Raw genomic sequence first — 42,120 nt, forward strand, 5'->3', positions numbered from 1 at the left:
TTTGTTATATCATCCTTCTGGTAACCAATCTTAAGTTGACCTTGGGTTGACTACATTGGGGTCAGACCCCATAAACTCGAGAGGCCAAGACCCCTTGAAATCAGGCCGTATTCCCGATATAATAACCTTGTCTGTGCGTAATCACGATACAGGAGGTAGTGACCATGGAGCTTAGACGAATACTCGCGATTCTCGCACTGGTCATCATCGCGTTTCTCCTCGTCGCCGTACTGTATTTCGCGGTGACCGGAGCGAACCAGTACCTTCTGGCCTGTTTATTCTGTCTGGTCGTCGTACCGGTGGTGATCTACATCTTCATCTGGTTCACGAAACTGACAAACAAAAAATAATGCAGGATGTTCTGGTCACGAATCTCTCACATACATCCGGGTGAGGACGCCCGAGATGGACTGTGTCAAAAAGGTGAAGAACATCCATAGTATCCATACACGGATGCTATCCTTAGGAGGATTCACATGGTAAGAGCAATCGTTGGAGCAAACTGGGGCGACGAGGGCAAGGGCAAGATCACCGATGTGCTTGCCGAGACCTCGGATATCGTTGTACGTTTCCAGGGTGGCGCAAATGCCGGCCATACCATCATCAACAATTATGGTCGTTTCTCACTCCACCTTATGCCGAGCGGCATATTCTATAATCACACCACATCCGTACTCGGAAATGGTGTGGCACTCGATATCGAGAGGTTCTGTGCAGAGCTGAAGTCCATCGTCGACGCCGGCGTTCCGACCCCGAAGATCCTGGTATCCAACCGTGCACAGGTTATGATGCCATATCACGTTCTGTTCGATACACTCGAGGAGGCGAGACTCGCCGGTAAGAGCTATGGCTCCACGAAGTCCGGCATCGCACCGTTCTTCTCTGACAAGTATGCGAAGATCGGTCTTCAGGTAAGCGAGCTCTTCGATGAGGAGGTCCTTCAGGATCGTCTGCACAAGGTCATCGAAATCAAGAATGCGATCCTGCGTGAGCTTTATCATGCACCGGAGATCAACTACGACGAGCTCCTCGAGGAGATGCATCGTCAGAGAGATATGATCGCACCGTATGTGACCGATACCTCGAAGTTCCTGCGTGAGGCACTGAAGGAAGGTAAGACCGTCCTGCTCGAGGGTCAGCTCGGTACCATGAAGGATCCGGATCACGGTATCTATCCGATGGTAACCTCCAGCTCCACACTCGCAGCCTATGGTGCCGTCGGTGCCGGTATCCCTCCATATGAGATCAAGGATATCGTCGCTGTAACGAAGGCATATTCCTCCGCAGTCGGTGCCGGTGATTTCGTTTCCGAGCTCTTCGGTGAGGAGGCAGATGAGCTTCGTAGAAGAGGTGGCGATAAGGGTGAGTTCGGTGCAACCACTGGACGTCCGAGAAGAGTCGGCTGGTATGATGCCGTCGCTTCGAAGTATGGTTGCCAGCTTCAGAGCGCGACCGAGGTCGCACTGACCGTCCTCGATGTACTCGGCTACCTGAAGGAGATCAAGGTCTGCGTAGGCTATGAGATCGATGGTAAGGTAACCACCGACTTCCCGGTTACACCGCTCCTTAACAAGGCAAAGCCGGTCTATGAGACCCTGCCGGGCTGGAACTGCGACATCCGCGGCATCAAGAACTATGACGAGCTTCCGGAGAACTGTAAGAACTACATCGACTTCATCGAGAAGCACATCGAGACCCCGATCACCATGGTTTCCAATGGTCCGGAGAGACACGAGATTCTGAAGAGAACCCCGAAGATCTGATCGCGTGACAAATACTAGTATAAACGAGGCGCCCATTGCATCACTGCAATGGGCGCCTCGTTTTTATGGGTATAGATGAAGGGGTACGATGTGTTATACTCCGACCCGAAGATCAGGGATCGGAGTGGGAGATATCCGGGCCGAACCCGAAATTACTTAGCGGCCTGATTTTCCTTTTCAAGCGTCGTTCTGAATTCTTCCTTTATGTCTGCGAGCAGTGCCGGCTCGGTGATGAGCTCATACGCGGCACCGGCCAGGATCTTCGCACCGTAGAAGATTGCCTTGTGTGCTTCCTCGGTTTTACCGGCGTCGAGATATGCCTGGGAGTGCGCGGTCGAACCCTCCGGAACGAAGGCGATGCGGGCACAGGTACCAGGTACACGGCGCATGACATTGCCGAAATCCGTCGAACCGGTCTGCGCTCTCGGCGGGGCGATCCGCGGTGCGCCGATCTCTTCGGCCTGCTTCATCACGAGATCGTTCAGTCGGATGACCGGAATCTTATTATCGACTTCCTTCTCGCGGATGATTTCCACCTCGGTTTCGGTCATCATCGCCGCGCCCTGGAGAATCTTTTCGAAGCGTGTGCAGACGTTGTCGAGGTAAGCGCGGTTATAGGAACGCACGTAGAAGCTCGCCTCCGCATAGGCCGGCACGACATTGGCCGGTGTGCCGCCGCAGTTGGTGACTGTATAATGGATCTTCACGTCGGATGCGACGTGCTCACGTAAAAACTCAACGCCCTGGAAGGCGAGGATGAGGCCATCCAGCGCACTGCGACCCTTTTCCGGGCGGAGCGCAGCGTGCGCACTGGTGCCGTGGTAGATTACCTTATACTTCGAGTTCGCGAGAGACTTCACATCCACCTGCGTATTCGGACCGCCGTGCATCATGAAGGCCACGTCGAGATCGGTGAAATCGCAGCCGTTCCGGATCATCTGGATCTTGCCGCTGATGCTTTCCTCGGCAGGGGTTCCGTAGACCGTGATGGTATAGGCCTGGTCCAGGTCTGCTTCTTTTAATGCCTTCGCCGCAGCGAGGATGGATGGACCCTGCAGATGATGACCGCAGGCGTGTCCGAGGCCTGGAAGCGCGTCATACTCACAGAGCAGTCCGATGTTCGGGCCGCCGTTCCCGTGGTGATAGACTGCCTTAAATGCGGTCGGGACACCCGCAATGCCGGTTTCGACCTCGAAGCCTTCGCGCATAAGCCACTGTGTCAGAACGTCAAGGGCATGAAACTCCTCCATGCCGGTTTCCGGGTGATCGAAGATATCGTCGGCCATCGCGATCAGCTCTTCCCGAACGCCATCGATCGTTTGAAATAATCTTTCCTTCAAATTAAAAGCACCTCCGTTTTTTGATGAGCCCATTATACAGGGCAGCGGAAGTGCTTGTAAAATATAGAAAACAAAAGATTATTATTTATACTTATTTAACAATATATTTGTTAAGAATTCTACAACTTGCCTTTGACATCTATTTCACAGGATTGTATAATTTAGAACGAAATCTATGATTTTGTATGCAATATCTACAAAATCATATCACAGGAGAGCGCATTAACATGGCAAAGAAAGAAATATCACAGGCGGTTATCCAGAGACTTCCTAGATATTATCGATATCTCGAGGATCTCATGGATCAGGGGATCGAGCGCATTTCGTCGAACGAATTAAGTAAGCGGATGAAGCTCACGGCGTCGCAGATCCGTCAGGACCTCAATAACTTCGGCGGCTTCGGTCAGCAGGGCTACGGCTACAACATCCGAAATCTGCATGATGAGATCGCGAAGATCCTGAACATCGATGAGGAGCATGAGATGATCATCGTCGGAGCCGGTCACTTAGGACAGGCACTGGCGAACTATACAAATTTCCGAAAGCGCGGCTTCATCGTAAGAGCTATCTTCGATCAGGACCCGACGGTTATCGGTACCCGGGTAGGCGATGTCGAGGTGCTTCCGATGGAGAAGATCGATGAGGTCGTGAAGGCATCCAATGTCAAGATGGCAGCGGTCTGCATCCCGAAGACACCGGCCGTGAAGGTAGTCGAGCAGCTGATCGCCGACGGCGTCGTTGGTATCTGGAACTTCGCGCACGTCGATCTCGAGGTTCCGGATGATGTCGTCATCGAGAACGTGCATCTCTCCGAGTCGCTGATGCGTCTCAGCTACCGTATGGGTGAAGCCTACGGACGGAAAGAAGCGGAGGACGAGGCATAAGATGGTGATCGGTATCGGCACCGACATCCTGGAAATCAGCCGTATCGAAAGTACCCGGCGAACAGGCACGGAGACTCGTATTTTTACGGAGCATGAGCGCCGGCAGGCATCTGGAAGAGATTCCATGCTTGCCGGTGATTTTGCATGTAAGGAGGCGGTCGCGAAGTGCTTCGGCACCGGCTTCCGCGGCTTCCGCCCGATCGACGTCGAGGTGCTCCGGGATGAACTCGGGAAACCCTATGTCGTGCTTCACGGCGCTGCCCGCACACTGTATGACGAGCTGGGCGGACGCTCGATTCAGGTCTCGATCTCCGACACGAAGGAGCTCGTCATCGCATTTGCCATACTGGAGGGCACAGATGGACACAGACAAGACGACCTATCTCAGGAAGATTCCGGCACGCCGGAGCGACAGTAATAAGGGAACCTACGGAAAGATCCTCGTGGCCGCCGGCTCGGAGGGCATGTGTGGTGCCGCTTACCTCGCCGGTCTCGCCGCCTATCGCAGCGGCGCCGGCCTCGTGCGCATCCTGACCCCTGCGTCGAACCGCCTCATCGTGCAGTCCCTGCTTCCGGAGGCGATCTTCACCGGCTACGATTCGGACAGTAATTTCCGGGTCCTGTCCGAGGCCAATGTCTCCTGGGCGGACATCCTCGTGCTGGGGCCAGGTCTCGGCACCGAGGCGCTGAGCGTGACGCTCGTTCGCGAGCTGCTGCAGGCCATCGCAGCGCAGTGTGATGCAACGCCGTCGAAATGGCTTGGGAAATTCCCGCTTCTGCTGATCGACGCAGACGGCCTCAATATCCTGAGCGTCCGTCCGGAGCTCATGCAGCTCGTCGACCAGATCGCACGGCAGATCCCGGTGGTCGTCACGCCACACCCGATGGAGATGGCGCGCCTCTCTGCGGTTTCGCTACAGGAGATCCTTCAGTGCCCGGCCCACGCGGCGGAAGCATTGGCCGCGGCACATGGCACCATAACCGTGATGAAGGGCTCGGAAACCATCGTCCTGGATGCCGACGGACACGCCTTCCAGAACCTGGAGGCGAGCCCGGCCCTCAGTAAAGGCGGCTCCGGCGACGTCCTGTCCGGTGCCATCGCCGGCGTCTATGCCGTCCTGCGCGCCGACCGAATCGACGCACTGAACGAAGTCCCGCCAGAAGAACAGCGTACGCGCTGGCGCAGGATGGCCTTCGACGCAGCCGTCACCGGCGTCCTGCTCCATGCAGAAGCCGGACGACAGGCCGCAAATATCCACGGAACCCACGGCGTACTCGCCAGGGAAACGGCGGACATGCTCGGAATCGTGATGCATGCGTGAAGATGATTCCTGCGACCCGCCCGCCGTTCTAAGATGCAAACATGTCAGAAAAGCTTGATTCTACGCCGTTTTTACGTTATAGTACTAGAGTTTGATTTAAACATCGATCAATTTTATATATGTAATTGAGGAGAGTATTATGTCAGGACATTCCAAGTTTTCAAACATCCGTGCTAAGAAGGAAAAGAATGATGCCGCAAAGGGCAAAATTTTCACCATGATCGGCCATGAGCTCGCACTGGCTGTAAAGGCCGGTGGACCTGACCCAGCTAACAACTCCAAGCTCGCTGCTGTCATCGCGAAGGCAAAGGCAAACAACATGCCGAACGACACCATCAACAGCGGTATCAAGAAGGCAGCCGGATCCATGGATGCGGATAACTTCGAGGAGCTTCAGTACGAGGGCTACGGCCCGAATGGTGTAGCCATCATCGTCAAGGTTCTGACGGATAACAAGAACCGTGCTGCAGCGGATGTACGTTCCGCATTTACGAAGGGCCACGGCTCACTCGCAACGCAGGGTGCCGTTTCCTTCATGTTTGACGAGAAGGGCCAGATCATCCTCGACCGTGAGGCGATGGACGATATGGGTAAGGACTTCGACACACTGATGGATATGGCCATCGAGGCTGGTGCCGAGGACATCACCGACGAAGAGGATTCCTACGTGATCATCACGGATCCGGCGGACTTCGAGACGGTTCGCGAGAACATCGAGAAGCAGGGCATCCCGATGGCAGAAGCGGACGTCGTGATGATCCCGCAGAACTACGTATCGGTTACCGATCCAGAGGTCGTAAAGGGACTTCGCAGAACCCTCGACCTGCTCGACGCATCCGAGGACGTTCAGACTGTATACACCAACTGGGAAGAAGAGAATGAGGAGTAAAAAAAAGACCGCGTAAGCGGTCTTTTTTTTATGCATTGAGTAGGTTCTTCGGCTCCACCGTCACCGACCAGTTCGTATGATAGATGACGAAGCCCGGTGCCTGATTCGGCACCTTCCGAAGATTCTTCCGAATCGTATAATCGACCTCGACCTTCGGATCCTCACGATGCGAAGAGAAGTACGCCGCGAGCTCCGCCGCCTCGATGAAGACCCGGTCCGGCACCTCCTCCATCGGCTGCCCGCCCGTCTTCACGATGACATGCGAACCCGTCACGCCCTTCGCGTGGAACCAGAGATCCCCGCCATCCCCGAGTCGGAAGCTCACGTCCTCGTTCTGATAATTATTCTTTCCGATGAACAGCTCATAGCCGTCGCTCGTCACCCAGTGGTACGGCTTCGACTTCCGCTGCAGCCGGTTCTTTCCCTTTCCCGGCGTCTTATGCAGGAAACCGAAATCGATCATCTCCCGACGGATATCCTGCAGATCCTCCTCGGACTCCGCGATGTCAAGCGCCGTGCGGATCGACTCGAGGTGCTCGACCTCCTTCCGCGTCTCCTCGAGCTGCACCGTCACGTTCTCCTTCGTACGCTTCTGCTTCTGGTACTTCTCGAGGTAGCGCTTCGCATTCTCCGCCGCAGAGAGATCCTTCTGCAGTGGAATCGTGATCTCACTGTTTGTATAGTAGTTCTCGCAGACCAGCTGATCCTCCCCACCCTGCAGCGAGTAGCCGTAGGTGTGCAGCAGCTCACCGTATACGCGGTACTTATCCATGCCCTCGGTATCCCGGAGCTGCTTCTCCTGAATCATCAGCTTCTTCCCGGCACGCTCCATCAGCGTCGTCAGCACCTTCCGGAGATCCGTCGAACGCTGACGGATACGGGAGCTCCTATCCTTCTCACTGTAGAAGCGGCGGATGACCTCACTCATCGAGTCGAAGTGCTCGACCTCGAAGGCGGCGTCCGCCTCATACAGCGTGAGATCGAAGGCGGAGAAGTCCGTCGGCACCTCATCCTGGTAGACGATGACCGGATCCGGCTGCCGCTCGATCGCAACTTCTTCTATAATATGATGGAAGCTTCCGTACAGTGCGGCCAATGCTTCTGCCGGCTGGCAGTTCGCGGAGAGGTCGGGATCGACACCGGCGCGGTGACAGAGCTCGGAGGCCGTCAGTGGACTGAGACCCGTGATGTGATGGAAGAGCGCCTTGAAGACCGGCTCCGGCTGCTGCGCGAGCAGCGCACAGAAAGCGGCTTCATCGAGTGTCAGCGGATTCTTCTTTCCACCCGCATCCGGGATGAAGTACGGACGATTCGGCAGCACCTCCCGCACGGAGGACTGGGAAGCGGAGATGCGCTTCACGGAATCGATGATGCTGTGGTCATCGCGGAGCAGGATGATGTTCGAGTACTTGCCCATCAGCTCGACCGCGAGGTAGCGCTTTCCGAGGTCGCCCATCTCATCGAGATGCTCGATGGTGAAGAGGATGACACGCTCGAGACCGTCCTCGTGCAGCGCCTGGTCCGGCTGTCGCACGTCGAGGATCGCACCGTTTCCGATGTGCTTCCGGAGGGCCATACAGAAGGTCGGCGCGTTGATCGGCGCCGGCTTCGCATCCTCCGTGAGGGTGCAGAGCGGAAGGGACGGATTGACCGAGATCTGTACCTTCACATTATCCTTCTGATTTCGCACGGTCAGCTGGATCTCATCCTTCTCCGGCTGTGTGATCTTCGCAATCCTGCCGCCGATCAGACGCTCGCGAAACTCCTTTACGGTCGCCGAAACGACCAGTCCATCATATGCCATAGCACATCGCCTTTCTATATCAAAAACCTTACGTGACAGTTCAGACAGGGGACCCCACGACCTGAACTGTTAAAACTTTACTTCTAAATTATAGTAGACTATAATTTATTACATATGACTAAAAAACGCAAGCCGCCCTCGGGCAGGCTGTGCACATCGAGGTAATCTATGAAATTAAAAAGCATGACCGGATTCGGACGCGCCGAGGTCTCGAACGACCAGTACCGCCTGTCCGTGGAAGTGAAGTCGGTCAATTCCCGTTTCCTGGATCTCAGCATCAAGATGCCGAAGAAGTTTAATGCACTCGAGGCCAATATCCGAAACACTGTGAAGGAGTACATCTCCCGTGGCAAGGTCGATCTCTTCATCACCTACGAGAGCTTTTCAGAGAAGGGAAAGGCCCTCCGGCTCGATCTGCCGCTCGCGAAGGAGTACCTGGAGTCCATGCGTACACTGGTGAACGCGCTGGGAGTCGAGGACAATGTTAAAGTCACCAATCTGGCGTCGCTGCCGGATGTGCTCGTGCTCTCTGAGGAATCTGAGGATGATGACGCGCTCTGGGAGAGCCTGAAGCCGTCACTCACCGGTGCACTCGAGCGTTTCTCCGAGACCCGTGTGATGGAGGGCGAGAACCTCCAGAAGGATCTCCTCGGAAAACTCGCCGAGATGGAAGCCATCGTGAACCGTATCGATGCGCGTTCGCCGGAGATCACAGCCGCCTATGAGGCGCGTCTTCGTGCGAAGGTATCGGAGCTCCTCGAGGGTACCGGCATCGACGAAGCCCGCATCGTGCAGGAGGTGACGATCTACTCGGATAAGATCTGCACCGATGAGGAGCGGGTACGCCTGCACAGCCATATCAAGAATATGCGGACGAAGCTCCAGAACGACGGCCTCGTCGGTCGTGAGCTTGATTTCGTCGCACAGGAGATGAACCGTGAGGCGAACACGACGCTCAGTAAGGCAAACGACCTGATCGTATCGGAGGATGCGATCGGGCTGAAGACCCTGATCGAGAAGATCCGTGAGCAGATTCAGAATCTTGAGTAAGGAAGGTATACATGGAAAAGGGAGTTTTAGTTGTGATTTCCGGCTTTTCAGGAGCCGGTAAGGGAACGCTGATGAAGCAGCTTGTTTCCCGTTATGATCAGTATGCACTGTCGATCTCAGCGACGACGCGCCAGCCGCGCGAGGGCGAGGTCGATGGACGCGAGTACTTCTTCAGGACGAAGGAGGAGTTCGAGGAGATGATCGCACAGGATGCGCTCGTGGAGTACGCGCAGTACGTCGAGCACTACTACGGCACACCGAAGAAGTATGTCGAGGAGAACCTCGAGGCCGGAAAGGATGTACTACTCGAAATCGAGATCCAGGGCGCACTGAAGATCCGCGAGAAGTACCCGGAGGCGATCCTGATCTTCGTCACACCGCCATCGGGAGAGGAGCTTCGCCGTCGTCTCGTGGGACGTGGCACGGAGACCATGGAGGTCATCGAAAAGCGCCTTCGGAGAGCCATGCAGGAGTCGGAGGGCGTCGAGGCCTACGACTATATATTGGTAAACGATAATATTGACACTTGCACCGAAAAATTGCATAATCTCATACGTGCCGCGCACGAAAAGTCCAGCCGGCACATGGAGATCATCGAAAATGTAAGACAGGATCTGAGGAGGATAGAACATGTCACAGCAAACATATAATGACCTGATTGATGCAGCGAAGAATACGAACGCCATTCAGGACGACACGGATAAGCTCGTAGAGAGCCGTTACGCAGCCGTTATCGCCAGCGCGAAGCGTGCACGTCAGCTGATCGATGGTGCAGATCCTGTACTTCCGAACGCAGAAGGCAGAAAGCCGCTCGCGATCGCTGTCGAGGAGCTCGCACGGAATCTCGTGACCATCAAGCGTGGTACGGAGGTCGATGACGATCCGAAGATCGCGGCGAGAGAGAACCCGGGCTTCGCTTTTGACCTCGATGAGGACAGCGAGGACGAGGACAGTGAGGATATCATGCTGATGAACGATGCGCATGCAGCTTCCTCTGAGGATGACTACAACTCCGACAGCGAAGCATAATATATGAAGATTCACATGATATCCCTCGGTTGTGACAAGAACCGGGTGGACAGTGAGAAGATGCTTTCCAACCTGCTCGAGAAGTATCCGGGCAGTGAGCTCACCGATGATCCGGCTGAGGCAGATATTACAGTCATCAATACCTGCGCCTTCATCGGGGATGCGAAGGAGGAGAGCATCAACACCATCATCGAGAATGGTGAATATAAAGAAACAGGCAGGCTCAAGAAGCTCATCGTGGCGGGCTGCCTCGCAGAGCGCTACCGTGAGGAGATCCGAAAGGAGCTTCCGGAGGTCGATGAGGTCATCGGCGTGAAGGAGTATGTCGAGCGTCTGGATGTGCAGATGAAGCGTGTCGAGAACGCAGAGAACTACACGGCGTATCTCAAGATCGCCGAGGGCTGCGACAAGTGCTGCACCTACTGCATCATCCCGAAGCTGCGCGGACACTACCGCTCGGTGCCGATGGAACACCTTCTGGAGGAGGCGAAGCGACTTGCTTCCGAGGGCACGAAGGAGCTGATCCTCGTGGCCCAGGAGACGACCCTCTACGGTGTCGATCTCTATGGTAAGAAGAGCCTTCCGGAGCTCCTGAACCGGCTTTCGGAGATCGAGGGTCTCGAGTGGATCCGTATCCTGTACTGCTACCCGGAGGAGATCACGGACGAGCTCATCCAGACGATCCGTGATAACCCGAAGGTCGTACACTACCTCGACATCCCGATCCAGCATGCGTCGGATAAGATCCTGAAGAACATGCACCGTCGGACCCGTGAGTCGGAGCTCCGTGAGCGCATCGCGACGCTTCGTCGTGAGATCCCGGACATCGCCCTTCGGACGACCCTGATCACCGGCTTCCCGGGCGAGACAGAGGAGGACTTCGACATCCTGAAGAACTTCGTCACGGAGATGCGCTTCGACCGCCTGGGTGTCTTCCCGTATTCGCAGGAAGAGGATACGCCGGCCGCAGAGATGGAGGGCCAGGTGCCGGAGAAGATCAAGCTTCAGCGGCAGGATGAGATCATGCGGCTGCAGCAGGGGATCGCTTTCGAGAAGGCGAGAGAACAGATCGGACGAGAACTCAGGGTTATCATCGTCGGATATGATCCGGAGCATAACGAGTATCTGTGTCGTTCCTATATGGATAACCCGGATATCGACAGTCTCGTCTACGTCGATGCAGGTGAGTATCATAACGAGCTCAGCGGTGATATGATTTCCTGTCGTATCATCGAGGCGGATGGTTATGATCTGATAGGAGAGAGAATCTGATGAATCTGCCGAATAAACTGACTTTATTACGAGTTGTACTGATTCCGGTGTTTGTGGTACTGCTTCTCCTGGAGGGCGGACAGAACGATACGCTCCGCATCGCAGCGCTGATCGTGTTCTGCTTCGCCTCCTTCACGGATTTCCTGGATGGTCAAATCGCACGCCGGAACAATCTGGTGACGAACTTCGGAAAGTTCATGGACCCGCTGGCGGATAAGCTGCTGGTCTGCTCCGCACTGATCTGCATGATCGAGCTCGGACAGCTTCCGTCCTGGTACGTCATCACCGTGATCGCCCGTGAGTTCATCATCTCCGGCTTCCGTCTGGTGGCGGCCGACAACGGCATCGTGATCGCCGCATCCTGGTGGGGAAAGTTCAAGACGACCTTCCAGATGCTTACGGTCATCCTGCTGATCCTGAACATCCCGGCACTTCATACCGTGACGCTGATCATCGCAGGCGTCGCCTTCGTCCTGACGCTGGTATCCCTGCTTGACTACATCACAAAGAACTATAAGGTTATCACCGAGGGCGGTATGTAAGGAGAGAATCCGATGATTTTTTCTAAGCACATGTACTATGGAAGGCATGCAGCAGAGCACCGGTCCTATATCCTGGATAACCTCCGGAAGGGCCAGTTCCAGCCGGGGGCGTACGTCATCGTGCGTGCACCGGAGCCCAATCTATATGAAATCTACAATCAGGCCATGTTCCTGAATCCGAAGCTCGATACGGAGACGGTCGAGGTACTCGGGATCGGCTATGGCTATCGGGATACGATCGACTGCGTCACACAGATGCTGAAGGATCGCCACATCCTGTAAACACGAGGAGGACAGCAGATGCTTTTATGTATGATATTAAAAGTCATCGGGCTCGTCCTCCTCTTTCTTTTACTGCTGCTCCTGCTTCTCCTCGGACTCGTCCTGCTGGTCCCGTTCCGCTATGCGGGTGCCGGCCATAAGGGCGAAGCGGCCACGGATTACGCCGCGCACATCGACCTCTCCTGGCTTCTCCATGTGGTGCAGCTCCACGCGGACATCACCCCGGCGGGGCTTGCGTATTCCCTCCGCATCCTCTGCTTCCGCCCGGTCGATTCTTCCGGTGGTTTCGCATTACAGGATGAACATACAGATGTTGAGTTGAAGCAGCCTTCGAAAGATGAGAAAATATCGGAAGAGAGCGTGAACGTTCCTGAAAGTAAAGCAGAAGCATCTGAACGTGCTGCTGCACAGACGGCGGAGGTCGACAGCATTGAACTGAAAAGCAGTACGACGCCGGAGCAACTGAAGGAGACGAAAACAGTGGCGGATGAAACGCCGACTTCCGACATCGATCAGGAAAGCAAAACGAAACGTACATCCCCTGCGGCTGAAGAACCGAAGAAAAAGAAGAGGAAAAAATTCTTATTTGCTGATAGAATAAAGAGAATCTGCGAAAAGGCTTCCTCGCTTCGCGAGATGGTGGAGGATGAGGAGAATCAGAAGGCCGTCCGTCTGCTGATTTCCAGAGTGAAGTACCTGCTTCACCATCTTCGCTTTCGAAGGTTCGAAGGTCGACTCGCGTTCGGCTTCGAGGATCCGGCGATGGTGGGACGGACGCTCGCGGTACTTAGTCTGTTCTACCCGCTGTACGGGGAACGCTTCACGATCACGCCGGTGTTTGACCATACGCTGTTCGAGGGCGAGATCACACTGAAGGGACATGTGCGTCTCATCCACATCCTGATCGCGGGGATACAGCTGATGATGAATAAGAAGATACGCGGGCTCGTGCTCGATCGTATATAAGGAGGCTCAGTATGAGTGATTCTACGAATGTAAAAGATATACTCGATACCATGTTTAAGGGCATGGACGGTTTCGTGAATTCGAAGACCGTCGTTGGTGAGCCGGTGAAGGTCGGCGATGCTACCCTGATTCCGCTCATCGAGGTCAGCTGCGGCATGGGTGCCGGCGGCTATGTAAAGGAGAAGGATGCAAAGAACGGTGATGGTGGTGCGGGAGCGCTCAGCTCGAAGATCACCCCGACCGCGATCCTCGTGCTTCAGAACGGAAATACGAAGCTCGTCAATATCAAGAACCAGGATGCCATCACGAAGCTCCTCGATATGCTTCCGGAAACCATCGATAAGATCACCGGCGGCAGCCGCATCTCGAAGAGTGCCCAGGCAGCCGCGGACGAGATGGCTGAAAAGGCGACGTCGGAAACCGTCGTCGAGGATGCAGAAACCCTGTAATGCCGCTATACTGACTTTATATTTCGTGTCCCGGATGATATTTTGGAAAAAATGCGTAAAAGTACTTGCAATACAAATGGAGATTTGTTATTATAGGCGAGTCGCGAATTCAGGGGCATGATTGTGTCTCGATTCGATTAATTTGAAAGGGAGGTGCAACCATGGCAAAGTGCGCAATTTGTGAGAAGGCAGTTCACTTCGGAAATCAGGTAAGCCATTCACATAGAAGATCAAACAAGATCTGGAAGGCTAACGTTAAGTCTGTTAGAGTAAAGGTAAATGGTGGTACAAAGAAGATGTATGTATGTACTTCCTGCTTAAGATCCGGTAAGGTTGAGCGTGCATTCGGTACAGCCAAGGCTTCAGAGGCAGTAGCTGCAACAGAGAACGCTTAATTTTGAGATCGTTTGATTGAAAGATTATTGGGCATTACGATCGAATCGTAATGCCCTTTTTCTGTTTTAAGCGCTCCATAGATATGGTATAATCATAGTGTTTATGATTTAATATAGATCCTTATTCGGGAGGTACGATATGAGAGGAACGATTGCATCCAAAATGGGTGAGATTCAGATAACGCCAGACGTTATTGCAGCCTATGCGGGTATGACCGCCGTTGAGTGCTTCGGCATCGTGGGTATGGCGAAGGTTTCTGTACAGCAGGGCCTGGTCAAGCTCCTCAAGCGTGAAAGTCAGTCCAAGGGCATCCTCGTAACGATGGAGGAGGACGGAATCTCTCTGGACTTCCATGTCATCGTGGCATACGGCGTCAGCATTCAGGCGGTCGCGGAGAACCTGATCGAGAATGTCCGCTACAAGGTAGAAGAGTATACTGGTATGAAGGTGAAGGATGTGAACGTCTATGTAGAGGGCGTTCGCGTCATTGACTAAGTAGCTTTACAAGGAGGAATTACCTGTGGGTGATCAGATAGATGCTTTACAGCTGAAAAATGCATTTCTGGCTGGCGCGAACAACTTAAACGCGAAGAAGGAGTGGATCAATGAGTTAAACGTGTTCCCTGTACCGGATGGCGATACAGGTACGAACATGACCATGACCATCATGTCAGCGGCACGAGAGGTCGCCGCGATCAGTGCACCGACCCTGGAGAATGTCGCGAAGGCGATGGCCAGCGGCTCTCTTCGTGGCGCACGCGGAAACTCCGGTGTCATCCTGAGCCAGCTGATTCGTGGCTTTACGAAGGAGATTCGTGAGCATGCGGATGAGGCAGGAATCGATAACCTGATCATGGCACGTGCCTTCAGCCGTGCCGTGGAGACGGCGTACAAGGCGGTCATGAAGCCGAAGGAGGGTACGATTCTGACGGTGGCGAAGGGCATGGCCGATCGCATCACCGAGCTTTCAGTGACCGATGAGGATCTCATCACGCTGCTGGAGAAGGTCGTCGCGTACGGTGACGAGGTGCTCGCGAAGACCCCGGAGATGCTTCCGGTACTGAAGGAGGCGGGTGTCGTCGATTCCGGCGGACAGGGCCTCATGACGGTCGTGAAGGGTGCCCTGGCTTCGCTCAAGGGAGAAGAGGTCGTCCTCGATCTCGGCGATCAGGGCGCGGCGAAGGCCGAGGCTCCGGTGGAGCGGAAGTCCCGTGGCGAGATCTCAACGGCGGACATCAAGTTCGGTTACTGCACCGAGTTCATGGTGAACGGTGATCATGAGTTCACGGATGAGGAGGTCGACAGCCTGCGTGCGTGGCTCGGCGGGGTCGGTGACTCCATCGTCTGCTTCTCGGATGAGAACATCATCAAGGTACATGTCCATACGAATCACCCAGGCAATGCCTTCGAGAAGGGCCTCAGCATGGGTTATCTCTCGAAGATGAAGGTCGATAATATGCGCCTCGAGCATCATGAGGTGCTCATCGAGGATGCCTCGAGGATCGCAGAGGAGAAGAAGGAAGAAGCTGCGTCTGCAGCGGCACCGGAGAAGCCGGAAGAGCCTGCGAAGGAGTACGGCTTCATCTCGGTATCGGCCGGTGATGGACTCACGGAAATCTTCCGCGGTATCGGCGTCGATTATGTCATCGAGGGCGGTCAGACGATGAATCCGTCCACCGAGGACATCTTAAACGCCTGCGATCAGGTCAATGCAGAGACGATCTTCGTCCTTCCGAATAACAAGAACATCATCCTCGCAGCCAATCAGGCGAAGGATATCATCGAGGATAAGACCATCATCGTCGTTCCGACGAAGACGATCCCGCAGGGCATCACAGCGATGATCAGCTTCAGCCCGGATATGAATCCAGAGGAGAACCTCGAGGCGATGAAGGATGCGTCCCAGTGCGTACGCACCGGTGAGATCACCTATGCGGTCCGCAACACCACCATCGACGGCCATGCCATCGAGAAGGATGACATCATAGCCCTGGGCGATGACGGTCTGCTGGCCGTCGCGAAGGAGAAGGACCAGGCGGTTCTGGAGGCGCTCAAGGCGATGGTAAACGACGAATCTGAGATCATCACCATCTACTATGGTCAGGATATCCCGGAGGAGGAAGCGGAGGCAGTGGCTGCGCGTATCCGTAAGGCGTACCCGCAGGTCGAGACCGAGCTTCAGTACGGCGGACAGCCGATCTACTACTATTTCCTGTCGGTAGAGTAATCGTAGGAACGAAACGGAGCTCCTGAGGAAACTCAGGGGCTCTTTTATATAGAAACATGGAACTTACAGAACTGAAGGGCATCGGCCCGAAAACAGAAAAGCTGTTTCAGAAGCTGGGGATTCGGACCGTGGAGGACCTCGTCTACTACTTCCCGCACACCTATCTGAGCTTCCCGAAGACGCAGGTGGTGGGGAGTCTCGTCGATGGCGAACAGCAGGCGGTCATGGGCATGCTCGAGAAGGATGCGACGGTGGTGCATCTCCACGGTCTCCTCATGACGACGGCCTATGTCCGGGATCTCTCGGGAAAGCTGCGTCTCTGCTGGTTCAATGCCGCCTTTCTGAAGAGTACACTGCGGGCCGGTACGGTCCTGGTCTTCCTCGGGAAGGTCACGAGCTTCAAGGGACAGAAAACGATGCAGCAGCCCCGGATCTTCCGACCGGAGGAATACGAAGCGAAGCCGGGCACCCTGGAGCCGGTCTATGGGCAGACGAAGGGGCTCTCGAATACGGCGATTCTGAAGGCGGTGCGGCAGGCGATGGACGTGTCGGTGTTCCGTCCGGATTTCGTCCCGGAGAGCATACGCTATAACCGGACCCTGATGGATATGCGGACGGCGGTCCGGGCAATGCATTTTCCGGAGAGCGTGACGCAGTTCGAAGCGGCCCGAAAACGCCTTGCGTTTAACGAGCTGTTCCTCTTTTCGCTGGCGCTGGCGGAGAAGAAGGCGCATCACGCAGCGGAACGCTCGCGCTTCGTGATCGAGGCGCATCCGGAGGTAGCGGCGCTGGTAGAGAAGCTGCCGTTTCAGCTCACCGAAGGGCAGAAGGCGGCCGTGCAGGACATCACGGCGGATCTCCGGTCTGGCTTCGTGATGAACCGCCTCGTGCAGGGAGATGTCGGCTCCGGAAAGACCATCGTCGCCTTTCTCGCGATGCTGGAGACGGCGCTCAGCGGCTACCAGGCGGCACTGATGGCGCCGACGGAGATTCTCGCGGAGCAGCATTTTGCGAAGATGAAGGCGATGATCGAGGAGCATGCGCTCGCGCTTCGACCGGTGCTCGTGACCGGTTCGATGACGGCGAAGGAGCGGAAAACGCTCTATACACGCATCGCCACCCACGATGCGGATCTCATCATCGGCACCCATGCCCTGTTCCAGGAGAAGGTCGTCTATGACCAGCTCGCACTCGTGATCACGGATGAGCAGCACCGCTTCGGCGTGAATCAGCGGCAGGAGCTGTCAGAAAAGGGCCAGCGACCGCATACACTCGTGATGTCGGCGACCCCGATTCCGCGGACGCTCGCTATGCTCGTCTATGCGGATATGCAGGTGAGCCTGATCCGGGAGAAGCCGGCGGATCGTCTCCCGATCCGGAACGCGGTGGTCGATGAGAATTATCGAAAGAATGCGTATAAATTCATCTACGAGGAGATCCGGAAGGGACGTCAGGCCTACATCATCTGTCCGATGGTGGAGCCGAACGATATGCTCGATCTCGAGAATGTATCGGATTATGTGCAAAAGATCCGTAAAATTTTCCCAAAAGAAGTGAAGATCGGGAAACTCCATGGTAAGATGAAGCCGGCAGAAAAAGAAGACATCATGGCACGCTTTCTCGCGCACGAGATCGACCTCCTCGTGTCGACGACCGTCGTCGAGGTCGGGGTCGATGTGCCGAATGCGACGGTGATGATGGTGGAGAATGCAGAGCGCTTCGGACTGGCGCAGCTTCACCAGCTGCGCGGACGAGTCGGACGCTCGGAGCATCAGAGCTTCTGCATCTTCGTCGATACGCAGAACTCGGAGAAGTCGAAGCAGCGACTGCAGATCCTCGCCCACTCAAACGACGGCTTCGACATCGCAGAGCAGGATCTCCGGCTTCGGGGACCGGGTGACATCTTCGGTGTCCGTCAGTCGGGTGCCCTGGATTTCGCCATCGCAGACATCTATGAGGATGGCGCGCTCCTCCGGGAAGCTTCGGAGGATGCAGCCTTCGTACTGAAGACGGATGCGGAGCTTACGCTTCCGGAGCATGGGGAGCTGAAAAGAGCGCTTGATCGCTTCCTCGCGAAGAGCTGTACACTATGAGATTCCCGCGTCTGTCAGGCGCAGAATGACGGACTCGAGCAGATGACAGAGATCAGACGGTGGCATCAGCCTTTGACAGGGATGCCGATGCATCCTTATATTAAGAAGAAAACTGAAGTGTTATAGAAAGAGAGCAGAGATGAGAGTAATTGCAGGAACCGCACGGAGCCTTCAGCTGAAGACCGTAGATTCGATGGATACACGTCCGACCCAGGACCGTATCAAGGAAACCCTTTTTAATATTTTACAGTTCGAGGTCCAGGGTATCGACTTCCTCGATCTCTTCGCAGGCTCCGGCGGCATCGGCATCGAGGCGATCTCCCGTGGTGCCCGTCGTGCGGTCTTCGTCGATAATGCACCGAAGTCGATCCGCTGCATCGAGGAGAACCTCACGCACTGTAAGTTCACCGAGGAGGGTGTGGTGATCGCCTCCGACTATATGTCGGCGCTGAACCGCCTCCGGAACGCAGGCTACCACTTCAGCGTGGTCTTCATGGACCCGCCATATAATCACGGCTTCGAGCGGAAGGCGATGGACATCCTCCACGATATGGATTATGTCGATGAGCATACGCTGTTCATCATCGAGGCGGATCTCAACGATGATCTGACGGATGACATCGAGGCACTCGGCTACACGCTCGTACGTGAAAAGCTGTATAAGACGAACAAGCACGTTTTCTTCCGTAAAAAGTAAGAAAAACTTCGGAAGATCGGACTTGTCAAGCGACGAAAAAGGCATAAGATAATAGCCTGGAGAGAAGAACAGTATGAAAATCGGAATCTATCCTGGATCCTTTGATCCGGTGACTTTCGGTCATCTTGACATCATCGAGCGCGGCGCGAAAATCGTCGATAAGCTCATCGTAGGCGTGCTTACAAACAACGCGAAAACGCCGTTGTTTTCAAGTGAAGAACGTGTTAGAATGATTAATAATTTGACGAAACATCTCGACAATGTCGAGGCGAAGGCCTTCGATGGCCTGACGGTCGACTTCGCACATGCGGAGGGCGCTACCGTGATCGTCAGAGGACTCCGTGCCGTGACGGATTTCGAGTACGAGCTTCAGCTCGCACAGACGAATAAGGTCATCGCGCCGGATATCGATACGATCTTTCTAACAACAAATCTGAAGTATTCCTATCTCAGCTCCAGCACCGTAAAGGAAATCGCAAGCTTCGGCGGCGATATCCATGAATTCGTGTCACCTGAGATACAGGATAGAATGAAGGGAAAATTTAAGGCGGTTAAGAAACATGAGCAGAATTGAGCAGTTAATCGGTGAGATTGAGGAGTACATTGACAGCTGTAAGTATCAGCCACTGTCGAATTCGAAGATCCTCGTAAATAAAGAGGAGATGGAGGAGCTTCTGGTCGAGCTTCGCCTCCGTGTTCCGGATGAGATCAAGAAGTACCAGAAGATCATTTCCCAGCAGGATGCGATCCTTGCAGATGCGAAGAATCAGGCAGAGAGCATGATTCAGGATGCAAAGCAGCAGACCGAGGAGATGGTATCTGAGAACGAGATCATGCAGCAGGCCTACACGAAGGCAAACGAGCTCGTACAGCAGGCACAGGCGCAGGCAGATCAGATCCTCGCAAATGCGACCGCTGAGTCCAACAACATGAAGCTGAACGCCATCCAGTACACAGACTCCATCCTCGCCTCCATCGAGACCCTGATGAGCCACTCGATGGTCGAGCAGCAGTCGAGATACCAGGCGCTCATGGAAAACATGCAGCAGACCTACGATGTCGTCGTCAGCAATCGTCGTGAGCTGAACACGGCAGTTTATCAGCAGGAGACCGCGGAGCAGCAGCCGGCAGCGTCGGCGCCAGCGGCATCTGCGCAGGATGATGCACAGTAAGTGATGTGATGCACAGGTCGTGGAGTGAACACTCCACGACCTTTTCCGTACGGATGAGATGGAGTCATCGTTCAGGCAGCCGGGACCCGAAAAAAGTTTCAAATTAATGCTTGACACTCACCCGTCTGTCTGATATTATCTTACCTGTTGCTGAGGCAGACACAACACAGCAACGAAAACAACTTATCGATGCGTGGCTCAGCTTGGTAGAGCGCTGCGTTCGGGACGCAGAGGTCGCTGGTTCGAATCCAGTCGCATCGACTACCCTTGGGACTGACTCGTAAGCATGGCTTACGGGTTTTTCTTTTTGTGTAATCATACATACAGGACGGAATGTTCATTGATTCAGCTCTCTGAAAATGATATTCTAAGAGCAAACAATCATTCGGCTGTTGCAACAGATCGGAGGCAAGATGAGCTGTATCAGAGAAGAACTGGAAGCGCTGGAGCGGGAGACCCTGTCGCCGTATGCGGCACTCTCCTCGGAATCGCAGGGGAGAGACCGTGCGGAGGAGCCGGACGACATACGCCCGTGCTTCGAGCGTGATCGTGACCGTATCATCCACTGTAAGGCCTTCCGCCGCCTCAAGCATAAGACGCAGGTCTTCATCGCACCGGAGGGAGACCACTACCGTACGCGTCTCACCCATACCCTGGAGGTCAGTCAGATCGCCCGGACCTTCGGTAAGGCACTCCGTCTCAACGAGGACCTCATCGAGGCGATCGCCCTCGGCCATGATCTCGGCCATACTCCGTTCGGGCACAGCGGCGAGCATGTGCTGAACAGCCTCTGTCACGAGGGCTTCTCCCATGTCGAGCAGAGCGTGCGCGTCGTCGAGGTGCTGGAAAAGAACGGCCAGGGACTCAATCTGACGAAGGAGGTGCGCGACGGCATCCTGAACCACCGCACCTCGGGTCATCCGAACACCCTAGAGGGTCAGGCGGTCCGCTTCGCGGATAAGATCGCCTACATCAACCACGACATCGACGACTCGATCCGCGCGGGCCTCATCCGGGAGGAGGAGATCCCGTCGGAGATCAGCGACATCCTGGGGCACTCGGTGAAGGAACGCTTAAGCGTCCTGATCCATGACGTGATCTATCAGTCGAAGGGACAGCCGCTGCTTACGATGTCGGCACCGGTCGAGCATGCGATGCAGTCGCTTCGGGAGTGGATGTTCACGCATGTCTATATCGGCGGTGAGGCGAAGCAGGAGGAGGTCAAGGTTCGACGCATGATGACGCTGCTGTTCCAGTATTATATGGAGCACCCGGACTCGATGACCGAGGAGTTCATCACCATGCTCGAATCGAATCTCGCGAAGATCGCGTCGGATGATCCGGAGAAGGAGCTCAAGCGTCAGATCGCGCGCGAGCGCTCCGTCTGCGATTATATCGCCGGCATGACGGACGATTACTGTATCTATAAATTTAAGGAGTATTTTGTGCCGGTCGGCTGGCAGAAGTTTTAGAAGAACTGGAGAATCCTCTTGTATTATCCTGAAGAAGTCATAGAAGAAGTAAGATCACGGGCCGATATCGTGGACGTGGTCGGTAAGGTCGTCCATCTGAAAAAGATGGGCGCCAATTATTTCGGGCTCTGCCCGTTTCATGGAGAGAAGACGCCCTCCTTTTCCGTGAATCAGTCGAAGCAGATTTTCTACTGCTTCGGATGCGGAAAGGGCGGCGATGTCGTGAAGTTCACGATGGAGTATGAGAACCTCACCTTCCTGGAGGCGGTGCGGAAGCTCGCCGACGAAGAGGGCTATCAGCTTCCGGAGGGAAATGTCAGCAGTGAGGAGCGGCAGAGCCGTGACCTCCGGACGAAGCTTCTCGAGATCAATAAAAAGGCGGCTGTCTACTTTTACGATGCGCTCCGGAAGCCGGTCGGACAGCTCGGTATGAACTACTTCCGGAAGCGTCAGCTGAGTGACGAAACGCTCCGAGTATGGGGACTCGGCTATGCCGACCAGACCCGGGACGGACTCTATCGCTATCTCCGCCAGTGCGGCTATGAGGACGCGATCCTCCGGGAGTCCGGTCTCGTGAACTTCTCCGAGCGCGGCGCGTACGATAAGTTCTTTAATCGTGTCATCTTCCCGATCATGGATGTTAACAGCCGTGTCATCGGCTTCGGTGGCCGTGTGATGGGCGAGGGTGAGCCGAAGTACCTGAACAGTCCGGAGACCCGTCTCTTCGACAAGTCAAGAAACCTCTTCGGTCTCTGCTATGCGAAGAAGTCGCGGAAGAAGTATTTCATCCTCTGTGAGGGCTATATGGACGTCATCTCGATGCACCAGGCCGGCTTCACAAATGCGGTCGCTTCGCTCGGTACGGCGCTCACGGAAGAGCAGTGCCGCCTTCTCAGGCGCTATGTCGGTGAGATCCTTCTCACCTATGATTCGGATGGTGCCGGCATCAAGGCCGCGAAGCGCGCGATGCCGATGCTGAAGGCGGTCGGGATCCAGAGTAAGGTCATCAGCATGAAGCCATACAAGGACCCGGACGAGTTCATCAAGGCGAAGGGACAGGAAGCTTTTCAGGAGCGCATCGACCAGGCACAGAACAGCTTTCTATGGCTCATCGATGTGATGAAGCTCGACTACGACCTCAAGGACCCGGCAGGCATGACAGCGTATACAAATGCCGCCGCGGAGAAGCTGAGCGAGATCCAGGAGGCCATCGAGCGGGAGAATTATATCCAGGCTGTGGCCCGCGAGCAGATGATCGACGTGAATGCCCTGCGTCGCCTCGTAAATACGATGGGCGAGCAGCGGGCGCGCCGGAACTCCCCGCTGAACGAGAAGATGTATCAGTCCACGAACTTCATGCCGCGGACGAACCCGAAGAAGAAGGTAGAGACGGCGCTTCAGAAGTCGGAGAAGCAGCTCGTCACCTGGCTCAGTGAAAAGCCGGAGCTCATACCGACGGTCCAGAAGTACATCCAGCCGGCGGACATCAGTGATGAAACCGTCCGTACGGTACTGGAGCTCGTCTACCAGCAGCAGCCGGTCAATACGATCCTCGATCGTTTCCGTGAGGATGAGGAGGCGTATGAGAAGGTCGCCGCGATGTTTAATGGGAATCTACTGCCGGAGGATGTCGACGAGCGCGAGTTCAAGCGTGGGCTCGAGGATGTGATTCGGAATGTCAAGATGAGCTCGCTGAATACGAAAATCGCGAATGAGACGGATCCTCGTCAGCTGTCGGAGCTCTTCCAGCAACAGTCGGCGCTGCAGGGTCTGCACATCGACTGAGTATATGGGCGAGGCTTCATAAAACTCGCCTGCTGCACTGTCTTGATGAAATAGGCTGGTACAGGACAGCAGAAGCATTTCGATGAAACAGGACATAGCTGGTCTGCAGAAGGATCCCGATGCATAGAACGATCAGGCTATATACAGGAGGAACGAATTGGAAAAGCAGTTTCAGCTTCCGAAAAGACTGGAAACCATCATAGAGCGGATGCCGGACTCCGGCTGCCTCGCGGATATCGGCTGTGATCATGCCTATGTCGCGATCGAGGCGGTACGGCGTGGGAGAGCGGCACGCGCCCTCGCCTGTGACGTACGGAAGGGTCCGCTGCAGCAGGCAGCGGAGCATATTCTCTGCGCAGGACTCGCCGGAAAGATCGAGACCCGCCTCTCAGACGGCCTCGAGAAGGTCGCGCCGGGGGAGGCCGACACCGTCGTCGTCGCGGGTATGGGCGGACCGCTGATGGAGCGCATCCTGCAGGGACGGCTCAGGGACTTCGCGCACTTCGTTCTGTCACCACAGTCGGAGATCCCGCACTTCCGCCGCTTCCTTCTCGCAGAGGGCATGCAGATCGACGAAGAAACGATGCTCATCGATGAGGGGAAGTATTATGTCATACTCAACGTATCAAAGCGTGCAGACGCGGCGTCTTCCGACTCGATGTATGTCACGGAGGAGGACTTCCTTTATGGTGGTCGTCTGCTCCGCCGGCTGGATCCGGTTTTAAAAAGCTTTCTGGAAAAGGAAAAAACGAGATATGAGGGCATCCTCAGACAGACCGATTCGCTGGAGGTACGTACCGCATATCAGCATTGTATGAACGCACTGGAGGCATATCGATGAACACAGTATCTATGATTACAGAAAAGCTCGAGCAGCTCGCGCCGAAGGCAGCCGCCTGCGACTGGGATAACCCGGGGCTGCTGGTCGGTCGTTCGGACCGGGAGGTCAGCCGCATCTATGTCGCACTGGATGCCACCTGCACGGTCGTCGATGCCGCGATCGATGCCGGCAGCGATCTGATCGTGACCCATCACCCGATCATCTTCCGTGGCGTGAAGTCCATCAATGATCAGTCAGCACTGGGGCTCAAGCTTCTGGATCTCATACGGAATGACGTTTCTGTCTTTTCGATGCACACGAACTTCGATTCCTGCCCGGGCGGCATGGCGGACATCGTCTGTGCGGCCCTGGGACTTCGGAAGACGGGCCTGATGGAGCCGACGGGATTTCTTCCGAAGGACACGCAGAACGGCGCAGCAGAGGGTCTTCAGCTGCGTGTCGTGGAAACAGAGCGCGATGTGAATCCAGATGCCTATGGCATCGGCTTCACGGCAGAGCTGCCGGAGCTGCTGAGCGCTGCAGAGCTCGCGGCCCGTGTGAAGGCGTGCTTCGGACTGCCGTTTGTTCAGTACTATGATGCCGGTATGCCGATCCGGCGCATCGCCTGCTGTCCGGGTTCTGGACGCGGCGAGCTGAAGGAGGTCCTCCGCCTCGGGGTTGACGCCTTCCTGAGCGGCGATATGGGCCACCACGAGGGCCTCGACCTCTGTGAGGAGGGCATCAGTCTTCTCGACGCTGGCCACTACGGCCTCGAGCATATCTTCGTGCACTACATCGCCGAGTTTCTGCGGGCAGAGTTCCCGGAGGCAGAGATCATCGAGGAGGAGCTGCACTTCCCGGCGCAGATTGTCTGAGGAGGAAAGTACATGACGATTACAGTTCAGGGGAAGACCTGCGAATATCCAGCGGGCACGACATTTTATGAGATCGCGATGCAGCATCAGGCGGAGATCCCGCAAGAGATCCTGCTGGCGAAGCTCGGTACGAAGCTCTACGAGCTTCATAAGCATGTACCGGAGAGGGGCGGGGAGATCAGTTTCATCACCGGCGCAGACAAGGAAGGGCACATGGCCTACCAGCGCTCGGCGATCTTTATGATGCTGAAGGCCTTTTATCACCTCTGTGCCGATGTGAAGGATTTCGGCGTCGTGGTCGACTATACCCTCGGCGGTGGCTTCTACTGTTATCTTCGTGGCGGGGTCGAGGTGACGGAGGCACTGCTCGCTCAGGTGAAGCAGACCATGGAAGCGTACCGGGATCAGAAGATTCCGATCATGAAGAGGAGTGTGCAGACCGACGAAGCGATCCGGATGTTCCGTGAGGTCGGGATGACGAGCAAGGAGCGTCTGTTCCACTATCGTATGACGAGCCGGGTCAATATCTACAGCCTCGGAAATTTCTTCGATTACTTCTATGGCTATATGGTGATGGATACCAGCTACATCCGGGCCTTCGACCTCGTACCGTACGGCAGCGGCTTCGTACTGATGCTGCCGACGATGCGGGATCCGGAGCATGTAGCGCGCTTCGTGCCGCTGGATAAGCTCTATAAGGTCCAGAAGGAATCCGCGGCCTGGGCGAACTCCATCGACTGCGGCAATGTCGCCGCGCTGAATGACTGCATCGTCCAGGGTGGCACCGATGAGCTCATCCTGATGCAGGAGGCGATCTTCGAGAAGACGATCGGCAACGTCGCGATGGAGATCGCGAAGCGGAATAAGAAGCTCGTCATGATCGCCGGCCCGTCGAGCTCCGGCAAGACGACCTTTTCACGTCGTCTCAGCATACAGCTCATGGCCCTCGGCCTGCATCCGCACCCGATCACCGTCGATAATTACTTCCGTGATCGCGAGCTCGCCCCGATCGGCCCGGATGGAAAGAAGGATTTCGAGTCCATAAAGTGTGTCGACATCGAGCAGTTCAGTGAGGATATGCTGAAGCTCCTCGCAGGCGAGACGGTGCAGCTGCCAGTCTACAATTTTATAACCGGAAAGCGCGAGTACCGCGGCCACTTCTGTAAGCTCGGCGAGAACGACGTCCTCGTCATCGAAGGCATCCACTGCCTGAATGACGAGATGTCGAAGCAGCTTCCGGTGGACGCACGCTTCAAGATCTATATCTCCGCCCTGACCCAGATCAATGTCGACGACCACAACCGCATACCGACGGCGGATGGCCGTCTCCTCCGTCGCATCGTGCGTGATAACCGCACCCGTGGCTACAGCGCGAAGGATACCATCACCATGTGGGACAGCGTACGCCGAGGAGAGGATAAGAACATCTTCCCGTTCCAGGAGACTGCGGATGTGATGGTGAACTCCAGCATGATCTATGAGCTTCCAGTGCTGAAGCTCTTCGCAGCACCCCTCCTGTTCCAGATCCGGCCGGAAGAGCCGGAGTATCAGGAGGCGAAGCGCCTGCTCAAGTTCCTCGACTACTTCCTCCCGATCAGCCCGGAGCTGATCCCGAAGAACTCCATCATACGGGAATTCATCGGCGGCAGCTGCCTCGACGTCGGCTGAACTGTATGCCCCAAGGAGCCCGCGGGTGCTTGACGGCGCGGGATTCCTGAGGTAAAATGTGGTGTCGAGTATCGGATGTGGTCGCTGCCAGCGTAGGGAAACCGGCTGGGAGAGGAAAGTCCGGGCTTCACAGAGCAGGATGCCTGCTAACGGCAGGTTGCGGTGACGCACAGGAAAGTGTAACAGAGAGTAGACCGCCGGCTTCGGCCGGTAAGGGTGCAAGGGCAGTGTAAGAGACTACCGCGGGCCTGGTGACAGGAACGGCATTATAAACCCCATCTGAAGAAAGACCAAACAGGAAGCATAGGGTGGCTCGTCCGCTTCCGGGTAGGTTGATGGAGGCGTATGGCAACATACGTCCTAGATAGATGACCACTTGATACATAACCCGGCTTATTACGATGCTCGACATTTCAAAAAAACAAAACGGGAACCTGTCCTCAGAGAGGACAGGTTCCCGTTTTTTAAAATTTATTAGCACTGCTCGAGATCGAAGCCGAAGTACTTCACAGCGTTGTTAAAGGAGATACCCTTTACGATTTCGGTCAGGGCCTTCTTGTCGTACGGATACTCACCGTTCTCTACCCACTGTCCGATCAGCTCGCAGAGAATACGACGGAAGTAGTCGTGACGAGCGTAGGAGAGGAAGGAGCGGGAGTCGGTCAGCATACCGTTGAAGTTTCCGAGTGCGGAAAGGTTTGCCATGTTGACTATCTGGTCGATCATGCCCTGCTTGTGATCGTTGAACCACCATGCAGCACCCTGAGTTATTCTGTTCTTTACAGGTGCCTTGCAGAAGCAGCCGGCGATGGTATTGATCGTGGTGTTATCGCAAGGGTTCAGTGAGTAGAGGATGGTCTTCGGAATCTCATCCGTCGCACTGAGAGCGTTGAAGAACTTCGCGAGCTGATCGGCCGGAGCGTAGTTGTCGACGGAGTCGAAGCCGGTATCCGGGCCGAGCTTTGCGAACATGTCGGCGTTGTTATCACGTACGCAGCCGTAGTGGATCTGCATGACCATGTCACGCTTGTTGTACTCCTTTGCAAGGAAGAGCAGCATCGCGGTCTTGTACTTGGCAGCCTCTTCTGTAGTCACTGCCTCGCCGTTCATCGCCTTCTTCAGGATCGCATCGAGCTCGGACTTCTCAGCCGGAGCGTATGCAACGTAACGAACACCGTGGTCGGTGACAGAGCAGCCCATGGACTGGAAGAAATCGAGACGGTCAGCGACTGCCTTCTCGAGGGAAGCCATATCGGTGATGGTGATACCGGATCTCTCCGCGAGCTTTGCGATGTATGGTGCGAAGGTCGGGAGCTCGATGTTGTTCAGCTTGTCCGGTCTCCATGCAGGAAGAACCTTTACGTCGAAGCTTGCGTCGTCCTTGAGCTTCTGATGCCACTCGAGGGTATCGATCGGGTCATCGGTGGTGCAGATGAGCTTTACGTTCGACTGCTTGATGATGTTCCGTACGGACATGGATGGATCATGGAGCTTCTCGTTGCAGAGGTTCCATACTTCCTCAGCGGTGTCGCCGTTCAGGTAGCCCTCGTAGCCGAAGTACTTACGAAGCTCGAGGTGAGACCAGTGGTAGAGCGGGTTACCGATGAGCTTCGGAAGGGTCTCTGCCCACATCTGGAACTTCTCGCGGTCCGGCTTATCTCCGGTGATGTACTCCTCCGGTACGCCGTTGACACGCATCTGTCTCCACTTGTAGTGGTCACCGATTGGTGGCTTTCCGAGCCATACCTGGAAGATGTTATCGTAGCTCTTATCGGTTGCGATATCCTTCGGATCGATATGACAGTGGTAATCGAGTATCGGTGCCTTCTCTGCGATCTCGTGATAGAGCTCCTTCGCTACATCGGTCGAGAGCAGGAAGTCCTTGTCCATAAATGGTTTCATAGCTTTACCTCCATGAGTTTGTGGTATCTGCCGAGCGGTCCGTGCATTTCGCTCCGGGGACAGCGACAGATAGGGATAAATATATATGCAACGCCTTACGGCATTGTCTTCAGTGCAGGTGTCGGACGGTCAATGCATACGAGTGTTCGCTTGTGACCCTCCGACGTTTCAGTGGCCTCGTCTGGTGCCGCTGTCAGCGTGATGATCGGTGACAGGGCAGGAGAGGCTGCAGGCCTCCGGTCGTCAGAAACGTGTGGTTTCACGCGTGACGAGGCGCGTCGCAATGACGGTTTTCTTCGGGATCTCCGTCTCGAGCGGCTCGCCCTGCGCATCCTCCGCCGGATTCAGAAGCGTCATCAGATGCTGGCAGGTTTTCTGGCAGAGCTCCTTCAGCATCGCGTCGACACTGGTCAGCTCCGGAGAGGAGGCCACCGCGAGGGTGGAGTCGTTCCAGCTGACGATCTGGAGATCCTCCGGGATCCGAAGGCCCATGCGTCGCGCGAACTTGACGGCACCGACACCGGAGGTGTCGGAGGAGCCGAGGATGGCGTCGAAGGCTTCCTCTTCGTAGGCTTCCTTCAGAAGCTGCGCCATCTCGTCGAAGCGGCGGTGGCCATGTACGGTGCGGAGTGCGCCCTGTGGGAGACCGAGCTCCGCGATGCCCTGGTGCAGCCCGGCCAGCTTCTGTGTGCCGGAGTAGCTGACACTCGAGTAGACATAGACGAACTTCCGTGCGCCGGTGTCATAGAGCTGGTGGAGCGCGTTTCGCATACCGCCCTGCTCGTCGCAGACGGTGCAGTAGATGTTCTCGCCCTCGAGATAACCGTTCAGAATCATGACCGGATGCTCCCGGGCACCCTCGATGATGTAGGCATTGTCCTCCGGATTCGGCTCGATAAACTGTGAACCGACGAGGATGAAGGCGTCGACCTGACGGGATTTCAGGAGCTCGAAGCTCGCCTTCTTATTCTCGAGCTCGAAGCCGGTGCAGCAGAGGATGGAATTATAGCCCTGGCTGCGCAGCTCGGTCTCGAGGAAGTTGATGGCGCTCGCAAGGTACATATCGGTCGGGTCGGAGCACATGATGCCGATGGTCTTCATGGAACCGCGCCCTAGACCACGTGCATACGCGTTTGGTGTGTAGCCGTACTGGTCGATGACATCGAGCACCTTTTTACGGGTCTTCTCGGAGACGTTTTCCGCGCCGTTGATGACACGGGAGACGGAAGCGATGGAAACCCCGGCTACTTTCGAGATATCGTAAATATTCATACTGTTTCCTTCTTTGACGCTTCGCATGAAGAACGGTTACCAGGAAATGAGCTCTTTCGTGTAAGCGTTTACATTTTCCTTGATTATAACGAAAGAATGGTATAAAATCAATGCATTATATGCATTATCGACAATTTCGGAAGCATTTTCCGAGGCATGGGAGGCATGAATATGAATTTTCCGGATAGACCCTTTGATCTTGTAACCATGGGACAGCTGCTGCTTCGACTTTCGCCACCAGGAAACGAGCGTATCGCCCGTTCAGACGTGTTCGAGAAGAACGTCGGCGGTGCAGAGCTGAACGTAGCGGTAGGCGCCGCACTGCTCGGCCTTCATACCGGTATCATCTCGAAGCTTCCGGCACATGACCTCGGTCAGTTTATGAAGGGTACCATCCGAAGCTACGGCGTATCGGATGACTTCTTCATCTACGATCAGTCAGAGGATGCCAGAGTCGGCGTGTACTACTATGAGTATGGCGCATACCCGCGTAAGCCGCAGGTCATCTATGATCGCCGGAACTCGAGCTTCTTCTCCCTGAGTCTCGATGAGATCGATCCAGAGGTGTATAAGAGCACGAAGTGCTTCCATACGTCGGGGATCACCCTGGCACTGTCTCCACAGCTTTGTGAGACGACCATCGAGGCGATCAAGCGCTTCAAGGAAAATGGCGCGCTGATTTCCTTCGACGTGAACTTCCGTGGGAACCTCTGGAGTGGAGATGAAGCACGTGAGACGATTCTGAAGATTCTTCCGTATGTGGATGTTTTCTTCTGCTCCGAGTCGACGGCACAGCTTACCTTCCTGAAGACCGGAAGCTGCCGGGAGATGATCAAGAGCTTCACCGAGGAGTTCCCGATCAAGGCTGTATTTGCGACGCAGCGCACGGTACACAGCCCGAAGAGCCACGATTTCGGCTCCCTTGCCTACTGTGCAGAGCGTGACGCCTACTTCGAGGAGCCGACGTACGAGAACATCGATGTCGTCGATCGGATCGGATCCGGTGATGCGTATATTTCTGGTGCGCTCTATGGACTGATTCACTCAAACGGTGATGTTCAGGAGGCAGTGAAGTATGGTAATGCGACCTCTGCGATGAAGAATACCATCCCGGGCGATCTGCCGCAGAGCTCACTGAAGGAGATTGAGTCGGTGATCCACGATCACTACTCCACTGGTTTCCACAGCGAGATGGATCGCTGACAGAACATCTGATATAAAATTTAATTATGGATCGGGTGTTGACGATTCGGATTTAACGTGTTAAAGTACAGTCAATCGAATAAAACAAACCGATGACAGAGAGAAGTAGTTCATCCTGAATGTCAAAGAGAGCCGTCGATGATGAGAATACGGTACAGGATAGATGAGTGAATGGACTCTGGAGGGCGCTCCGAAAGGGATCGAGTAGGAAGCGACGGGTTCTGTACCGTTATCAGGCAGCACATATGCTGGTATGTGAAAAGTGACCGAAAGGTAAGATGAGTGGTACCACGGATTATGGATTAATTCGCCTCATGCAGAGAGAAATCTCCGCATGGGGCTTTTTTAGTACGAATCCATGAGAGGGCCACCCCGGAGGGGTGGAGAGGCTCGGGGATTTTCCGTGATACATCATATTTCGATCAGCTCCAGTTGAACATCTACAGAGGGCGAGCGCCCGACATCATGGAGGTAAATATTATGAAGAAGCAGTTTATGGCAGCGACGATGGCAGCACTGATGGCAGCGACACTGGGTGCCTGTGGTTCGTCCGGGGCTCCGGCCGCGACGACGGCTGCGGAGACGAAGGCGGAGACTACCCAGGCTGCAGCAGATACGGGAGCCGCTACTGAGGCAGCCGCAGAAGCGGGGAAGGAATATAAGGTCGGTATCGTTCAGTTCATGGATCATCCGTCCCTCAATCAGATCGAGGAGAACGTGGAGAAGGAGCTGGATAAGATTTCCGAGGAGAAAGGCGTCAGCTTCAACTATAAGGATTACACCTTCAATGGTCAGGGCGACGCAACGGTACTGAACCAGATCGCGAGTCAGCTGATTTCGGATGATGTAGACATCATCATCCCGATTGCAACTCCGGCGGCACAGGTTGTACAGTCTGCAGTGGAAGGCCAGGATATCCCGGTGGTATTCTCCGCCGTATCGGATCCGGTATCTGCGAAGCTGGTCGCGACCATGGACGCGCCGGGCGCCAACATTACCGGAACCTCAGATGCGCTGAACACGAACGCGATCATGGATCTCATGCTGGCTGTGAATCCGGATACCGATTATGTCGGACTGCTGTACTCCAACTCGGAGGACTCCTCGAAGCAGCCGATCGAGGATGCGAAGAAGTACCTCGATGGAAAGGGCATCAAGTACATCGAGAAGACCGGTACGAAGACCGATGAGGTACAGGCGGCTGCCGATGCACTCGTCGCAGAAGGCGTGGATGCGGTATTTACACCGACCGACAACACGATCCAGCAGGCAGAGCTCGGTATCTATGAGAAGTTCCTCGAGGCGGGGATCCCGCACTACGCAGGCGCGGATTCCTTTGCACTGAACGGTGCCTTCATGGGCTATGGTGTCGATTATTCGAATCTCGGTGTCGCAACCGCAGACACTGTAGCGGAGATCCTCCTCGACGGTAAGGATACGGCAAGTCTCGCGGTCAAGACCTTCGATAATGGTATCGCGACCATCAACACCGACAGCTGCGAGGCACTGGGCCTTTCCCTCGATACCGTGAAGTCCGAGATCCAGGATCTCTGCACACAGATCGTCGAGACGAAGACCGAGAAGGAATTTGCAAACTAAATTGTAACAGTTAAGGCAGGCAGGGGACCCGGAGGGGCGGCAACGGAGGCCATACGTAGAGACCGTGTGAAATCAAGCCGGGTCCCCTTAGCGGCACTTGGTACATATCCATGCGCCTTTGGCGCGTGGATGCCCCCGGGCGGCGAGGCCGTTTTGCCACCTTGGTGGCAAAATCAAACGACGATGCCCGCGCCGTAGGCGCATCTGATGGCATCGTCTCTTTGGTGTTATCTCTCCCTGGAACCCTCTGCAACGCTGAGTTTTCATAAAGAAAACTCAGTGATTGCAGAGGGCCTAGTGCCGCTTAGGGTCCCCGGCTTAGATTGAACCGGTCTTGGAGTACTGTGCGTCTGCTGCCGGTCCTCCGGGGCCCATAATACTTAACGGATCTGTCCATCTCCGTAGATCTTATATTTATAGGTGGTGAGCTCTCGAAGTCCCATCGGGCCACGCGCGTGCAGCTTTCCAGTCGAGATCCCGATCTCGGCACCGAAGCCGAAGCAGCCGCCATCCGTGAAGCGCGTCGACGCGTTCCAGTAGACACAGGCACTGTCGATCCCGTTCAGGAACTGCTCCGCATGCGCCGCATCCTCCGTGATGATCGACTCACTGTGCCCGGTGCTGCAGCGGTTGATATGCGAGATCGCCTCCGCTACCGAGTGCACCGTCTTCACCGAGATCTTATAGTCGAGGTACTCCGTTGTGAAGTCCTCCTCCGTCGCCGCATGCACGAGGCGCATGTCGATGCCCTCTCCGGCCGCTGCCGCCGCCTGCACCGCCGCGTAACTCGGCGCATCACAGTACGCCTCGACCTGCATCTCCTGCAGCTTCCGAATCACCGGCACGAGCACCGTCGACAGCACCTCTGCATCCACAACCAGCGACTCACAGGCATTGCACACACCGATGCGCTGCGTCTTCGCGTTGAACACGATCGGCACGGCCTTCGCCACATCCGCACTTGCGTCGAGGAAGATGTGACAGTTCCCGGCTCCGGTCTCGATGACCGGCACGGAAGCATTGCGCACGACCGCCTGGATCAGCCGATGCGAACCGCGCGGGATCAGCACATCCACGTACTCATTCATCTGCATGAAGCGGTTCGTCGTCTCGTGATCCGTCGCCTCGATCAGCTGCAGTACGTTCGGGTCAATGCCGGCGGCCTCGATGGCGCTCCGGAGGACCTTCGTAATCGCGAGGTTCGAGTGGATCGCATCCGACCCACCCTTCAGGATCACGGCATTCGCCGTCTTGAAGCAGAGGGACCAGGCATCGCTCGTCACGTTCGGACGCGCCTCGTAGATGATCCCGATCACACCGATCGGCACCGCCACCTTCTGAAGCCGGAGCCCGTTCGGGCGCGTCGTCTCGGACAGCACTTCGCCGACCGGATCCTCGAGAGACGCGATGTCACGGATCGCATCCGCCATCGCATGGAGACGCTCCTCTGTGAGCCGCAGACGATCCCGAAGCCCCGCCGGCATCTGATTCTGATCTGCGATGGCGAGATCCTCCGCATTGCCCCGGAGGATCGCCGCCTGGTTTTCCTCCCGATCGAGGGCATCCGCCGCCATCCTCAGCACCTGATTCTTCTTCGCTGCATCCAGCACTGCCAGCGTCCGCGACGCTGCACGCGCATCCGCACCGATTCGCTCAAGATCGATCATCATCTCCTCAACTTTCCGGGGTCCGACCCCCTTCTGACTAAATTCACGGGACGTCAGGCACTACGCGGGGGTCAGGCCCCTTGGCCGCCCGGAAGTTAACTTGTAACCGCTCAGGCAGGGTTCCCCCGGAGGGGTGGCAACGAAGGCCATACGTAGAGACCGTGTGAAATCAAGCCGGGTTCCCTTAGCGGCACTTGGTGTTATCTCTCCTTGGAACCCTCTGCAACGCTGAGTTTTCATAAAGAAAACTCAGTGATTGCAGAGGGCCTAGTGCCGCTTAGGGTCCCCGGCTTAGAGTTCACCGGTCTCGGAGTACTGTGCCTCCGTTGCCACCCCTCCGGGCCCCTGCCTACTTTTCGGGGTCAGACCCCTTTCTCTTCCTTCAGTTCCTGGTCGGTTTCCGCCATGGCCTTCTCGGCATCGAGCTGGGCGTCAGTCGCAGCCATCGCCTGCTGCGCCTTCGTCTTCGGGTCGAAGGCGTCTGCGGCGTCCTGCTCGGACTGCTTCGACGCGTTCTTGATGTCTTTCAGGTACACGCCGAGGTTCGCCTTCACGGAATCGATATAGGCACGGCGAAGCGTCGCCTGCTCGGCCTTCTCCTCCTCACTAAGGCCGCTGCCCTCCTTCGACTTATGATAAAGCTCATTGATACGCTTGATATCCTGCTCTGTAACCATTATGCATTCTCCTCACTCTCGAGATACTGTACGAGATCAAAATCCTTATTTTCATGTGCTGCGAACAGCGTGCCGACATTCTCTCCCTCGAGAATCTCCGTGATCACATCCGCACTCGTGAAGCGCGCGATCACCATATCCGCACCACTGTCCGTCGAAATCCGTGCCGCCGCGAGCTTCGCACTCATGCCCCCGGTGCCGACATTGGACCCGCTGTCCGACTTCCCCATCTCGAGGATGTCCGCATTGATCTCCGGAATGAACGGGATAAACTCCGCATCCGGATTCTTCTTCGGGTCGTCCGTGAAGAGACCATCGATATCCGACAGCAGAATCACCAGATCCGCATGCACCACGGCACCGACGATCGCCGCCAGCTGGTCGTTATCCCCGAAGGACTCGACCTGATTGATCTCCGACGTTGACACCGTATCATTCTCATTGACGACCGGCACTGTGCCAAGATTCAGCAGCTCGAGGAAGGTGTTCGTCGCATTCATACGCGAACGCGGATCGAGCATGATATTCTTCGTCAGCAGCACCTGCGACGCGATCACACTGTACTCCGAGAAAATCTTCTGGTAGGTCATCATGAGACGCGCCTGCCCGATCGCCGCGAACGCCTGCTTCTCCGCCATGCTCCGCGGACGACGATGCATCCCGATCACACTCCGCCCCGTCGCGATCGCACCCGACGACACGAGGATCACATCCTTCCCCTCCGCATTCAGATCCGAAATCACACGCACCAGCTTCTCGATCTTCCGAAGATCCAGACTCCCCGTCTCCTTGTGGGTGATGCTCGCGGACCCCACCTTAATCACGATCCGCTTCTTATTTTTTAAACTTGCTCTCATCTCATGATTCGTTTTTTCCATAACACTCCCGAGAACTGAAATATTCTATGATTCATTTCAGACAGACGCCTCGGAGTACTGTGTTTCTGCTGCCATCCCTCCGAGGCGTCGACCGAAAATAAAAAACAAATAATGGAATATTCTATAATTAATTATACGACTTGACAAGTGCTTCCGCGGCTTTCATGCCGTCCATCGCCGCGCTCATGATACCGCCCGCATAGCCGGCACCCTCACCGCACGGATAGAGCCCCGGGATGTTCGAACAGAAATCCGCTCCCCGCGGAATCCGCACCGGACTCGAGGTCCGCGCCTCGATGCCACAGAGCAGCGTATCGTCCTGCGCGAAGCCATGCAGCTTATGCTCGAAGCTCTCCATCCCCTCGATGAAGGTCTCGTTAAACTCATTGAGCGCCGCATAGGACGAGTCCGCCGGGAAGCAGAACAGCCCGTTCAGCCGACTGTAGCCGTACTGCCCCTTGATTTCTGGGCCAATGCTCCCGACCGTTTCGTCGGTGGTTTCGCGATCCGCCTTGAAATCCCCGTAGGTCTGCACCGGCACACGGCCATCCAGCAGCTGGTATGCCCGCTCCTCCAGCGTTCGCTGCAGTGCGATGCCGCCGAGCGGATGGGCCGCCCCATCATAATCCGTCTTCCGAATCGACACGATGATGGCAGCATTGGCGTTCTTCCCGTCCCGGGCATGATAGCTCATCCCGTTCACGCAGAGACGGCCCGGCTCCGACGAGCTGTTCACGACATAGCCGCCCGGACACATGCAGAAGCTGTAGACACCACGCCCATTCTTCGCACTCGTGTGCGTCAACTTGTAGGCACCCGGCCCGAGCGCCCGCCGCGTCTCCGCATCCACCGCACCATAGAGATCCGCATCGATCATCGCCTGCGGATGCTGTACACGGAAGCCCATCGCGAAGTCCTTCGCCTCCATGTGGAGACCGGCTGCGTAGAGCTCCTCATAGCTGTCGCGCGCCGAGTGACCGATCGCGAGGATGATCTTCCGATCCTTGTCCCGCACCGGATCATACGTAAACTTCGTATGGAAGTGAATCTCACCGCCGAGCGCCTCGATCTCATAGCGAATTCCGCGCACGACATCGACGAGACAGTCCGTCCCGACATGCGGCTTCGCGTCGATGAGGATGGAGGGATCTGCCCCATAGCCGACGAACAGATTCAGGATGAAACGACTGCGCCCATCCGGATCCTTCGTCAGCGTGTTCAGCTTTCCGTCGGAGAATGTTCCAGCGCCGCCCTCACCGAACTGCGGATTCGAGTCCGGCTTCAGCTCGCCTGTCGCCCAGAGACGCTCGACATCCTCAACACGCTCCTCGACCGACGCACCACGCTCATACACGATCGGATGCATCCCGGCACGCGCGAGGATCAGCGCCGCAAACATCCCAGCCGGACCGAAGCCCACGACCACCGGACGATGCGCCTCCTCCCGGAAGTAGTCACGCCGAGGCACGTTCCCGATCTTCTCACCGAGCTCCGGCGCACGATACTCGACCCGCTCGCCCATCTGGACATCCCGGTTCCGAAGCCGCTTCACCAGCTTCTCCTCCGCCCGAAGACCACCCTCCAGCTCCACCAGCAGCGTATAACTGAAGAAAATCTCCGGCCGCTTCCGCGCATCGATCGACCGCCGCAGCACCTCCAGCGTCGCGATCTCCGCCGGCTTCACCCCCAGCAGCTTCGCACACTGAAGCCGCAGCATCTTTACCGACGCCGTCACCGGAAGCTTCACCTGATTCACCTTAATCATAAAAACTCCTTTATTCAAACGCCTCAAATGAGAGGCACTGATTCACCGTTCAGAACCCACCATCGCAGGCAGCGCTCCGGGGAGCTCCACTCCGACCATTAACAAAACACTGCCATCATAACACAAAACAGGAGAAATACGAAATCATAGTAACAGTCCATCCCCCTGGCTCTCCATGGAAGTTTGAGGCTGCTCCTCATTCGCCCACCCCATAGGATTCGTGGATGACTATACGTTCTGGTCCCACCCCCGCTCATGAGGAGCCCTCAAACTTCTGGCAACCCGGGCGAAAAAGATGAAAATCGATGGTTTCATCTAATAACTGGCGGATTATGAAATAGTGGATAATATTAACATCGTTTATCATTTTAGCGCACGATGCTAAGATATCCACTATTTCATAATCGGGCAAATATTGGATAGTTTTCCGTAAAATCAGGCATACGCATATATGCGTACCATCCAATCTACCTGGATTTTTCAAATAGTGGATATGTATTTCAGGCTTCTAAGAAGAATTTCCATAAGCGTATATCCAATATACCTTCATTTATAAAATACTGGATACTCGATCCCGGATTCCTCTTGTAAAATAAGGCCTTTCATATCCAGCATTTTCAAAATCGATTAAGAGTGGATATTTTCCAGCCTTCCTCTATTATTCCAGTTCAAAAACATATCCAGTATTTTCAAAATCAAGCCATATTGGATAGGACATGCCCTAGTTTGGACCTGGAGCCCCTCTTACCGTTACCCCATCATACCTGTTATTCACGGTTTTGATACAGCCTCACCCGCTCGGCCTGAAACAGGCGCCGATTATTTGTTTGCCTGCATGGGGCGGGCCGATATGTGAGTAGATAAAAGATGTACGCCGGGGGTGGGCAGGCAAACGAGAAGAGACGCCCCGGGTAAGTGCCCCCAAAAACCAGCTGGAATTAGAAAGAAACCCGGCTGAACTGCTACAAATTATAGACACGTAGCAGGCTGGAGGACAGGCAGCGGAAAACCTATGCACGATCACAAATAAGCCGGAGGACAGACATCGGAAACCATATGCCGAGGACGTGTAAATTCAAAACAGGACCCCTTAGAAACACTTGGAGTAATTTTTCCTCAGCACTCCTTCCAACGCCGGGTTTTCATAAAGAAAACCCGGTGATTGGAAGGAGCCTAGTGTTTCTTAGGGGTCCTGTTTTAGAATTTACCGCCGCAGGGCGTACTGTGTTTCCGATGTCTGCCCTCCGGCTGTTTGCCGTACTGCGTTTCCGCTGCCTGCCCTCCGGCCACTGTTTATTTTTTTAGGAGTTTCCCTGCAGCTGCGCGTTGATCTCCGCCGCGCACGCCTCCAGGCTCTCCTTCCCATATAAATACTTATCCGCCGTGTTCTTGAAGGCATCCATCACGGTCGACGATTCCAGCTGCGGAATCATGATCGCGTTTTCATCCTGCATCTCCCTGATCTCCTGCGCCGCCGCATACTCGAGCGAGTCCAGCTGCCGCGAGCTCTTCAGCGCATCCAGCGCCCGCTCCGAAATCGGCACACCCTTCTCCGTTCCCTGCAGCCGCGCCATATCTGCGTCGTTGATGAGGAAGTTCAGGAAGCGCGCCGCCTCCTTCGGGTGCTGCGTCGTCGCACTGATCGCATAGAGCGTCGCCGGCTTCGTGTACCAGCCGCTGCGAAGCGCCCCCGGCTCCATGATGTTGTTCCCGATGACGACGTTGAACCCGTACTTAGAGAGCTCCGCGCAGTAGCGCGTCGCATCACTCGCCCAGCAGCCGGCCCCTGCCGTCGTCCCGTTTTCGAAATCCGTCGCGTCGAAATCCTCTACCCGCGGAATGACCTTCTTCTCCAGCAGCTGCTTATAGAAGTCGAGGATCTCCACCCAGTCCTCCGCTGTTCCGCAGTAGCTTCCATCCGCCGTGAACAGCACCCGGCCCGTCGTCTGCTCGAAATGCGCGACGAGGCCCAGAAACAAATGCTTCTTCACCATGCCGATCGGATAGATCCCATCCTTCGACATCTGCTCCGCCGCCTGGAAAAGATCATCCCAGGTCTCCGGGATGTCGAGCCCATAGCGGTCATAGACATCCTTGTTATAGAAGAACACCGACATATTGTAGGCGATCGGGATCGCATTCAGATGCCCGTTCACCGTACCGAGTGCGAGATCCGCCTCCGTATAGCGGCTGAGATCCAGCACATCCGTCAGGTAGTTGAGGTTATAGTAGCCTGTCCCATCCGGCGAGTAGGTATGCAGCCAGGAATAGTTGATCTGCATGACGTCTGCGTTCGTATGGCTCTTCATGAACACCTGATTGCGCGTCTCGTAGCCGTCCCACACACCATAGGTGTGGTTCACACGAATGTCCGGATTCTTCTCCTCGAAGACCTGGATTCCGGTCAGCGTGTACTGGTGGCGTGCGTCGTTTCCCCACCACGCGTAGGAAATCGCCGTCTGCTCCGTATCCTGCCGGTAGATCGTCTGCGTGCCCTCACCGAGCACGCGCTGGTGCCAGAAGCTGCAGCCGCCGGTGCTGAGGGCCAATGCTGAGATCAGGGTGCATGCCAGTAATTTTTTCCATGCGATTTTTCTCATCCCGTCTCACCACCTTACGAAACATAGTTCGGACGTGCCTTTCCGCTGCGCTTCGCCTCATAGAGTGCACTGTCTGCACGCTTATAGACGTCCTCGAAATGATATTTTCCCTTATCCATCAGATAGATGCCGGAGCTCACGGAAATCTGGCAGATATCCCGTTCCTTCTCGAACTCCCGCTTGAAGCAGTTATAGAGATGATGGATCTCGTCATGCGCCATCTCGTTCGCCTCCTCGAAGGAAAGTTCCGGATAGTTTCGGTAGATGGCGAACTCATCACCGCCCATACGTCCGATCAGTACATTCTCGGTGAAGGCATTCTGGAGCAGCTTTGCCATTCGGATGATGACCTCATCCCCGACACTGTGGCCGAGCTGGTCGTTCACCTTCTTGAAGTTATCGAGATCGAGCATGATGAAGCTGCTCACCTGCGTTTCGGAAACCGCAGCGATCTCGTTCGTGACGAAGCTCTCGAAGGAAGCTTTATTCAGAAGTCCGGTCATGAGATCATGACTCGCCTTATCATTTAAGTCGGTCACGATGCCGGATACCGAACGGTTGAATACGGTATAGACGAAGATACCGCCGAGGATCAGCACACAGCAGATGCAGGCGACGATCAAGATCGTCTTCTGCGCGGCGATGGAATTTTCACGTGTCATCGACTCCACGGAAATCGTACAGATGACGTGCCAGCCGTTCTGGCAGCTATCCTTCGTCACGAGATACTCGCTGTCCATTACGCTGCCGCTCTCGACACCACTCAAAAGCGATACGATATGCTCCGGAAGCATGGTGGAAACCTCACGCTGACGGCTCGAGTACAGGATCTGGTCGTCTGCATTGACCAGACGTACCGTCATATCGTTCAGTGCCTTCGGGAACTCGAACACACTCTCGAGCTCACGGTTATAGATGGACGCCACGACGAGCGCATGCGGATTCAGACGCTTCGTGTAGTAGAGACGGTCATAATTTCCGTTGATGCCGAAGGACCAGCCGTCCGACGTCTGCGGATTCTGTATGGTCTTCGCGAAGGTCTCATACATGCCGCCCTTTGGGAACATCGCCTTCGTCACCTGTGAGATCCAGCCGATCGTGCTTTCATCACTGTAGATGATGCCGAAATCCGAGAAGTTCTCCATGATCCCGAGATCGACGATCTTCTCGTTGATGGCCTTCTCCCGCTGCAGCTTTTTATAATCATCAAGCGTCGTATCCAGCGGATCATAGCCATAGTACTCCTCACTGGAAAAAAGGAGGGCCGCCTTCTGCTGAACCTCCCGGATATAGTTATCGATATTCAGTTCCAGCTGCTTCGAATTCGCCGACACCAGCACCGACACCTGCTGCCGCAGGGTCGTATTCGAGCTGGACAACGTAAGACCCGTCACGACGATCGCCACCATCAGGATACCGAGCGAAAAGATGATGGTCATCGTCAGCTGGATCTTATGCAACATTTTGTTCACGCGTGATACTCCCCTCTATATCGCGAAACACTCATCAGACAGAGTACTAAAACCCGGACATTTACAGTGCATGTTCGATCCTATTACAACAAATCATGTACCCGATCACTAAATTTTATAAATATTTTACTATTAATTTTAAATATACGCAAGATTTACGACTGCGTTTCACGAAAAATACAGACAGCAGCGTGACTGTTCAGACAAGGGGACCAGGCGGGGCGACAACGGAGGCCATACGTAGAGACCGTGTGAAATCAAGCCGGGTCCCCTTAGCGGCACTTGGTA

At 55.4% G+C, this 42,120-nt stretch carries 38 protein-coding genes, 1 tRNA gene, 1 other RNA gene and 1 other annotated feature; of the genes, 30 read left to right on the forward strand and 10 right to left on the reverse strand.

The window, feature by feature from the left end; translation table 11 throughout:
* The first annotated feature begins 164 nt into the window (after positions 1-164).
* Positions 165-350, forward strand: coding sequence for a phosphate ABC transporter substrate-binding protein (locus ACK8P7_RS09355; RefSeq protein ID WP_410043945.1), 186 nt, complete (start codon positions 165-167; stop codon positions 348-350).
* 126 nt (positions 351-476) lie between these two features.
* Positions 477-1,763 carry an adenylosuccinate synthase gene (locus ACK8P7_RS09360; RefSeq protein WP_410043946.1) on the forward strand — a complete coding sequence of 429 codons (1,287 nt, stop codon included), beginning with the start codon at positions 477-479 and terminating at the stop codon, positions 1,761-1,763.
* Positions 1,764-1,915: 152 nt separating this feature from the next.
* Here ACK8P7_RS09360 and ACK8P7_RS09365 read toward each other — a convergent pair whose 3' ends face one another.
* Positions 1,916-3,103, reverse strand: coding sequence for a M20 family metallopeptidase (locus ACK8P7_RS09365; RefSeq protein ID WP_410043947.1), 1,188 nt, complete (start codon positions 3,101-3,103; stop codon positions 1,916-1,918).
* A gap of 227 nt (positions 3,104-3,330) precedes the next feature.
* Between ACK8P7_RS09365 and ACK8P7_RS09370 the strand changes: the two genes are divergently transcribed.
* The 4 genes from ACK8P7_RS09370 to ACK8P7_RS09385 all read left to right on the forward strand — a co-directional run bounded on the left by ACK8P7_RS09370 (position 3,331) and on the right by ACK8P7_RS09385 (position 6,198).
* The gene (locus ACK8P7_RS09370) at positions 3,331-3,987 is read left to right on the forward strand and encodes a redox-sensing transcriptional repressor Rex (protein WP_410043948.1); all 657 of its coding nucleotides are present in this window, start codon (positions 3,331-3,333) and stop codon (positions 3,985-3,987) included.
* A 1-nt stretch (position 3,988) separates the two neighbouring features.
* The gene (acpS, locus tag ACK8P7_RS09375) at positions 3,989-4,405 is read left to right on the forward strand and encodes a holo-ACP synthase (protein WP_410043949.1); all 417 of its coding nucleotides are present in this window, start codon (positions 3,989-3,991) and stop codon (positions 4,403-4,405) included.
* Positions 4,347-5,309: an NAD(P)H-hydrate dehydratase gene (locus ACK8P7_RS09380; protein WP_410043950.1), complete on the forward strand. Its 963-nt coding sequence runs from the start codon at positions 4,347-4,349 to the stop codon at positions 5,307-5,309. Before acpS ends, ACK8P7_RS09380 begins: the two co-directional genes overlap by 59 nt.
* A 139-nt stretch (positions 5,310-5,448) precedes the next feature.
* Positions 5,449-6,198 carry a YebC/PmpR family DNA-binding transcriptional regulator gene (locus tag ACK8P7_RS09385; RefSeq protein ID WP_410043951.1) on the forward strand — a complete coding sequence of 250 codons (750 nt, stop codon included), beginning with the start codon at positions 5,449-5,451 and terminating at the stop codon, positions 6,196-6,198.
* A 28-nt stretch (positions 6,199-6,226) separates the two neighbouring features.
* On the opposite strand, the gene ACK8P7_RS09390 is transcribed toward ACK8P7_RS09385, so the two are convergent.
* On the reverse strand, positions 6,227-8,002 hold the full coding sequence (locus tag ACK8P7_RS09390; RefSeq protein ID WP_410043952.1) for an NFACT family protein: 1,776 nt from the start codon (positions 8,000-8,002) through the stop codon (positions 6,227-6,229).
* A gap of 168 nt (positions 8,003-8,170) precedes the next feature.
* Between ACK8P7_RS09390 and ACK8P7_RS09395 the strand changes: the two genes are divergently transcribed.
* From ACK8P7_RS09395 to rnpB, 22 genes are all read left to right on the forward strand, one after another.
* Positions 8,171-9,052 (forward strand): YicC/YloC family endoribonuclease, encoded by an 882-nt coding sequence (locus ACK8P7_RS09395; RefSeq protein WP_410043953.1) that lies wholly within the window; start codon positions 8,171-8,173, stop codon positions 9,050-9,052.
* Between the two features lie 11 nt (positions 9,053-9,063).
* Positions 9,064-9,702, forward strand: a complete 639-nt coding sequence (gene gmk / locus ACK8P7_RS09400; protein WP_410043954.1) for a guanylate kinase — start codon at positions 9,064-9,066, stop codon at positions 9,700-9,702.
* Positions 9,683-10,081, forward strand: a complete 399-nt coding sequence (gene rpoZ / locus ACK8P7_RS09405) for a DNA-directed RNA polymerase subunit omega (protein WP_410043955.1) — start codon at positions 9,683-9,685, stop codon at positions 10,079-10,081. Before gmk ends, rpoZ begins: the two co-directional genes overlap by 20 nt.
* 3 nt (positions 10,082-10,084) lie before the next feature.
* Complete coding sequence (rimO, locus tag ACK8P7_RS09410; RefSeq protein ID WP_410043956.1) at positions 10,085-11,353, forward strand: 30S ribosomal protein S12 methylthiotransferase RimO; 1,269 nt, start codon at positions 10,085-10,087, stop codon at positions 11,351-11,353.
* Entirely contained in the window at positions 11,353-11,895 is a 543-nt protein-coding gene (gene pgsA, locus ACK8P7_RS09415) for a CDP-diacylglycerol--glycerol-3-phosphate 3-phosphatidyltransferase (protein ID WP_410043957.1), read from the forward strand. Before rimO ends, pgsA begins: the two co-directional genes overlap by 1 nt.
* Before the next feature lie 12 nt (positions 11,896-11,907).
* Positions 11,908-12,177, forward strand: a complete 270-nt coding sequence (locus tag ACK8P7_RS09420) for a hypothetical protein (protein ID WP_410043958.1) — start codon at positions 11,908-11,910, stop codon at positions 12,175-12,177.
* Between the two features lie 30 nt (positions 12,178-12,207).
* A complete protein-coding gene (locus ACK8P7_RS09425) occupies positions 12,208-13,143 on the forward strand; it encodes a DUF2953 domain-containing protein (RefSeq protein WP_410043959.1) in 936 nt (311 codons plus the stop codon).
* Between the two features lie 11 nt (positions 13,144-13,154).
* A complete protein-coding gene (locus tag ACK8P7_RS09430) occupies positions 13,155-13,592 on the forward strand; it encodes a GerW family sporulation protein (RefSeq protein WP_410043960.1) in 438 nt (145 codons plus the stop codon).
* A 161-nt stretch (positions 13,593-13,753) separates the two neighbouring features.
* Positions 13,754-13,987, forward strand: a complete 234-nt coding sequence (gene rpmB / locus ACK8P7_RS09435) for a 50S ribosomal protein L28 (RefSeq protein WP_410043961.1) — start codon at positions 13,754-13,756, stop codon at positions 13,985-13,987.
* Positions 13,988-14,126: 139 nt separating this feature from the next.
* Positions 14,127-14,483, forward strand: coding sequence for an Asp23/Gls24 family envelope stress response protein (locus ACK8P7_RS09440; RefSeq protein ID WP_410043962.1), 357 nt, complete (start codon positions 14,127-14,129; stop codon positions 14,481-14,483).
* A 25-nt stretch (positions 14,484-14,508) separates the two neighbouring features.
* The gene (locus ACK8P7_RS09445; protein ID WP_410043963.1) at positions 14,509-16,215 is read left to right on the forward strand and encodes a DAK2 domain-containing protein; all 1,707 of its coding nucleotides are present in this window, start codon (positions 14,509-14,511) and stop codon (positions 16,213-16,215) included.
* 56 nt (positions 16,216-16,271) lie between these two features.
* Positions 16,272-18,308 carry an ATP-dependent DNA helicase RecG gene (gene recG, locus ACK8P7_RS09450; protein ID WP_410043964.1) on the forward strand — a complete coding sequence of 679 codons (2,037 nt, stop codon included), beginning with the start codon at positions 16,272-16,274 and terminating at the stop codon, positions 18,306-18,308.
* 139 nt (positions 18,309-18,447) lie between these two features.
* Entirely contained in the window at positions 18,448-19,005 is a 558-nt protein-coding gene (gene rsmD / locus ACK8P7_RS09455) for a 16S rRNA (guanine(966)-N(2))-methyltransferase RsmD (protein ID WP_410043965.1), read from the forward strand.
* Positions 19,006-19,078: 73 nt separating this feature from the next.
* Positions 19,079-19,579, forward strand: coding sequence for a pantetheine-phosphate adenylyltransferase (gene coaD, locus ACK8P7_RS09460; protein WP_410043966.1), 501 nt, complete (start codon positions 19,079-19,081; stop codon positions 19,577-19,579).
* Positions 19,566-20,177, forward strand: coding sequence for a vacuolar family H+-ATPase subunit H (locus ACK8P7_RS09465; protein ID WP_410043967.1), 612 nt, complete (start codon positions 19,566-19,568; stop codon positions 20,175-20,177). The genes coaD and ACK8P7_RS09465 overlap by 14 nt, the downstream gene beginning before the upstream one ends.
* A 187-nt stretch (positions 20,178-20,364) precedes the next feature.
* Positions 20,365-20,438: transfer RNA gene (locus ACK8P7_RS09470), tRNA-Pro, on the forward strand.
* Between the two features lie 152 nt (positions 20,439-20,590).
* On the forward strand, positions 20,591-21,649 hold the full coding sequence (locus tag ACK8P7_RS09475) for a deoxyguanosinetriphosphate triphosphohydrolase (protein ID WP_410043968.1): 1,059 nt from the start codon (positions 20,591-20,593) through the stop codon (positions 21,647-21,649).
* Positions 21,650-21,667: 18 nt separating this feature from the next.
* On the forward strand, positions 21,668-23,434 hold the full coding sequence (gene dnaG / locus ACK8P7_RS09480) for a DNA primase (protein WP_410043969.1): 1,767 nt from the start codon (positions 21,668-21,670) through the stop codon (positions 23,432-23,434).
* Positions 23,435-23,591: 157 nt separating this feature from the next.
* Entirely contained in the window at positions 23,592-24,275 is a 684-nt protein-coding gene (locus ACK8P7_RS09485) for a tRNA (adenine(22)-N(1))-methyltransferase (protein ID WP_410043970.1), read from the forward strand.
* The gene (locus ACK8P7_RS09490) at positions 24,272-25,129 is read left to right on the forward strand and encodes a Nif3-like dinuclear metal center hexameric protein (RefSeq protein ID WP_410043971.1); all 858 of its coding nucleotides are present in this window, start codon (positions 24,272-24,274) and stop codon (positions 25,127-25,129) included. Before ACK8P7_RS09485 ends, ACK8P7_RS09490 begins: the two co-directional genes overlap by 4 nt.
* A gap of 12 nt (positions 25,130-25,141) precedes the next feature.
* Complete coding sequence (locus tag ACK8P7_RS09495; RefSeq protein ID WP_410043972.1) at positions 25,142-26,797, forward strand: nucleoside kinase; 1,656 nt, start codon at positions 25,142-25,144, stop codon at positions 26,795-26,797.
* A 65-nt stretch (positions 26,798-26,862) separates the two neighbouring features.
* Positions 26,863-27,209: RNase P RNA component class A (rnpB, locus tag ACK8P7_RS09500), an RNA gene on the forward strand.
* A 62-nt stretch (positions 27,210-27,271) separates the two neighbouring features.
* On the opposite strand, the gene uxaC is transcribed toward rnpB, so the two are convergent.
* Together uxaC and ACK8P7_RS09510 are read right to left on the reverse strand one after the other, a co-directional pair.
* Complete coding sequence (uxaC, locus tag ACK8P7_RS09505) at positions 27,272-28,699, reverse strand: glucuronate isomerase (protein WP_410043973.1); 1,428 nt, start codon at positions 28,697-28,699, stop codon at positions 27,272-27,274.
* 243 nt (positions 28,700-28,942) lie between these two features.
* On the reverse strand, positions 28,943-29,971 hold the full coding sequence (locus ACK8P7_RS09510) for a LacI family DNA-binding transcriptional regulator (protein ID WP_410043974.1): 1,029 nt from the start codon (positions 29,969-29,971) through the stop codon (positions 28,943-28,945).
* Positions 29,972-30,142: 171 nt separating this feature from the next.
* Between ACK8P7_RS09510 and ACK8P7_RS09515 the strand changes: the two genes are divergently transcribed.
* Positions 30,143-31,174: a sugar kinase gene (locus ACK8P7_RS09515; RefSeq protein ID WP_410043975.1), complete on the forward strand. Its 1,032-nt coding sequence runs from the start codon at positions 30,143-30,145 to the stop codon at positions 31,172-31,174.
* Between the two features lie 83 nt (positions 31,175-31,257).
* Positions 31,258-31,492 (forward strand) — a binding site (T-box leader).
* A gap of 162 nt (positions 31,493-31,654) precedes the next feature.
* Positions 31,655-32,773, forward strand: a complete 1,119-nt coding sequence (locus ACK8P7_RS09520) for an ABC transporter substrate-binding protein (protein WP_410043976.1) — start codon at positions 31,655-31,657, stop codon at positions 32,771-32,773.
* Between the two features lie 380 nt (positions 32,774-33,153).
* Here the strand turns inward: ACK8P7_RS09520 and ACK8P7_RS09525 are convergent, their stop codons facing one another.
* The 6 genes from ACK8P7_RS09525 to ACK8P7_RS09550 all read right to left on the reverse strand — a co-directional run bounded on the left by ACK8P7_RS09525 (position 33,154) and on the right by ACK8P7_RS09550 (position 41,823).
* Positions 33,154-34,440, reverse strand: a complete 1,287-nt coding sequence (locus ACK8P7_RS09525; RefSeq protein ID WP_410043981.1) for a glutamate-5-semialdehyde dehydrogenase — start codon at positions 34,438-34,440, stop codon at positions 33,154-33,156.
* Between the two features lie 362 nt (positions 34,441-34,802).
* Positions 34,803-35,117 (reverse strand): DUF896 domain-containing protein, encoded by a 315-nt coding sequence (locus ACK8P7_RS09530; protein ID WP_410043977.1) that lies wholly within the window; start codon positions 35,115-35,117, stop codon positions 34,803-34,805.
* On the reverse strand, positions 35,117-35,974 hold the full coding sequence (gene proB / locus ACK8P7_RS09535; protein WP_410043978.1) for a glutamate 5-kinase: 858 nt from the start codon (positions 35,972-35,974) through the stop codon (positions 35,117-35,119). Before proB ends, ACK8P7_RS09530 begins: the two co-directional genes overlap by 1 nt.
* A 148-nt stretch (positions 35,975-36,122) precedes the next feature.
* A complete protein-coding gene (locus tag ACK8P7_RS09540) occupies positions 36,123-37,760 on the reverse strand; it encodes an NAD(P)/FAD-dependent oxidoreductase (RefSeq protein ID WP_410043979.1) in 1,638 nt (545 codons plus the stop codon).
* Between the two features lie 1,301 nt (positions 37,761-39,061).
* Positions 39,062-40,360: an ABC transporter substrate-binding protein gene (locus ACK8P7_RS09545; protein ID WP_410043980.1), complete on the reverse strand. Its 1,299-nt coding sequence runs from the start codon at positions 40,358-40,360 to the stop codon at positions 39,062-39,064.
* A gap of 14 nt (positions 40,361-40,374) precedes the next feature.
* Positions 40,375-41,823 (reverse strand): GGDEF domain-containing protein, encoded by a 1,449-nt coding sequence (locus ACK8P7_RS09550; RefSeq protein WP_410043982.1) that lies wholly within the window; start codon positions 41,821-41,823, stop codon positions 40,375-40,377.
* Between the last annotated feature and the right edge of the window lie 297 nt (positions 41,824-42,120).

This window comes from Oribacterium sp. P9, from assembly GCF_046365365.1.
In the GTDB taxonomy this organism is placed as follows: domain Bacteria; phylum Bacillota; class Clostridia; order Lachnospirales; family Lachnospiraceae; genus Oribacterium.

Bases quoted from the DNA above. Each gene is read 5' to 3' on its own strand.
- ACK8P7_RS09545 (WP_410043980.1), bottom strand. From the start codon at position 40,360: ATGAGAAAAATCGCATGGAAAAAATTACTGGCATGCACCCTGATCTCA.
- ACK8P7_RS09530 (WP_410043977.1), bottom strand. From the start codon at position 35,117: ATGGTTACAGAGCAGGATATCAAGCGTATCAATGAGCTTTATCATAAG.
- ACK8P7_RS09515 (WP_410043975.1), top strand. From the start codon at position 30,143: ATGAATTTTCCGGATAGACCCTTTGATCTTGTAACCATGGGACAGCTG.
- ACK8P7_RS09495 (WP_410043972.1), top strand. From the start codon at position 25,142: ATGACGATTACAGTTCAGGGGAAGACCTGCGAATATCCAGCGGGCACG.
- ACK8P7_RS09520 (WP_410043976.1), top strand. From the start codon at position 31,655: ATGAAGAAGCAGTTTATGGCAGCGACGATGGCAGCACTGATGGCAGCG.
- rsmD (WP_410043965.1), top strand. From the start codon at position 18,448: ATGAGAGTAATTGCAGGAACCGCACGGAGCCTTCAGCTGAAGACCGTA.
- gmk (WP_410043954.1), top strand. From the start codon at position 9,064: ATGGAAAAGGGAGTTTTAGTTGTGATTTCCGGCTTTTCAGGAGCCGGT.
- uxaC (WP_410043973.1), bottom strand. From the start codon at position 28,699: ATGAAACCATTTATGGACAAGGACTTCCTGCTCTCGACCGATGTAGCG.
- ACK8P7_RS09490 (WP_410043971.1), top strand. From the start codon at position 24,272: ATGAACACAGTATCTATGATTACAGAAAAGCTCGAGCAGCTCGCGCCG.
- ACK8P7_RS09525 (WP_410043981.1), bottom strand. From the start codon at position 34,440: ATGATCGATCTTGAGCGAATCGGTGCGGATGCGCGTGCAGCGTCGCGG.
- proB (WP_410043978.1), bottom strand. From the start codon at position 35,974: ATGAGAGCAAGTTTAAAAAATAAGAAGCGGATCGTGATTAAGGTGGGG.
- ACK8P7_RS09475 (WP_410043968.1), top strand. From the start codon at position 20,591: ATGAGCTGTATCAGAGAAGAACTGGAAGCGCTGGAGCGGGAGACCCTG.
- recG (WP_410043964.1), top strand. From the start codon at position 16,272: ATGGAACTTACAGAACTGAAGGGCATCGGCCCGAAAACAGAAAAGCTG.
- acpS (WP_410043949.1), top strand. From the start codon at position 3,989: ATGGTGATCGGTATCGGCACCGACATCCTGGAAATCAGCCGTATCGAA.
- ACK8P7_RS09360 (WP_410043946.1), top strand. From the start codon at position 477: ATGGTAAGAGCAATCGTTGGAGCAAACTGGGGCGACGAGGGCAAGGGC.
- ACK8P7_RS09540 (WP_410043979.1), bottom strand. From the start codon at position 37,760: ATGATTAAGGTGAATCAGGTGAAGCTTCCGGTGACGGCGTCGGTAAAG.
- rpmB (WP_410043961.1), top strand. From the start codon at position 13,754: ATGGCAAAGTGCGCAATTTGTGAGAAGGCAGTTCACTTCGGAAATCAG.
- ACK8P7_RS09395 (WP_410043953.1), top strand. From the start codon at position 8,171: ATGAAATTAAAAAGCATGACCGGATTCGGACGCGCCGAGGTCTCGAAC.
- ACK8P7_RS09465 (WP_410043967.1), top strand. From the start codon at position 19,566: ATGAGCAGAATTGAGCAGTTAATCGGTGAGATTGAGGAGTACATTGAC.
- ACK8P7_RS09510 (WP_410043974.1), bottom strand. From the start codon at position 29,971: ATGAATATTTACGATATCTCGAAAGTAGCCGGGGTTTCCATCGCTTCC.
- ACK8P7_RS09385 (WP_410043951.1), top strand. From the start codon at position 5,449: ATGTCAGGACATTCCAAGTTTTCAAACATCCGTGCTAAGAAGGAAAAG.
- ACK8P7_RS09440 (WP_410043962.1), top strand. From the start codon at position 14,127: ATGAGAGGAACGATTGCATCCAAAATGGGTGAGATTCAGATAACGCCA.
- ACK8P7_RS09420 (WP_410043958.1), top strand. From the start codon at position 11,908: ATGATTTTTTCTAAGCACATGTACTATGGAAGGCATGCAGCAGAGCAC.
- pgsA (WP_410043957.1), top strand. From the start codon at position 11,353: ATGAATCTGCCGAATAAACTGACTTTATTACGAGTTGTACTGATTCCG.
- ACK8P7_RS09390 (WP_410043952.1), bottom strand. From the start codon at position 8,002: ATGGCATATGATGGACTGGTCGTTTCGGCGACCGTAAAGGAGTTTCGC.
- ACK8P7_RS09425 (WP_410043959.1), top strand. From the start codon at position 12,208: ATGATATTAAAAGTCATCGGGCTCGTCCTCCTCTTTCTTTTACTGCTG.
- coaD (WP_410043966.1), top strand. From the start codon at position 19,079: ATGAAAATCGGAATCTATCCTGGATCCTTTGATCCGGTGACTTTCGGT.
- rpoZ (WP_410043955.1), top strand. From the start codon at position 9,683: ATGTCACAGCAAACATATAATGACCTGATTGATGCAGCGAAGAATACG.
- ACK8P7_RS09370 (WP_410043948.1), top strand. From the start codon at position 3,331: ATGGCAAAGAAAGAAATATCACAGGCGGTTATCCAGAGACTTCCTAGA.
- ACK8P7_RS09355 (WP_410043945.1), top strand. From the start codon at position 165: ATGGAGCTTAGACGAATACTCGCGATTCTCGCACTGGTCATCATCGCG.
- ACK8P7_RS09430 (WP_410043960.1), top strand. From the start codon at position 13,155: ATGAGTGATTCTACGAATGTAAAAGATATACTCGATACCATGTTTAAG.
- rimO (WP_410043956.1), top strand. From the start codon at position 10,085: ATGAAGATTCACATGATATCCCTCGGTTGTGACAAGAACCGGGTGGAC.
- ACK8P7_RS09380 (WP_410043950.1), top strand. From the start codon at position 4,347: ATGGACACAGACAAGACGACCTATCTCAGGAAGATTCCGGCACGCCGG.
- ACK8P7_RS09550 (WP_410043982.1), bottom strand. From the start codon at position 41,823: ATGTTGCATAAGATCCAGCTGACGATGACCATCATCTTTTCGCTCGGT.